The organism is Curvibacter fontanus (assembly GCF_054780335.1).
Genome location: NZ_BAAGWN010000044.1, coordinates 55,951 through 110,467 on the forward strand (window position 1 = coordinate 55,951; position 54,517 = coordinate 110,467).

Consider the following 54,517-nt stretch of genomic DNA (forward strand, 5'->3'; position numbering starts at 1 on the left):
AGCACGAAGCCGCTGGGTTGGGTGTGCGGCTCCAGCAAGCCGAAGAAACCGGGCTGCAGCCACAGCGCCACGGGCAGGCCGGCCCAGACGGCCATGAGCACCACCTTGCGCTGCAGGTTGTAGCCCACCTTGATCTCTTCCTTGTACGCGTGCGTGGCGTGGTTCACCTCGTCATAGCCCTTGGGTTCGAAGAAGAAGTGGCCGGACTGGCGCGAGACCATGGAAATCAACCAGGCGATGAGCGCGGCCACCGGCGGCTGGATGAAGAGGAAGGCATAGGCCACGAGGAAGGAGATGGCACTCAACAGGTGCAGGGACTGGTTGATGCGGCTGTGATGGTAGTAGCGGTGGTCGTCCCAGCGCTGGACCTTCAGGGCTTGCAGGAATTGGCTCACGGAGGCTCCTTGTTTCGAAGATGCTGGGCGCGGAGAGGCCACGCCCTGGGCGCATGCTCGGCCCGCTTCATGAAAGGTCGATGACAGCGCGTGCCCTGTCATCAAAAATTCATGCGCACCAAGGACACGGGGCACAGCGCTGTCACAGAGCTGAGATATGCGCGCGCCAAGATGGCGGCATGAAACCCGACACCACTGACATCCTGGTCGAAGACCTGCCGCCGGCGCAGACCCATCTGCGCATCGCCGTCGTCACCGAGACCTACCCGCCCGAGATCAACGGCGTGGCGCTCACGCTGCAGCGCGTGGTCGAAGGCCTGCGCGAGCGCGGCCACCAGGTGCAGCTGGTGCGCCCGCGCCAGGCCAGCGAAGCCACACAGGCCGCGCCCGGGGTCCCCGACGATGTGCTGATGCGCGGCATGCCCATCCCGCGTTACCCGCACCTGCAGCTGGGCCTGCCCTCGCGCCGCCAGCTGGAGCCGCTGTGGACACTGCAGCGCCCCGACCTGATCCATATCGCCACCGAAGGGCCGCTGGGCTGGTCGGCGCTGCGTGTGGCGCGCAAGCTGCGCATCCCCCTCACCTCGGACTTCCGCACCAACTTCCATGCCTACAGCAGCCACTACGGCATGGGCTGGCTCAGCAAGCCCATCATGGCCTACCTGCGCCGCTTTCACAACCAGACCCTGAGCACCATGGTGCCCACGCGCGAACTGGCCGAGCGCCTGGCCCAGGCCGGCTTCGAACGCCTGCAGGTGGTGGCGCGTGGTGTGGACACCGGCATCTTCGACCCGACCCTGCGCAACGAGGCACTGCGCGCCGGCTGGGGCGCAGCGCCCGACACCCCGGTGCTGCTCTGCGTGGGACGCCTGGCCAAGGAAAAAAGCCTGCCCCTGCTGGTGCGCGCCTACGCCCAGGCCCGGCTGGTGCGGCCGGACCTGAAACTGGTGCTGGTGGGTGACGGCCCCATGCGGGCCGAACTGCAGGCCCTGGCCCCCGACGCCATCTTCACGGGCCAGCTCGGCCGCGCGGAACTGGCAAGGCACTACGCGAGCTCGGACATCTTCGGTTTCCCCAGCCAGACCGAGACCTTCGGCAATGTGGTGCTGGAAGCCATGGCCAGCGGCCTGGCCGTTCTGGCCTACGACTACGCCGCCGCCGCGGAAAACATCGCGCCCGGACAGACCGGCCTGCTGGCGCCCATGGACGACAGCGAGTCCTTCGTGCGCCAGCTGGTCGAGCTGGCGCAGGACGACGGGCTGCGCCAGCGCCTGCGTTCCGCCGCGCGCGGGGCCGCCCGGCTGCGCGACTGGCCGGGCATCGTGGCGCAGATCGAAAGCGTGATGAAACTGGCCATCGCCGACGGCCATGTGGCCAACGGCGCCCGCCTCTCAATCGCGCCGCAACAGATGGCCTGACAGGGCTTTCAGTCCGGCCCGGCGGCGCCGGCGACAGAGTGTGCTGCCGATGAACAGGATCAGACCCAGGCCGGCCAGCGCCATGACCCGTTGCGCCGGCAGCTCCAGGGCGATCAGCCCCGCGTAGAGACCCAGCAGCACCAGGATGCTGAGGTTCTCGTTGAAGCCCTGCACCGCGATGGACTGACCCGCCGTCAGCAGGCGATGGCCGCGGTGCTGCAGCAGCGCGTTCATGGGCACCACCATCATGCCGCCCAACGCCCCTACAGCGAGCAGCACGGGCACGGCAGCGCGCCAGTCGGAGATGAAGAGCGCGCTCACCATGAAGGTGCCCATGAGCTGACCCAGCGGCAGGACCGCCGTGGCGTGGCGCAGGCGCAGGCGGCTGGCCACGAGCACGGCCCCGCCCACCACGCCCATGGCCACGACGCCCTGCAGATAGGCGGCCTGGTCCAGGCCCAGACCCAGCGCCTGCACGGCCCACAGCAGCACGGCGAACTGCAGCATGGCGCCCAGGCCCCAGAACACCGTGGTCACGGTCAGCGAGAGACCGCCGCTGCGATCCCGCCAGAGCAAGGCATTGGCATGCCGGAAATCGGCCAGCATCTGCATCGGACCCCGCCCGCGCACCGGATAAGACACGCCGCTGGGCACGATACGCAGATTGCACAGGGCCGAGAGGCTGTAGAGCGCGATCACGATAGACAAGGAGACATTGAGCGCGGGTGTGGACGCACCGGCCGAGAGCGGCCACAGCCCACCGGCCCAGGACACTGCCGGCGACTGCAGCCACAGCGGCGCCACCAGCAGGCCGCCCAGCACCGTGCCCAGCAAGACCGAGAGCACCACGGCCGACTCGACCCAGCCATTGGCCGCCACCAGCGCAGCCGGCGGCACGCTTTCGGTCAGCAGGCCGTACTTGGCCGGCGCGTAGGCCGAGGCCCCGAGACCCACCAGGGCAAAAGCCAGCATGGGATGCACACCGGCCAGCAGCGCCAGCGCGCCCAGCAGCTTGAGCCCGTTCATCCAGGCCATCAGACGGCGCTTGCACACCGCGTCGGCCAGCGCGCCGATGAAGGGCGCGAGGAAGACATAGGACAGCGTGAAGCTGAACTTGAGCAGAGGCGCCCACCACAGGGGCGCGCCCAGCACCTGCAGGTGCGCAATGGCGACGATGAGCAGCGCGTTGTCGGCCAGTGCGGAAAGAAACTGGGTGGCCATGAGCCACCCGAAACCGCGCGGCAAATCCCTAGACACTAAGCATGCACCATCGCGCGGGCCGGCGTAGCCGACCGCGCCAGGCTCTCCATGCCGACCGCACCCGCCATGGCCTGCTCGGCCAGGGCATTGCGCCGGCCCACACCCTGGTAGGCCAGGCCCAGAGTCTGCAGCTGCTGCGGGTCGTAGAGATTGCGGCCGTCCAGGATGAGCGGCTGGCGCAGCGTGTCGCGGATCAGCTCGAAATCCGGGTTGTGAAACTGCTTCCATTCGGTCACGACCAGCAGCGCGTCCGCGCCCTCCAGGGCTGCGTTGGCGTCGGCCATGAAACGCACGCGTGACAGGCCGGGGTCGATGTCGGCCAGGTCCTCGACCAGCACACGCTGGGCCGCTTCCATGGCCACCGGGTCATGGGCCTGGATCTCGGCGCCGCGCAGCAGCAGTTGGCGGATCAGCAGGCGGCTGGGCGCCTCACGCATGTCGTCGGTCTGCGGCTTGAAAGCCAGACCCCAGAGGGCAAAACGGCGCCCGCTCAGATCGGCGCCGAAATGCGCCATGACACGGCGCGCCAGCACCTGGCGCTGCGCCTGGTTGACGCGTTCCGTGGCCTCGACCAGATGCATCTGGCTGCCGTGCAACTGCGCGGTTTGCATCAGCGCGCGGGTGTCCTTGGGGAAGCAACTGCCACCGTAGCCCGTGCCCGCGTAGAGGAAACTCGGACCGATGCGGCTGTCGCTGCCGATGCCGCGGCGGATCGCGTCCACGTCGGCGCCCACGAGGTCGGCCAGGTTGGCCATCTCGTTCATGAAGGAGATGCGCGTGGCCAGCATGGCGTTGGCCGCGTACTTGGTGAGCTCGGCGCTGCGCACATCCATCCAGACGGTGCGCTCATGGTGCCGGTTGAGCGTGGCGTAGAGCCGTGTCATGGCGGTGCGCGCCAGGTCGCCCGTGGCGCCGGCCGGCAGGCCGATCACGATGCGGTCCGGGCGCATGAAGTCGTCGATGGCCGCGCCCTCCTTGAGAAACTCCGGGTTGGAGATCACCGCGAATGGCAGCGCGGACCGATCCCGCTCCTGCAGGGCCGCGCTCACCACCGCCTCGACCCGCTCGGCCGTGCCCACGGGCACGGTGGACTTGTTGACGATGACCAGGGGTTTGGTCATGGCCTGGCCCACCTGGCGCGCCACCGCCAGCACATGGGCCAGATCGGCCGAACCGTCTTCCTTGGGCGGCGTGCCGACCGCGATGAACAGCACCTCTGCGGCCTCCAGCGTGTCCTGCAAACGGGTGGTGAAAAACAGCCGCTGGTCCTGGGTGTTGCGCTGGATCATGGTGTCCAGGCCCGGCTCGTAGATGGGCACCACGCCCGAGCGCAGCAGCTCCACGCGCAGGGCGTCGCTGTCCATGCAGATGACCTCATGGCCCATCTCGGCCAGACAGGTCGCCGTCACCAGGCCCACATACCCCGCACCGATCACTGAGACTTTCATGTTCACCTCGCTGTAGATATGGCGGTGATCATGGAAGCGTCATATGACTGAGACATGTCCCTGGCATGAACAATCGGTGACCGATGGCGCAGCCTGCAGGCGCGCCGCTGGGCTCAGGTCGTCATCGCCGCGCGCCGCGGCATGATGAAGAGACCGCTGCCCGAGAGCTTGGCCTCGCGTTTGGCGAGTGCGGCCTGGGTGGCGACCTCCTCCGCGTCGCGGTAGGCCTGGCTGCCGACCTGCACCGCGCCGATGGAGACCGTGGTGCAGGGGAAAAAACGCATGACACCATGGCGGTCTTCGGCATGGATGCCGCCGCACTGGCGAGCCGCCTCGTCGAAGAGTTCGCGCGCCTGCCCGGCGAACTCGGCAATGATGCGCTCGCAGCGCGGCGCCCAGTCGCTGCTCTGGAACAGGATCAGGAAATCGTCTCCGCCCACATGGCCGACAAAATCCTTCTGCGCATCGCTGTGGAACACGGCCAGACGCGCCAGCAGGCGGATCATGTCGTCGCCCCGCCAGTAACCGTACTGGTCGTTGAAGGGCTTGAAATTGTTCATGTCGATGTAGCAGGCTACGAACTCGCCCCGGCTCTCGATCAGGCGCTTGATGTGCAGGCTGATCGGGATATTGCCCGGCAGGGAAGTCAAGGGATTGGCGTGGCGGGCCGCCTCCAGGCGCAGCTCGGTGACCGAGCGCACCAACTGCTCGCCCGTTCCCAGGCCGACGTAACGCCCGTTCTCGGTGACGATGAAACCGTCACTGAGATAACGCTGATCCTGCGAGGTCAGGATGCCGATCAGTTCCTCGATGTCATGGCTGCGCTCGATCAGACGTGGCTGCTGGTTGGCGTGCAGCAGACAGGGCTTCTTGCCATAGATCTCCCTGAAATACAGGGTGGCGTAGTGGTCCATGAACTGCTGGCGATTGATGATGGCCTGCGGCTGCTCTTCGTTCACCACGGCCACCGCATGCAGATCTGGATGGGCCTGGAAGATGGCCGCCACCTCGTCGTTGTTGGCGTTGCGGCTGACGGCGGGCGCGTAGATGAGGGACAGATGGCGCAGTTGCCCCATGCGAACCACATAACGCTGCTCGGGCATCACCGCTACCCGCGTGTCGTGCAGCACGCCGTACGCAGCGGCCAGGATATCCGGCTGCGCGTCCGTGTCGGGCCGGCCCATGAAATAACCCTGGCCGTAGGCGATGCCCAGGTCACGGATGACACGCAGGTCGGCCTCGTTCTCGATGCCCTCCGCCACCAGTGCCGTGCCGAAGACATCGGCAATCTGCAGCAGGGCCTGCAGAGTCTTGAGCTTGTCGGCGCTGCTGCTGATGTCGCGGCTGAAGTACTTGTCGATCTTGACGATGTCGGGCCGCACCTGCGACCACAGGCGCAGACTGGAGCGGCCATCACCAAAATCGTCCAGCGCCAGCGACAGGCCGACGGCGTGCAGGGCTCGGGCCACCTCGACCAGACCGTCCATGTCGTGCACCCGTTCGTGCTCGGTGATCTCGAGCACGATCATGCGCGGCGACACGGCCAGCCCCCGCATGGCCCGCGCCAGCGTCTGCGTGCCACCCACGGCGACGAGCCGCTCCAGGGCATGGGCGCTGATGTTCAGAAACAGGCGTCCCGGCTGACGCTGCAGGCCCCACTGGCGCAGCGCGACATAGATGCAGAACAGCTCCAGCTCATAGAGCAGGCCTTCGGCCTGCGCGGCAGACAGCAGGGCGTCGGCCGACTGCAGGGCGCTGCCTTGCGGGCCGCGGATCAGCGCCTCGTGCGCGTACACGCCGGCCGACTTGAGATCGACAATGGGCTGGAACACCGGATACAGGGCATCGGCGCGCATCAGGCGCGCCAACGGACCGTCCCGGCCGCTCAGGGCAGGCCAGAATTCGGCGGCGAACAGGCGGACATGGTCGATCATTGGTGGACGTTCCGGAGCGCTCACATCCTCCGGTTCATCGAGCAGGGTTTCCAGCATTCCATTCCAGGGACCGAAGTCCCAACGACAGTCAAGCAGCTAATGTGCAGCGGCAGAATGACAGGCTGATGACCGAATGATTTCACCCTCATGACACACAAAAGTCACGCTGATGGGCCGCGATTGCGATGAATCTTTAAACTATATAAACTGTTTGCTCCCAATCTCATCGGTACCTGTCCATGGAAGAAAACGCCACGTCCGCCACCGCCCGCCCTGCTGCCAAACGCGTCCGGCCAGCCTCCAAGAAAACGACCACCCGCAAACCCGCGGCCCAGGCAGCCGCCAAAGCCGGCAAGAAACCGATCCGAACGGCGAAGACAGCCAAGGTCAAGAAACCCAAGCTGGTACGCGACAGCTTCACCATCCCCAAGGACGAATACGGCGCGCTAGCCGAGCTCAAGCAGCGCTGCGCCAAGCTCGAACAGCCGGCCAAGAAGAGCGAGCTTCTGCGCGCGGGCATCAAGGCGCTGGCAGGCATGAGCGACAAGAGCCTGCTGGCCGCGCTCAAGGCGGTGCCCTCGATCAAGACCGGCCGGCCCAAGAGGGGCTGAGCCGCCCTACAAGACGTCGGGCGATTGCACCGAGACCAGGGTGGTTTGTGAAGCGCCGTCGCGCAGGCGATGGCGCAGCCACCAGACGGCGCCCTTTTTCACGCTGCATTCGCTGCCGTGGATGGCCAGCAGGCGTGCGATGGTCTGCCCCAGCACGGGCTGGTGGCCGATCACCACGATGACACCACGACCCTCGGGCCACTGCACGGCCTGCAGCAGCTGCTCCACGGTGGCGTCCGGCCCGAGTTCCTCACGCAGCTTGTACTTGCGCCCCAGCGCCATGGCGGTCTGTTCGGTGCGGCGCGCCGGGCTGGCCAGGATGCGCGCGCCTTCGGGCAGCTGGCGGTCCAGCCAGGCGCCCATGCGGGCCGCCTGTTTCTCGCCGCGCGGGGTCAGCGCCCGCGCAAGATCATCCCCACCCGGCTGGGCCTCGTGCGCTTCCGCGTGACGCCACAGCAGCAGGTCCATCTCAGTGGATCTCGCGCAGCGCGTAGCGCGCCATGAGGGCATCCTGGGCGCTGAGCACCGGCCGGCCGGCGTCAGGTGTCACGCGTGCATAACGCCCGTCGGGCCGCAGCTCCCAGCTGCCCTGGCTGTCGCCCATGGCCGCGACCAGGCATTCGTCGACGATGCGCTGGCGCAGTTGCGGGTCCAGCACCGGCCAGGCCAGCTCGACCCGACGCAGCATATTGCGGTTCATCCAGTCGGCGCTGGACAGGTAAAGCTCTTCGGCCTCGCCGGCGCGGAAATAGAAGACCCGTGCATGTTCCAGAAAACGGCCGATGATCGAACGCACGCGGATGTTGTGGGTCTGCCTCGGCAGTTGTGCGGGCAGCATGCAGGCGCCGCGCACGATGAGATCGATCTTCACGCCCTGGCGACTGGCGGCGATGAGGGCGCGGATCAGGGCCTCGTCGGTCAGGGCGTTCATCTTGGCGACCAGGCGCGCCGGCTGGCCGGCCGCCGCGGCGGCTCCCAGGCTTTCGATCTTCTCCAGCAGCTTGCGGTGCAGCTGGAAGGGCGCCACCCAGAGGTGCTTGAGGCGCGGCAGGCGGCTCTGGCCGGCCAGATGGACAAAGACGTGCTCGATGTCGGCGGTCAGCGCCACGTCGGCCGTGAGGTGGCTGAGGTCGGTGTAGAAACGCGCCGTCACCGGGTTGTAGTTGCCGGTGGACAGGTGGGCGTAGCGGCGGAAGTGCCGGCCCTCGCGCCGCGTGACCAGCATCATCTTGGCGTGGGTCTTGAGGCCGACGACACCGTAGAGCACCTGCACGCCGATGGATTCGAGCTGCTCGGCCCAGTTGATGTTGACCTCTTCGTCAAAACGCGCCTTGAGCTCCAGCACCACGGTCACCTCCTTGCCGCGGCGCACGGCCTCGCGCAGCAGGTCCATGAGCACGGAATGGGCGCCGGTGCGGTAGATCGTCTGCTTGATGGCCAGGACCTTCGGGTCATTGATGGCCTCGCGCAGGAAATCGAGCACGCCGTCGAAGCTTTCATAGGGCTGGTGGATCAGCACGTCGCCGCGCTTGAGTTGCTCGAAGATGGACTGGCCGGGCACGAGCTGGCCGGGGTAGGAGGGTTTGTAGGAGGAGAAACGCAGGCGCGGCTCGTCCACCAGATCAACGAGCTGGCCCAGACGCACCAGGTTGACCGGGCCGTGCACGCGGTAGAGCGAGCCCTCGGGCAATTCGAACTGGCGCAGCAGGAAACCGGCCAGGTGCTCGGAACAACCGGCCGAGACCTCCAGGCGCACGGCCTGGCCGTAGTGGCGATGCTGCAGGCCCTGGCGCAGCGCGGTGCGCAGGTTCCTGACATCGTCCTCGTCCACCGCGAGGTCCGAATGGCGTGTGACGCGGAACTGCGAGAACTGGCTCATCTCGCGCCCCGGAAACAGTTCGGCCAGGTGCGCGCGGATCACGCTGGAGAGCGAGACGAAAAGACGGCGCTTGCCACACAGGGTCTCGGGCAGGCGAATCAGGCGTGGCAGGGCGCGGGGCACCTTGACGATGGCGATGTCGTTCTCGCGCCCGAAGGCGTCGTGCCCGCCCAGGCGCACGATGAAGTTGAGCGACTTGTTGGCCACCTGCGGAAAGGGATGGGAGGGGTCGAGCCCCACCGGGATCAGCAGGGGCCGCACCTCCTGCTCGAAGTGATGCTTGACCCAGCGCCGCTGCGCGGTGTTGCGCTCGCCGTGCGAAATGATCTTGATGCCCTGCTGCTCGAAAGCCGGCATCAATCCCTCGTTGTACAGGGTGTACTGGCGTTCCACCAGGCTATGGATAGCCACCGACAGGGCGTCGAAGGAGGCGGCGGTGTAGGCGCCCTGCCCCTGGCCCTGTTTGGCGCTCAGGTGCGGCTCGGCGCGGACCTCGAAAAATTCATCGAGATTGGACGAGACGATGCACAGGTAACGCAGGCGTTCCAGCAGGGGCACGTCCGGCCGGCCGGCCCAGTCAAAGACCCGCTCGTTGAAGGCCAGGATGCTCTGGTCGCGGTCCAGCAACGCCGGAACGGTGCTCGGGTAGACGCTCTCGGCAGACACGGTGGGGTCCAGGCTGTAAGGTTGCAAGATCATGACAAATTGTTTACAACCTTGATGACAAAGTTGTGACAACCTCACCCGACGACAAGCTTGTGGCTTGCGGCTTGCGTGCCGGGACCAGATGGGCCAGGAACTGCCGGCCGGCCTGCTCCCAGCTGAACATCTCGGCCCGCTGGCGGGCGGCATGGCGCGGCACGGCCTGGACGCGGTACCAGGCCTGCGCCAGGTCCTCGGCCAGCACCCCGCCCTGGGCCCGGCCCTGGTGCTGGCCCAGCACCTCCAGCGGGCCGTCCACCGGATAGGCCGCCACCGGCGTGCCGCAGGCCATGGCCTCCAGCATGACCAGACCGAAGGTCTCGGAACGGCTGGGCATGACGAACACATCGGCCGCCCCATAGACCTGCGCCAGTTCGGCCCGCGGCAGGATGCCCAGCCAGCGCACGCCCGGGTAGCGTTCCTTGAGCGTGGCCTCCAGCGGGCCGACGCCACAGACGATCTTGCTGCCGGGCACGGAAAGCTTCAGGAAGGCCTCGATGTTCTTTTCATAGGAGACCCGGCCGACGAAGAGCGACACGGGACGGGGCAGATCCTGCAGTTGGGGGTGCAGGCGCACCTTGTCCTGGTAGGGGAAGAGGCTCAGGTCCACACCATGGGTCCACGGACGCAGATTGCGAAAGCCGCGCTGCTGCAGCAGGTTCAGCACGCCCTGGGTGGGCACCAGCACGCCCGAGGACGGCCGATGGAAGTGGCGAAACAGGGCATAGCCCAGGACGAGGGGCAGGTGCAGCGCGGCCCGCAGGATTTCCGGGAAACGGGTGTGATAGGCCGTGGTGAAGGCCAGGCCGTGCCTGAGGCAATAAGACCGCGCCGCCCAGCCCAGCGGGCCTTCGGTGGCGATGTGGATGGCCTGGGGCGCCAGCGCGTCCAGGCGCTGGCTCAGCGCCTTGCGCGGCCGCACCGCCAGGTCGATGCCGGCATACCCCGGGCAGGGGCGCGTGCGGAACTGGCCGGGGTGGATCACGTCGATCTCGTGCCCGGCCTTGAGAACTTCGCGCACCAGTTCCACCAGCGTGGTCACCACGCCATTGACCTGAGGCTCCCAGGCGTCGGTGACGAGCGCGATCTTCATGCGGCGGCGGCGCGCACGGCAGCCTGCAAGGCCTGGCCCGGGGACGTGTCGCCCCAATGCACGAGTTCGAGCCGGCCGTCGTGGTGCTCGACCAGGGCGGTCAGGCTTTCGACCCAGTCGCCGTCGTTGCAATAGAGGATGCCTTCGATCTCGCGGATCTCGGCGTGGTGGATGTGGCCGCAGACCACGCCCTGGTGGCCGCGTTTGCGCGCCTCGTGCGCCACGGCCTGCTCGAAGTCGCTGATGAAGTTGACCGCCTTCTTGACCTTCTGCTTCAGGTAGGCCGAGAGCGACCAGTAGGGCAGGCCGAACTTGGCGCGCAGGTGGTTGAGGTAGCGGTTGAGCTTGAGCGTGAACTCGTAGAGATTGTCACCCACATAGGCCAGCCACTTGGCGCACTGGATCACGCCGTCGAAATAGTCGCCATGGGTGACCCACAGGCGCTTGCCGTCGGCCGTGACGTGGACGGCGTCCTCCACCACCTCGATGCCGCCGAACTGGTGGCCGATGAAACCCCGCGCGAACTCGTCGTGGTTGCCCGGCACGAAGACCACGCGGCAGCCCTTGCGCGCGCGGCGCAGCAGCTTCTGCACCACGTCGTTGTGGGCCTGCGGCCAGTACCAGCGCCGGCGCAGCTGCCAGCCGTCGATGATGTCGCCCACCAGGTAGAGGTGCTCGCTGGAGCTGGCCTTGAGGAAGTCCAGCAGGTCCTCCGCGCGGCAGCCGGGTGTGCCCAGGTGCAGGTCCGAGATGAAGACCGCGCGGTAGCGCTTGCCGCCGCCCTTGTCGTCCTCATGATCGTCGTCATGTCCCTGGCGCGCCATGGCCTGCCCCAGCCAGCTGCTGCGGTGTTCGAGCGCGCTCTTCATCAGGCGCCGAAGAAGTGTTTGCGGTAACGCGCCGGCAGATCGCTGATGCGCATCAGCATGGGCAGGTCCGCGCTGTTGAAGTCAGGGTCCCAGGCCGGGGCGCCGAGCACCTTGGCGCCCAGGCGCAGGTAACCCTTGATCAGGGCCGGCGGCTCGACGTCCAGGCTGCTGTCGAGCTCGTCGACCGGCAGCGGCAGGCGCGGCCAGACCTGGTGCTCGATGGGCGCCATGTGGGTCTCGCGCACCTGGCGCCAGATGCTGGCCGCCACGTCGCCACGGACCATACCGTTGTGCAGCATGGGGATGCTGGCGCAGCCGATCATGGTGTCGAGCTTGTTGCGCACCATGAACTCGGTCAGAGCGCCCCACAGGGCCATGATGACGCCGCCGTGGCGGAAATCGGGGTGCACGCAGCTGCGGCCCAGTTCCACCATGCGCTCGCGCAGGGCGCGCAGACGCGTGAGGTCGAACTCCAGCTCGCTGTAGGTGCTGCCGATGCGCTGCGCCTGCTCGGGCGTGAGCACGCGGTAGGTGCCGATGACCTGCTGCGTTTCCTGGTCGCGCACCAGAAGATGCTCGCAGTAGTCATCGAACAGATCCACGTCGTGACCGGGCACCGTGGTGGACAGGCGCGCGCCCATCTCGCCGACGAAAATGTCGTGCCTCAGGCGCTGCGCCGCACGGACTTCATCGAGGTGGCGCGCCCAGGAAACCTCAAAACCGCCGCGCTCTTGCGCAGGGACAGACTGATCAGGGCGGTGAAGTGACCCCCGAGGCATGGCAACGGGTGAGAGCGGGAAGGTGGGGTTCGGCAGTTCTTTCATTTTTTCTCTCCTTTTTTGATGTCGGTGGATCGGGTTGGCTTGTAAAAAAGCCCCGGCTCGGCGGGGCTCGCAAGAGGTCAGGTGACGACGGCGCCTCCATCGCGGCGCCGTTCGACCAGGGTGGCCGTAGCGCCGTCACCCTGGGTGTTGAAGAAGATGAAGCGCCGGTCCGGCGTGCCCACGATGCTGGACCGCAGGGAGGTCCGCCCCCCGGCGCGGGCCAGCGCTGCCACGGCCAGCGTGCGCGCGCGCAGGTCGTCGGGCACGACCAGCCAGCATCCCTGGCGCTCCAGGATCTCGATGGCACCATGCAGTTCACCCTGGTCCACGAACAGGGCCAGCACCCCGTGACGGGGGCTGCCGCCCAGCGGCTGGAACAGCAGGCCGGCGGCGCGCTGCCCGGGGCTCAGCGTCCACCGATGCAGCAGCTGGGTGCGCCCGGGCTGCCACAGCCCCTCGTCGCCCTGGAAAGCAGGCAAGCAGCCGGCATCCCGCAGGCGGCCAACCTCCATGCCCATGGCCGGTCCGGGCCCGAGGTCACCGGACTCGTGGGAGTTGAAGCTTGCGGCTGCGTTCATGCATGTCAGTGTGCTCAGCCTTCATGACGCCTCCATGGCTGCGTCATGACAAATGCATGACATCGATCCTCCAGGTTTGGAGGGGCCTTCTATTTTTCAATATTTCAAGTATTATTGAAACATGAGAAAAACCAAAACCACCGAAATCGAGGTTCTGCGTTCGCTGGCCGCGCTGGCCCAGGCCCAGCGCCTGCGCGCCTTCCGCGCGCTGGTAACGGCCGGCCCCGAAGGCCTGACACCGGGTGTGCTGGCCGAGCAACTGGGCATCAGCCCCAGCGCCCTCTCCTTCCACCTCAAGGAACTGGTGCATGCGGGCCTGGCCGGCAGCGAACCCGATGGCCGGCGCCTGGTCTACCGCGCCAACTTCGCCCAGATGGACGCCCTGCTGGGCTACCTGACCGAGCACTGCTGCCAGGGCGCCGCCTGCGAACTCAGCCCCGGCAAGAGCCGCAAGACCGCCTGCGCCAGCTGCTGAGGCCTTTTCCCTCACCTCCGGAGTCCACCATGAAACGCTTCCACGTCCACCTTCATGTCGAAAACCTCACGAAAAACATCGCCTTCTATTCGGCCATGTTCGGGCAGACGCCGGCACGCACCGAAAGCGATTACGCCAAGTGGATGCTGCAGGACCCGCCTGTGAACTTCGCCATCTCAACGCGTGGCGACCGGCCGGGCGTCGATCACCTGGGTATCCAGGTCGAGTCCAGCGAAGATCTGCAGACCCTCAAGGCCCAGGCCACCGACGCCGACATGGCCCTGCTTGATGAGGGCGAGACCAGCTGCTGCTACGCGCGCAGCGAGAAGTACTGGTTGACCGACCCGCAGGGCATCGCCTGGGAGCAGTTCCACACCCTGGACAACATCCCCGTCTTCAAGCAGAAAGACCAGGCCAGCCCGGCAACCGGCGCCTGCTGCGCAGCGAAGAAGGACATCAAGGTGGCGAGTGCCGGCTGTTGCGCCCCGACGTCTGCCCAGATCGCCAACGGCGCCAAGGCCTGCTGCTGAACCCAGTTTCCTCATCTGAAAAACCGACATGAACCACAAGACGCCCCTGAACGTCCTCTTCCTCTGCACGCATAACTCGGCGCGCAGCATCCTGGCCGAAGCCACGCTGAACCACATCGGCGGCGGCCGCTTCAAGGCCTGGTCCGCCGGCAGCAGCCCGCGTGAGAACCAGCAGCCCAACCCGCTGGGACTCCAGGTCCTGCAGGCTGTCGGCATCGACACCTCGGGCCTGCGCAGCAAGAACTGGGATGAATTCGCCGGCGCCAACGCGCCGCGGATGGACCTGATCATCACGGTCTGCGACAACGCCGCGGGCGAAGTCTGCCCCATCTGGCCCGGCCACCCGGCCACCGCCCACTGGGGTTACGCCGACCCGTCCGAAGTGCAGGGCACGCAGGAACAGAAACTCGAAGCCTTTCGCCAGACCCTGCTGTCCATCCGCCGCCGCCTGGACCTGCTGGTCAACCTGCCCCAGGACAAGCTGGCGCAGCAACTGATCCAGCACACGGCGCGCGAACTGGGACGCACATGAGCGCAGGCATGCAGAAGGTGCTGGCCGAATTCATCGGCACGGCGATGCTGCTCTGTGCTGTCATCGGCTCGGGCATCATGGCCGAGCGCCTGGCCGATGGGAACATGGCCGTGGCCCTGCTGGCGAACACGCTGGCCACCGTCTTTGCGCTTTACGTGCTGATCGAAACACTGGGGCCTGTCAGCGGCGCGCATTTCAACCCGCTGGTCACGCTGCTGGCCGGGCCGCGCACGCTGGCCACACTCCAGGTCATCCTCGCACAGTTGCTGGGGGCCGTGGCCGGGGCCTGGCTGGCCCACGCCATGTTCGGCCTGGAGATCGTGCAGACCAGCAGCAAGCTGCGCACGGGCGTCGGCCTGTGGCTGGCCGAGACCGTGGCCACGGCCGGGCTGGTGTTCGTGATCCTGCGCGCGCCCGCGGGCAAAGCCGCCGCGCTCGTGGCCTGCTACATCGGCGCAGCCTACTGGTTCACGGCCAGCACCTCGTTTGCCAACCCCGCCGCCGTGCTGGGTCGTATGCTGAGCGACAGTTTTGCGGGCATCGCCCCGTCCAGCGCCCCGGCTTTCGTGGCCGCCCAATGCCTGGGGGCCTGGCTGGGCCTGCAGCTGGCCCACGCCCTGCGCAGCCCTGCAGACTGAAGCTCAGGGCTTGAGGGTCGAGGCCAGCCGCTCGGCGCAGGCCCGGGCCTGCGCGGCATCACGCGCTTCCACCATCACGCGCACCAGGGGCTCGGTGCCGCTGGGACGGATGAGCACACGGCCTGTCTGACCCAGCTCCGCTTCGACAGCCTTGGTTTCGGCGCTCAGCCGCGTATTGGCCTTCCAGTCCTGGCCGGGCTGCAGACGCACATTGATGAGGGTCTGCGGAAACAATGTGACGTCGGCCAGGAGCTGGGCCATGTCCTGCCCGCTGCGCACGCAGGTCTGCAACACCTGCAAGGCCGAGACCAGACCGTCCCCCGTGGTCTGCTTGTCCAGCGCCAGCAGATGGCCCGAGCCTTCGCCGCCCAGCAACCACTTGTGCCTGTTCAGTTCTTCCAGCACATAGCGGTCGCCGACCTTGGCGCGCACGAACTGCACACCACGTTTTTTCAGCGCCACCTCCACCGCCATGTTCGTCATCAGCGTGCCCACGACACCGGGCACGTGCTCGTCGCGGCCCAGCCGGTCGTCCACCATCAGGTAGAGCAGCTCATCGCCGTTGTACAGGCGGCCCGTGGCGTCCACCATCATCAGGCGGTCGGCATCGCCGTCGAGCGCCACGCCGTAGTCGGCCTGGTGGGCCTTGACGGCTGCCACCAGGGCTTCCGTATGCGTAGCTCCGACCTCGTGGTTGATGTTCAGGCCATCGGGTGCGCAGCCGATCGCCACCACCTCGGCGCCCAGCTCGTGAAAGACCTTGGGGGCGATCTGGTAGGCCGCACCATGCGCGGCATCCACGACGATCTTCAGGCCCTTGAGCGTCAGGTCGGTCGAGAAGGTGCTTTTGCAGAACTCGATGTAACGACCGGCCGCATCATCGAGCCGGCGCGCGCGGCCCAGGCTGGCCGAGTCCGCCCAGACCGGCGGCTCGTCCACCGCGGCTTCCACGGCCAGCTCCCACGCATCGGGCAGCTTGCTGCCCTGGGCGCTGAAGAACTTGATGCCGTTGTCCGGGTAGGCGTTGTGGCTGGCGCTGATGACCACACCCAGCGAGGCGCGTTGCGCGCGCGTGAGATAGGCCACGCCGGGGGTCGGCAGGGGACCCAGCAGCACCACCTCCACCCCAGCGGAGTTGAAGCCCGACTCCAGCGCGCTTTCCAGCATGTAACCGGAAATCCGGGTGTCCTTGCCGATCAGCACCACGGGCTTGTCGTCCGTGCGCTTGAGCACGCGGCCCACCGCATGCGCCAGGCGCAGCACGAAGTCGGGCGTGATGGGGGACTGCCCCACTGTGCCGCGAATGCCGTCGGTGCCGAAGTATTTCCTGCTCATGGACCTGTCCCCTTGAATTCCGTTTTTTGATCGATGCTATTTATTTTATAGCTGTCAGCACCTTCAGCGCCTGCACGGTTTCCCGCACATCGTGCACCCGCACGATGGCCGCGCCCCGCTCCACCGCCAGCAGCGCCGCCGCGATGCTGGGCGCCAGACGCTCGTTCTGGCCGGCCGGCGGTGTGCTGCCCGGCGGCGGGCCGGCCACGGCGCCCAGAGAAGACTTGCGCGACCAGCCGGCCAGCAGAGGATAATCGGCCGCCAGCAGCTCGCGCTGGCGCGCCAGCAGCGAGAAGTTCTGCGCCACCGTCTTGCCGAAACCTATGCCGGGATCGAGCACGATGCGCTCCCGGGCCACCCCGAGGGATAACAGCTCCTGCGCCGCCTGCTGCAGGAAAGCCGACACGGCCGGCAGTATCTCGCCCTCCATGGGGCGGATCTGCATGGTGAGCGGCTCGCCATGCATGTGCATGAGGCAGACGCCGCAATTCGGGTGATGGGCCACGACCTGCCGGCCGTCCAGGGGATCGGCCGCGTCCTGCCAGCGCAGGGCCCAGATGTCGTTGACGATGTCGGCCCCCAGGTCGAGCACGGCCCGCATGACCTGCGGCTTGTAGGTGTCGACCGATACCGGCACACCGAGCTTGAGCGCCTCGCGCAGCACGGGCAGCACGCGCGCCAGCTCTTCGTCCCGCGGCACCGGCACGGCGCCCGGGCGGGTCGATTCGCCGCCGAGGTCCAGGATGTCGGCGCCGTCTTTCAGCAGCTGCTCGCAATGCGCCAGGGCTGCACGCGTCGTTGCATGGCTGCCGCCATCGGAAAAAGAATCCGGCGTGATGTTGACGATGCCCATGACCTGCGGCCTGGACAGGTCGATGGCGTAACGGGCGGTCTGCCAGAACATGACGAAATGACGGCACCACTACGTGGTTGCCATGACGGCACTAGGCGCCGTGATGAAAATCGTCATTCTGTCATGACCAGCGCAACGCGCGGCCGTCCTTGCCGCGGAAGCGGCAGTCATGCCACCTAAGCGGCCGATGGCGAAGGATCGGTCTTCACCGCGGGTGTGCCCCCTGCATCGCCACCGCCGGAATTCGGCGTGCGCGGCGTCCAGTCCTTCGGGGGACGGGGCACCTTGCCGGCCATGATGTCGTCGAGCTGTTCCGTGTCGATGGTTTCCCATTCGAGCAGGGCCTTGGCCATGGCATGCATCTTGTCGGAGTTGTCTTCGATGAGCTTGCGCGCCAGGGCATACTGCTCGTCGATGATGCGGCGCACCTCGCCGTCCACCTTCTGCATGGTCTGCTCGCTGATGTTGGTGGTCTTGGTCACCGAACGGCCCAGGAAGACCTCGCCCTCGTTCTCGGCATAGACCATGGGGCCGAGCGCATCGCTCATGCCGTACTTCATGACCATGTCGCGTGCCAGGTTGGTGGCGCGCTCGAAGTCGTTGGAAGCGCCCGTGGTCATCTGGTGCATGAACACTTCCTCGGCGATACGGCCACCGAAGAGCATGCTGATCTGGTTCAGCATGTAGTCGCGGTCGTAGCTGTAGCGGTCCTTCTCGGGCAGGCTCATGGTCACGCCCAGGGCGCGGCCGCGCGGAATGATGGTGACCTTGTGCACCGGATCGCACTTCGGCAAAAGCTTGCCGATCAGCGCGTGGCCGGATTCGTGGTAGGCCGTGTTACGGCGCTCTTCCTCGGGCATGACCATGCTCTTGCGCTCGGGGCCCATGAAGATCTTGTCCTTGGCCTTCTCGAAATCCTGCATCTCGACCACGCGCGCATTGCGGCGGGCGGCCATCAGCGCGGCCTCGTTGCAGAGGTTGGCCAGATCGGCGCCGGACATGCCGGGGGTGCCGCGGGCGATGATGCTGGGGTTGACGTCCTGGCCGATCGGCACCTTGCGCATGTGCACGTTGAGGATCTGCTCGCGGCCGCGGATGTCGGGCAGCGTCACATAGACCTGGCGGTCGAAGCGGCCCGGGCGCAGCAGCGCGGCGTCCAGGATGTCCGGGCGGTTGGTGGCGGCCACCACGATGACACCCAGGTTGGTCTCGAAGCCGTCCATCTCGACCAGCATCTGGTTCAGGGTCTGCTCACGCTCGTCGTTGCCGCCGCCCAGGCCGGCACCACGCTGGCGGCCGACGGCGTCGATTTCGTCGATGAAGATGATGCAGGGCGCGTTCTTCTTGGCGTTCTCGAACATGTCGCGCACGCGGGCCGCGCCCACGCCGACGAACATTTCGACGAAGTCGGAACCCGAGATGCTGAAGAAAGGCACCTTGGCCTCGCCGGCAATGCCCTTGGCGAGCAGGGTCTTGCCGGTGCCTGGCGGGCCGACCAGCAGCAGGCCGCGCGGAATACGACCGCCCAGCTTCTGGAATTTCTGCGGATCCTTGAGGAAGTCCACGACTTCCTTGACCTCTTCCTTGGCCTCATCGCAGCCCGCGACGTCGGCGAAGGTGACCTGGTTGTTGTTCTCGTCGAGCATGCGCGCCTTGCTCTTGCCGAAGCTGAAGGCGCCGCCCTTGCCGCCGCCCTGCATCTGGCGCATGAAGTAGATCCAGACGCCGATCAGCAGCAGCATGGGGCCCCAGCTGACCAGCAGAGTCATGAGCAGGGAGCCCTCCTCGCGCGGCTTGACGTCGAACTTGACGCCGTTGTTGATCAGGTCGCCGACCAGGCCGCGGTCCAGGTAGGTGGCGGTGGTGCGCACCTTGCGGTCGTCGGTGGTGGTGGCCAGGATTTCGGTGCCGCCCGGGCTTTCCTGGATCAGGGCGCTCTTGATGCGGTTGCTGCGCACTTCCTCCAGAAAGTCGGAGTAGCCCAGCGTGCCGGTCGCGCCAGCGCTGCGGGTGTCGAACTGCTTGAACACCGTGAAGAGCACAAGCGCGATCACCAGCCAGACGGCCACTTTAGAAAACCACTGATTATTCAAGTGCAACTCCAGTAGGGATGCCAGGGAAAAACATAGCTTGTAGCCATTTTAGGCGTTTCAAGCCTGGCCCCCATTGATATGGTCGGCTACAGCCATGGGTTCTGCATGGGATTTGCCGCCGATTTCACACATAAATGCGGGCTTTCCCGGCGATCGGGCCTGCTCAGGCGGCAGGCTGCTGCTTCAGACCCAGACCGACCAGAAAGGTTTCTGATGAACGGTCGCGCGAGGCCTTGGGTTTGATGGCCTTGACGGTCTGGAAATTCGCCCGGAAACGCTGGATGATCTCTTCGTAACCACGGCCGTGGAAGACCTTGGCCACCAGGGCCCCCGGGGGCTTGAGATGGTGCTGACAGAAGTCGATGGCCAGCTCGATCAGATGCTCCATCCGGGCCGCATCGACCGAAGACACGCCCGAGAGATTGGGTGCCATGTCGGAGACCACCACGTCGGCCTGGCGGCCCTGCAGCAGCGCTTCCAGCCGGGCCAGCATCTCGGGCTCGCCAAAATCGCCCTGGAGGTACTGCACGCCCTCGATGGGTTCCATGGGCAGCAGGTCCAGGCCGATGATGCTGCCCTTGAGCTCGCCCACCGCCGCCCCACCCGGCGCCATGCGACGGCGCAGGTACTGGCTCCAGGCGCCGGGCGCGCAGCCCAGGTCCACCACCACCTGGCCGGGTTTGACCAGGCGCAGGGTTTCGTCGATTTCCTTGAGCTTGTAGGCCGCCCGCGCCCGATACCCTTCCTTCTGCGCCAGCTTGACGTAGGTATCGTTGACGTGGTCGTTGAGCCAGGCCTTGTTGACCTTCTTGCTCTTGGTGTTGACTTTCATTTTCTCTTTCAGGGGGACAACCGGCTACGCCGGTTGCATCGCAGGCTAACTTTGCATCGCAAAGTCAAGGCGCGACGCGCCGGCAGGGGACATAATAACGACATGCCAGCGATACAACTCACCCCTGCCGAACGCAAGGAATTCCGTGCCGAAGCCCATCACCTCGACCCCGTCGTGATGATCGGCAACGACGGCCTGACGGCCGCCGTCCAGAAGGAAACCGACGCGGCCCTCAAGGCCCACGGCCTGATCAAGGTGCGCGTCTTCTCGGACGACCGCACCGCACGCGAAACCATCTTCCAGACCCTGGCCGAGGAGCTCGGCGCGGCCCCCATTCAGCACATCGGCAAGCTGCTGGTGCTCTGGCGTCCCAAGCCGGAGAAAGAACGCGCCGAGGACGAGGACCGCATGCCCGGCCCGCGCGACGTCAAGGTCCTCAAGTTCAGCAAACGAGGCGGTCAACGCCCCGAGGTCCAGGTGCTGCGCGTGCTGGGCAACCAGCGCCTGACATCCGGCGGCAAGGTCAAGCGGGCCAAACCCAAGCAGACCAGCGTCAAGAAACGCAGTCAGACCTGACGTTTCCCGAGCCGCCAGAAAGTCAGGGCGGCACACGCCCACTGCAAGAAGTACATGGCACTGCCGATACGGTGCCAGATCGCCAGGTTCTCCCGCGCCACGATGCGCGGCGCCACTGCGAATTCCGCCAGCAGGGCCAGCAGCAGGCCCCCAATGACGAGCAGCCGGGCGGCGTGCAAGGGATGGGCGCCCTCCTCCCCCTCTTGCGGGCGTGAGGCCAGCAAGAGCAGCAGGGTACAGGCCACGGAGACCCAGGTCTGCGCCGTAAAGAACCTGGCCGCCAGCGTACCGGCCATGGTGCCGGGTAGATGTGCGAACAGCAGCGGCACCACCAGGAAACCGATGGTCGTCAGGCTACCCCACCAGAGGGCGGCGGCCCACCAGGGCAATTGCTGACGGATCACACGCATGCGCCGGAGTCCTGTTTTCAGCGGTAGCTGACGGCCACGATCTCGTAGCGCTTGACGCCCCCGGGCGCCTGCACTTCGGCCGTGTCGCCCTCTTCCTTGCCGATCAGGGCGCGGGCGATGGGGCTGCCGACGTTGATCAGGCCCAGCTTGAGATCGGCCTCGTCCTCACCCACGATCTGGTAGGTCACTGCGTCGCCGGTGGATTCGTCCTCCAGTTCCACGGTGGCGCCGAACACCACCTTGCCGCCGGCATCGATGGAGCCCGGATCGATGACCTGGGAGGCTGAAAGCTTGCTCTCGATTTCCTGGATGCGGCCTTCGATGAAACCCTGGCGGTCCTTGGCAGCGTCGTATTCGGCGTTTTCGCTGAGGTCACCCTGGGCGCGCGCCTCGGCAATGGCATTGATCACCCCGGGGCGATCCACCGTCTTGAGACGGTGCAATTCGGCCTTGAGCTTTTCGGCGCCACGGGTCGTGATCGGAATGGTGGCCATGTCTCTGAGTTCTTAAGAGGTAAAAGTAAAGGGGGCAGACCGGCGCGTAGCGCGGGCCTGCCCCAGGGGGTTCGGAAGATTATGCCAGTTGGGCGTGCAGCTCCTGCACCGAATACACGTCCAGATTGTCCATGTACTTCATGCCTTCGACGGCCGCTTCCGCGCCGGCGATGGTGGTGAAGGTGGTCACGCGGGCCAGCAGGGCCGAGGTGCGGATGTAACGCGAATCGGCAATGGCGTTGCGGCGCTCCTCCACCGTGTTGATGACCAGGGCAATTTCCTCGTTCTTGATCATGTCCACGATGTTGGGACGGCCTTCGGTCACCTTGTTGACGACCTCGCAAGCCAGGCCTGCGGCCTCGATGGCCGCCGCCGTGCCCTTGGTGGCCACGATCGTGAAACCCAGGGCGAGCAGGCCGCGGGCCACGGCCACGGCGCGCGGCTTGTCGCTCTGCTTGACGGAAATGAAGGCCTTGCCGGACTTGGGCAAACGGGTGCCGGCGCCGAGCTGCGACTTCACGAAGGCCTCGCCGAAGGTCTTGCCCACGCCCATCACCTCACCGGTGGACTTCATCTCGGGGCCGAGGATGGTGTCCACGCCGGGGAACTTCACGAAGGGGAACACGGCCTCCTTCACGCTGAAGTAGGGCGGGGTCACTTCCTTGGTGATGCCCTGCGAGGCCAGGGTCTGGCCCGCCATGCAGCGGGCCGCCACCTTGGCCAGCTGGATGCCGGTGGCCTTGGAGACGTAGGGCACGGTGCGCGAGGCGCGCGGGTTCACTTCGAGCACGAAGATCACGTCCTGGCCGTCCTGCTTCTGGATGGCGAACTGCACGTTCATGAGGCCGATCACGTTCAGAGCGCCGGCCATGGCGGCCGACTGGCGCTTGAGCTCGTCCACGGTGGCCTGGGACAGGGAATACGGCGGCAGCGAGCAGGCGGAGTCGCCGCTGTGCACGCCGGCCTGCTCGATGTGCTCCATCACGCCGCCGATGAAGGTCTTGCCCTCGGGGTCGCGCAGGCAGTCCACGTCGCACTCGATGGCGTCGTTCAGGAAACGGTCCAGCAGCACGGGGCTGTCGTTGCTGACCTTGACGGCCTCGCGCATATAGCGCTCGAGGTCGCGCTGCTCGTGCACGATTTCCATGGCGCGGCCGCCCAGCACGTAGCTGGGGCGCACCACCAGCGGGTAACCCAGGGTCGCGGCCTTTTCCAGGGCCTCGGCTTCGGTGCGCGCGGTGGCGTTGGGCGGTTGTTTCAGGTTCAGCGTGCGCAGCAGGGCCGAGAAGCGCTCGCGGTCTTCGGCCGCGTCGATCATGTCGGGCGAGGTGCCGATGATGGGCACGCCTTCGGCCTCCAGGCCCAGGGCCAGTTTGAGCGGCGTCTGGCCGCCGTACTGCACGATGACGCCGGTGGGCTTTTCCTTGTCCACGATCTCCAGCACGTCTTCGAGTGTCAGTGGCTCGAAGTAGAGGCGGTCCGAGGTGTCGTAGTCGGTGGACACGGTCTCGGGGTTGCAGTTGACCATGATGGTCTCGTAGCCGTCTTCGCGCATGGCGAGAGCCGCATGGACACAGCAGTAGTCGAACTCGATACCCTGGCCGATGCGGTTGGGACCACCGCCCAGCACCATGATCTTCTTCTTGTTGGTCGGTTCGGCCTCGCACTCGTCCTCGTAGCTCGAGTACATATAGGCGGTGTTGGTCGCGAACTCGGCGGCGCAGGTGTCCACGCGTTTGTAGACTGGGCGAACATTCAGTTTGCGGCGCGTGTCACGCAGCTGTTTCTCGGTGGTCTTGAGCAGCTTGGCCAGACGACGGTCGGAGAAACCCTTTTTCTTCAAGGCGCGCAGCGTGGCGGCGTCCAGCGCGGCCAGGGCCTGCTCGCCTTTTTCAGCGGCCAGCTTGTCGAGATCGAGTTCGATCTTCACGATTTCCTCGATCTGCACCAGGAACCACTTGTCGATCTTGGTCAGCGCGTAGACCTCGTCCAGGCTCATGCCCTGGGCGAAGGCATCGCCCACGTACCAGATGCGTTCGGGGCCGGGCTCGCCCAGCTCCTTCTCGAGCACCTCGCGGTCCTGGGTCTTTTCGTTCATACCGTCCACGCCCACTTCCAGGCCGCGCAGGGCCTTCTGGAAGCTTTCCTGGAAGGTGCGGCCCATGGCCATGACCTCGCCCACGGACTTCATCTGCGTGGTCAGGCGGCTGTCGGCCGTGGGAAATTTCTCGAAGGCGAAACGCGGGATCTTGGTGACCACGTAGTCGATGCTGGGCTCGAAGCTGGCCGGCGTGGCGCCGCCCGTGATGTCGTTGCGCAGCTCGTCCAGGGTGTAGCCCACGGCCAGCTTGGCCGCGACCTTGGCGATCGGGAAACCCGTGGCCTTGGAGGCCAGCGCGGAGGACCGGCTCACGCGCGGGTTCATCTCGATCACGATCATGCGACCGTCTTTCGGGTTGATCGAGAACTGCACGTTGGAGCCGCCGGTGTCCACGCCAATTTCACGCAGCACCGCCAGCGAGGCATTGCGCATGATCTGGTATTCCTTGTCGGTCAGGGTCTGGGCCGGGGCCACGGTGATGGAGTCACCGGTGTGCACGCCCATGGGGTCCAGGTTCTCGATCGAGCAGACGATGATGCAGTTGTCGGCCTTGTCGCGCACGACCTCCATCTCGTACTCTTTCCAGCCCAGCAGCGACTCCTCGATGAGCAGCTCCTTGGTGGGCGAGGCCTCCAGGCCGCGCTTGCAGATCACCTCGAACTCTTCCGGGTTGTAGGCGATGCCGCCACCCGTGCCGCCCAGCGTGAAGCTGGGGCGGATCACGGTCGGGAAACCCACGGTCTTCTGCACCGCCCAGGCCTCTTCCATGCTGTGGGCGATGCCCGAACGCGCCGAGCCCAGGCCGATCCTGGTCATGGCCTGCTTGAACTTCTGGCGGTCTTCGGCCTTGTCGATGGCCTCGGGCGTGGCGCCGATGAGTTCAACTGGCCGTCCCGTTGCCGCGCCCTTGTACTTTTCGAGCACGCCGTGGTGCCACAGGTCCAGCGCGCAGTTCAGCGCGGTCTGGCCGCCCATGGTGGGCAGGATGGCGTCGGGTTTTTCCTTGGCGATGATCTTCTCGACCGTCTGCCAGGTGATGGGCTCGATGTAGGTGACGTCGGCCGTGGCCGGGTCGGTCATGATCGTCGCGGGGTTGCTGTTGATCAGGATGACCTTGTAGCCCTCTTCGCGCAGGGCCTTGCAGGCCTGCACGCCGGAGTAGTCGAACTCGCAGGCCTGGCCGATGATGATCGGGCCGGCGCCGATGATCAGGACGCTCTTGATGTCTGTGCGCTTAGGCATTCTTCTTCTCCTTGGCCTTTTCCATCAGCGCGGTGAAACGGTCGAACAGGTAGGCAATGTCGTGCGGGCCGGGCGAGGCTTCCGGATGGCCCTGGAAGCAGAAGGCCGGCTTGTCGGTGCGGGCCAGGCCCTGCAGCGTGCCGTCGAACAGGCTGACGTGCGTGGCACGCAGATTGGCCGGCAGCGACTCCATCTCCACAGCGAAGCCGTGGTTCTGGCTGGTGATGCTCACACGGCCGCTGTCCAGGTCTTTCACCGGGTGGTTGGCGCCGTGATGGCTGTTCTGCATCTTGAAGGTCCTGGCACCCGAGGCCAGGGCCATGATCTGGTGGCCCAGGCAGATGCCGAAGGTGGGGATGCCGGTCTCGATGATCTCGCGCACGGCGGTGATGGCGTAATCGCAAGGCTCCGGATCCCCGGGGCCGTTGGAGAGGAAGACACCATCTGGCTTGAGCGCCAGCACGTTCTTGGCGGGCGCCTTGGCCGGCACCACGGTCAGCTTGCAGCCCCGTGCTGCCAGCATGCGCAGGATGTTCTTCTTGACGCCGTAGTCGTAGGCCACGACGTGGAACTGCGGCGCCTTCTGCTCACCGTAGCCGGTGCCCAGGGCCCATTCGGTCTGGGTCCAGTCGTAGGGTTTGGCGGTGGTCACCACCTGGGCCAGGTCCAGGCCCTTCATGCTGGGCGCGGCCTTGGCCGCGGCCAGGGCTTCGTCGATACGGGCCTGGGTCACGGCCTCGCCGGCCTTGAGCGCCACGATGGCGCCGTTCTGCGCACCCTTGCTGCGCAGCAGACGGGTCAGCTTGCGGGTGTCGAGGTTGGCAATCGCCACGGTCTTCTCGCGCACCAGGTACTGCGTGAGCGTCTCTGTGCTGCGGAAGTTGGAGGCCAGCAGGGGCAGGTCCTTGATGATGAGGCCGGCGGCATGGACCTTCTCGGCTTCGACGTCCTCGGTGTTGATGCCGTAGTTGCCGATGTGCGGATACGTGAGGGTCACGATCTGCCGGCAGTAGCTCGGATCCGTGAGGATTTCCTGGTAGCCGGTCATGGCGGTGTTGAACACCACCTCGCCGACCGTGGTGCCGGTGGCACCGATGGAATTGCCGATAAAGACCGTGCCGTCTGCGAGCGCCAGAATGGCGTGAGGGGTGGTTCCCTGGAGAGACAAAAGCACTGGGTACTCCGTTGGTTACGGGCGCGCCCACGCACTTACAGGAAACGGGTCCTGGTTGCTGCTTTTGAGAGGGATGTTCGGCCTGAAATGCGCTGGGGCGGCTGGATTTCTGAACAGTTCAAGATTATAGCTTAGGGCCGAGGCCCCCTCGCATTGCTCACCTTGCGCAGCCGCCCCATGCAACGGCTTTGAGAAACGACTCAGACTGCCGTGACCGCCACGGCGCTGGCGTGCAGGCAGATGGCGGCGGCGGCGGCCACATTGAGCGACTCCTCACCGCCGGGCTGGGCAATGCGGACGGAGAGCGCGGCGCGCGACATCAGTTCAGCACCGACGCCCTGCCCTTCGTGGCCCAGGGCCCAGGCACAGGGCCAGGGCCAGGGCAAGGTCTGCCGGTGGATCAGTTCACCCTGGTGCGAGCTGGTCACGATGATGGGCACATGCAGCCCATCGAGAGTCGCCGGCTCCACACTCTCGACCAGACGCAATGCGAAATGCGCGCCCATGCCTGCGCGCAGCACCTTCGGCGCCCACAAGGCCGCCGTGCCCTTCATGGCGATCACCTGCTGAAAACCGAAGGCTGCCGCACTGCGCAGGATGGATCCCACGTTGCCGGCGTCCTGCACGCGGTCGAGGATGACGGAGGCCAGACCGGCCTGCAGGACTGCACCAGCCTGCAGGTCGAACACGAAACCCAGTCGGGTGGGTGATTCGAGGCCGCTGATGCTGTCGAACAATGCATCCGGAACAAGAAGGGTCTTGACCGCAGCGGCTCCGAACTCGGCCGCAAAAACAGGCCAGACCGATTCGGCGAACACGGCGATGGACGGCTGACGCCCGCGTTGCAAGGCAGCGCGACAGAGATGATCGCCCTCGACCCAGAAACGGCCTGTCTTGCGGTAGGCCGTGCTGTCCTGCGCCAGACGGCGCAGCTCCTTGAGCAGCGGGTTGTCGCGCGAGCTGATCAAGATGGGTGCTTGGCTCATCGCAACACCTCCGTCACCGGCGCAAAAGTCTTGCGATGCTGCGGGCAGGCGCCATGCGCGCGCAGCGCCGCCAGGTGCTCGGCCGTCCCGTAGCCCTTGTGGCCGGCAAAGCCATACTGCGGGAACTCGCGGTCGTATTCGGCGCACCAGCGGTCGCGGTGCACCTTGGCCAGGATGGAAGCGGCGGAAATCGCCGGCACAGTGGCGTCGCCTTTCACGATGGCCTCGGCCAGCACGTCCAGCACCGGCAGGCGGTTGCCGTCCACCAGCACCTTGGCGGGCTTCAGGCGCAGGCCTTCGACGGCGCGGCGCATGGCCAGCAGCGTGGCCTGCAGGATGTTGAGCCGGTCGATCTCCTCCACGCTGGCTTCGGCGATCGAGCAGCACAGGGCCTTGGCGCGGATCTCGTCGTAGAGTTTCTCGCGACGCAATGCCGTGAGCTTCTTGGAATCGGCCAGACCCACGATAGGGTGCAGATCGTCCAGGATCACGGCGGCGGCCACCACCGGGCCGGCCAGCGGGCCGCGGCCGGCCTCGTCCACGCCGGCCACCAGGCCCGGGGTGTCCCACATCAAGGCGACCTGTTCAGCCTGCAAGAACTTGCGCGATCGCATCGGCAGCCAGTTTCGGTGTGTCGCGCTGCAATTCGGCATGCAACGCCGTGAAAGTCTGCTCCAGCGCCGCGACACGCTCGGGCGCGTCCAGCCACTGCAGCGTGGCCGCGGCCAGCTTTGCGGGCGTGGCTTCGTGCTGCAGCAGCTCGGGGACGACGAAATCGCGGCACAGGACATTGGGCAGGCCGACCCAGGGCTGCAGCTGCTTGCGCTTCATGATCCTGTAGGTCAGCCAGTTCACGGCATAGGAGATCACCATGGGCCGCTTGAACAGGGCGGCCTCCAGCGTGGCCGTGCCACTGGCGATCAGGGCCACGTCACAGGCTGCCAGAACGGTATGGGACTGACCGTCGAGGATGCGCAGGCGCCCATCCATGCCCGCAGCGCGTGCGGCCTGCTCGATGCGCGCGCGCAGGGCGGGAATGGCCGGCACGATGAATTGCAGCTGCGGGCGGGCCCGCTGCATCAGGGCCGCCGCACGGAAGAAACGCTCGGCCAACTGCCTGATCTCGCCCGCGCGGCTGCCCGGCAGGACGGCCACAAGCTGCGCATCGGTCGGCACACCCAGCGACACACGCGCGGAGGCACGGTCCGGCTGCAGGGGAATCACATGGGCCAGCGGATGGCCGACATAGGTCGCGGCGATGCCGTGCCGGGCCAGCAATTCCACTTCAAAAGGAAAGATGCACAGGACGTGGTCCACACTGGCCTTGATCTTGTGCACGCGCTCGGGACGCCAGGCCCAGATCGACGGGCAGACGAAGTGCGCGGTCCGGATGCCGGCGGCGCGCAGATCGCGCTCGAGATCCAGATTGAAGTCGGGTGCGTCGACGCCGATGAAAACATCGGGCCGGTCCCGCAGCAGTCGCTGGCGGAGCTGGTCGCGGATGCCCACGAGCTCGCGGTAATGGCGCAGCACCTCGACATAACCGCTCACGGCCAGTTTGTCACTGGGCCACCAGGCCTGGAAACCGCGCCGGACCATCTGCGGCCCGCCAATGCCCAGGGTCTGGGCGCCGGGCCAGCGCGCCTGGATACCATCAAGCAGAAGGCCGGCCAGCAAGTCCCCGGAGGTCTCGCCCGCCACCATCGCGACGCGCGGCTGGGAACTCATGGCAGGTCTTTCAGCGCGCAATGCCAGCCGTGGAACTGGCCAGGAAGGCGTCCATCAACGCCACGTCGCCTGCGGCTTCGGGCCAGGTCTGCGGCAGCGCGGTCATGGCCGTGCGCGCCTGCTCCAGCGTGAGGCTCTGGCGGTAGAGGATCTTGTGCATCTCGCGGATGGCGGCGATGCGCTGGTCGGAGAAATCGCGCCGACGCAAGCCGACCAGGTTCACGCCGCGCACGTTCAGCGGGTTGCCGTCCACCACCATATAGGGCGGGATGTCCTTGGCCACGTGGCTGGCAAAACCGATCATGGTATGGATGCCGATGCGCATGCGCTGCAGGATACCGGTCAGCCCCCCCACCGTGGACCAGTCGCCGATCTCGACGTGCCCCGCCAGCGTGGCGTTGTTGGCCATGGTCACATGGTTGCCGACCACGCAGTCGTGGGCGATGTGCACATAGGCCATGATCCAGTTGTCGTCGCCGATGCGGGTGTCGGCCTTGTCCTGCGCCGTGCCCAGGTTGAAGGTGCAGAACTCGCGGATGGTGTTGCGGTCGCCGATGTGCAGCTCGCAGGGCTCACCCTCGTATTTCTTGTCCTGAGGAATGGCGCCCAGGGAGTTGAACTGGAAGATGCGATTGTCGCGGCCGATGGTGGTGTGCCCGTCGATCACGCAATGCGGACCGATGCGCGTGTCCGCGCCGATCTTCACGTTCGGCCCGATGAGGGTGTAGGGGCCGACCTCGACCGTGCCGTCAAGCTGTGCACGGGGATCGACGATGGCAGTCGAATGGATCTGCGTCACGCTCTGGACCCTCAGGAGACCTTGCGCATGGTGCACAGAATATCGGCCTCGACGGCGCGTTCGCCGTTCACACTGGCCCAGACCTTGAACTTGTAGATGCCGGCCTTGGAGCGTTCCAGCTCGGCTTCGAGGATGAGCTGGTCGCCCGGTTCGACCGGCCGCTTGAAGCGCGCGTTGTCGATGCCGGCAAAATAATAGACCGTGTTCTCGTCAAGCGCATGGCCCAGGGTTTCGAAGGACAGCAGGGCCGCGGTCTGCGCCAGGGCCTCGAGCATCAGCACGCCAGGCATCACGGGCCGGTTGGGGAAATGACCGTTGAAGAAGTCTTCGTTGATCGTGACGTTCTTGACCGCCTTGATGCGCTTGCCCTTCTCCAGCTCCAGCACCCGGTCCACCAGCAGGATGGGGTAACGGTGCGGCAGCAGCTTGAGGATCTTGTGGATGTCCATGGCGATCATTTTTTTGTTTCCTTGCGTTCTTTTTCCAGCGCACGCACGCGTTCGCGCAGCGTGGAGAGCTGTTTGAGCGTGGCCGCATTCTTTTCCCAGGAGGCATTGTCCTCCAGCGGATAGAAGCCGGTGTAGTGGCCCGGTTTGTTGAGCGAACGTGTGACCAGGGAGAAGGAGGACACGTTCACACCGTCGGCGAGGGTCAGGTGGCCCAGCACACCGGCGCTGCCGCCAATCGTGCAGTTGGCCCCGATGGTGGCGCTGCCGGCCACGCCGACACAACCAGCCATGGCCGTGTTGCGCCCCACGCGCACGTTGTGGCCGATCTGGATGAGGTTGTCGAGCTTGACACCGTCCTCGATCACGGTATCGCTCAGGGCGCCGCGGTCGATACAGGTGTTGGCGCCGATCTCCACGTCGTTGCCGATGCGCACGGCCCCCAGCTGCTCGATCTTCTCCCAGCGCTCGCCATCCTTGGCGAAACCGAAACCGTCGGCGCCAATCACCACGCCCGGGTGCAGGATACAGCGCTCGCCGATCACGCAATCTTCGCTGACCGTGACTCTGGACTTGAGCACGCTGCGCGCGCCGATGCGGGCGCCGCGCTCGACCACGCACAGGGGGCCGATGCGGGCCTGCGGATCGATGTGGGCCTCAGGATCGATGACCGCACTCGGGTGAATGCGCGGACCGGCGGGCCGCTGGCGGGCCGCGTGCCACAGCTGCGTCACGCGGGCGAAATAGAGGTAGGGGTTGTCGGCCACGATGCAGGCGCCCCGAGCCCGGGCCTCGGCCTGCATCTGCGGCCCGACGATCACGCAGCCGGCGCGTGTGATCAGCAACTGCTGGCGGTATTTGGGGTTGCTGAGGAAACTGAGCTGCTGCGGACCGGCCGATTCGAGCGGCGCCAGAGCGAGGATTTCCAGCGCGGGATCGCCCGACAGCTCGCCCCCGAGCTGTTCGACGATGCTGCCTAGACGCAATGCCACACGCGATCTGCCCGCAAAATACCGTGCGGCCTTATTTGGCCACCGTGGCGTTGAGGGCCTTGATCACCTTGTCGGTGATGTCGTGCCGGGGGTTGACGTAAACCGCTTCCTGCAGGATCAGGTCGTATTTCTCGGCATCAGCCACCTGTTTGACCACGCGGTTGGCGCGCTCGAAGACCTGTTGCAACTCCTCATTGCGGCGGGCATTGACGTCTTCCTGGAATTCACGGCGCTTGCGCTGGAAATCGCGGTCCAGTTCGACCAGCTGCTTCTGGCGCGTCGCGCGCTGGCTTTCCGACAGCGTGGGCGCCTCGCGCTCCAGCTGGTCGGCCATGCCCTTGATATTGGCTCCCTGGGTCTGCAGTTCCTTCTCGCGCTTGGAGAACTCCTGCTCGAGCTTGGCCTGGGCATTCTTGGCCGGCACCGCTTCCTTGATGATGCGGTCCAGGCTGACGAAACCCAGCCGGAACTCCTGGGCCAGCGCCGGCACGGCCAGCAGACTCAGGCCCAGCAGCAAGATGGCAGGTCGGGTGTAGTACTTCATCAGAATGTGGTCCCAATCTGGAATTGCAGATACTGGATTCTATCGCCATCGAACCTCCGGATGGGGGTGGCCCAGGCCAGGCGCAGCGGCCCCATGGGCGAGACCCAGCTGATGCCGAAACCGGCCGAGGCCCGGAAATTGGCCGGATCGATCGGATCATCCGGGCCGTAGACGTTGCCGGTATCGACAAAGGTGTAAAGACGCAAGGTGCGGTCGTTGCCGGCCCCAGGGAAAGGCGCCTGCAGTTCGAAGTTGAAGTTGACCTTTTTCGGCCCCCCGTAGGTCAGACCCGTGGCCGCGTCACGCGGCCCCAGGCTGCCAGCCTCGAAACCGCGCACCGAACCCAGGCCACCGCCATAGAAGTTCTTGAACAGCGGATAGGGCCGCCCGTCTATGCCCTGGCCCAGGGCCAGGTCGGTGTTGAAAGCGAAGGTGTACTGCTTGGTCAGCGGTAGGTAGTGCTGGTAGGAATAGGTGCCGCGGATGTAACGCACCTCGCCAAAGGTGCTCCATTCGGCCGTGGCGCGCTGCAAGTTGCCGCTGCTCGGCACCAGGGCGCTGTCCCGGTTGTCCCGGCCCCAGCCCAGGGTCAGGGGCACGGCGGTGCTGGCGTAGCCGAACTGGTCGGCATAACTCTGGTAGGCCGCTGGCAGGTAGGTTCCAGGCAGGATGGTGGTGCGCTCGACACCGGCGCCCACGTAGACGGTGTCGCGCTCGGTAAAGGGGATGCCGAACCGGATGCTGCTGCCCACCGTCTCCAGCGCGTAGGTGTCTTCGTAGTAATAAGGGCGCGTGACCCGCTGGTACAGATCGATGGTGCGCGAGACCCCGTCCTGGGTGAAATAGGGGTCGGTCGTATTGACCACGATGACGCGGTTGATCCGGCTGGTGTTGAGCTGCAGACCGAGCGAGTGGCCGGTACCGAAAGCATTCTGCTGGTTGATGCCGAAGGTCAGGCCCAGCCCCTCGTTGCTGGAGAAACCCGCGCCCAGGGTCAGGCTGCCGGTCGCGCGTTCGACCACCTTGACGGTCAGGTCCACCTGGTCGGCCGTGCCCGGCACCTCGGTGGTTTCCATCGTCACTGCACCAAAATAGCCCAGGCGATCGACCCGGTTGCGCGAGAGCTTGATCTTTTCGCTGTCGTACCAGGACGCTTCGTACTGGCGGAATTCGCGGCGGATCACCTCGTCACGCGTGCGGTTGTTGCCCACCACGTTGATACGGCGTACATAGGCACGGCGCGAAGGCTCGGCCTGCAGCACCAGCGTGACCCGGTTGCTGCCGCGGTCGATGTCGGGCACGGACTGCACACGTGCAAAGGCGTAGCCGAAACGGCCGAAATAGTCGGTAAAGGCCTTGGTGGTCTCGGCCACCCGGTCGGCGTTGTAGGCCTCGCCGGGACGGATCGTGACCATGGCCTTGAACTCGTCCTCGCGCCCCAGGTAGTTGCCCGCCAGGCGCACACCGGCCACCACGAAACGTTCACCTTCCGTGATGTTCAGGGTGATGGACATGTCCTGCTTGTTGGGGGCGATCGCCACCTGGGTCGAATCGACCTGGAACTCCAGGTAACCGCGCGCCAGATAGTAGGAGCGCAAGGTCTCCGTATCGGCGTTGAGCTTGGCCCGCGAATAACGGTTGGACTTGGTGTACCAGCTCATCCAGTTGCCGGTGTCCAGATCGAACAGGTTGCGCAGGGTGGACTCGGAAAAGGCCTTGTTGCCGACGATGCGGATCTCGCTGATCTTGGCCGGCTCGCCCTCATTGACGGTGAAGGCCAGGCTCACACGGTTGCGCTCCACCGGCGTCACCGTCGTCACCACCTCGGCCGCATAAAGGCTCTTGTTGATGTACTGGCGCTTGAGCTCCTGCTCGGCACGGTCCAGCAGGGCCTTGTCAAATGGCCGTCCCTCGGCCAGGCCGATGTCCTTGAGCGCCTTGGTCAGCGCGTCCTTGTCGAACTCGCGGGTCCCGATGAACTCGACACCGGCCACGCTGGGCCGCTCTTCGACCACCACCACCACCACATCGCCCTTGATCTCCAGCCGCACATCGGTGAACAGGCCCAGGGCAAACAGCGCCCGGATCGAGGCCGTGCCCTTCTCATCGTTGTAGGTGTCGCCCAGGCGCAGCGGCATGGAGGCGAAGACGGTGCCCGGCTCGACGCGTTGCAGGCCTTCGACCTGGATGTCGCGGATCTTGAAAGGCTCGGCAGCCCAGGCCATGTGTACGGCCAGCAAGAGGGTGGCCAGCAGGGAAACGGCGCGCAGGCTATATCGTTTGAATTGCATCGGTCAAATTGAAGTTTGGCTGATCACACTGCCTTGGCAGGTGGCTCAGCTCAGGAGACGGGCCAGGTCATTGAACAGCGCGATCGACATCATGAGCGCCAGCACGGCGACACCGGCACGCTGCAGGCGCTCCAGCCAGACCTCCGACACGGGCCGGCCTGTGACACCTTCCCAAAGATAATACATCAGGTGTCCCCCATCGAGGACAGGCAGCGGCAGCAGATTGAGCACGCCCAGGCTGACGCTGATGAGGGCCAGAAAGACCAGATAGGACGTCAGCCCCAGACTGGCCGAACGACCGGCGTAATCGGCAATGGTCAGCGGGCCACTGAGGTTCTTCAGCGAGGCCTCGCCGATCACCATGCGCCCCAGGGTGCGCAGCGTCAGCACCGAGACCTCCCAGGTCTTCACCATGCCCTGCCAGACGCCCTCGACCGCACCGAAGCGCACCATGACCATCTCGGGCGGTGCGCCCACATAAGCACCGATGCGGCCGACTGCCACGCCGCCTTGCTGCTGCAGTTCGGGCTTTACATCCAGGTGGATGACCGCGCCCTGGCGCTCGATGCGCCAGTTTTTCGTCAACGCCTGACCTTCGCGCACCGAAGCGCGGATCAGCTCGCGCAACTGGCGGCCGTCCACCACGGCTGTGTCACCCAGGCTCAACACCAGATCACCCGGGCGCAGGCCGGCACGTTCGGCGGGACTGTCCGGCGTGACCTCGCCAATTTCGGGCCGGCTCATGGGCGAAACGATGCCGATATGCTCGAACAGGCGGGCGTCGGCATCGCGTGCCTGCAGGGCCGACAGGGGCAAGAGCAGCTCGGCAGCTCGCCCACGGGCATCGGCCAGGGCCAGACGCACATCACGCCCTTCCAGCGCTCCGCGCGTGAGCAACCACCGCACGTCCTCAAACGATGTCATGGCCTGCAACTCGTCGCCTTCGAAACCGGCACGCTCGACGCGCTCGCCACCAACCAGCCCGGCGCGCTCCGCCACGGAATCGGCCGCCGGTCGCCCCAGCACGGGCGCGGCCATGTGCACACCACTCCAGTTGATCACCGCATACAGCAGCACCGCCAGCAGCAGGTTGGCCAGGGGGCCGGCCGCGACGATGAGCGCGCGCGAACGCAGGGGCTGGGTGTTGAAGGCCAGATGGCGCTCGGCCGGATCGACAGGAGCCTCGCGCTCGTCGAGCATGCGCACATAACCGCCCAGCGGAAAGGCGCCCAGCACGAACTCGGTCGGTGAACCCCTGGGCTGCCAGCGCAGCAGGGTGTGGCCGAAACCGACGGAGAAACGCAGCACCTTGACGCCGCAGGCCAAAGCCATGCGGTAGTGCCCGTATTCATGGATGGCGATCAGCAGACCCAGGGCCACGATGAAAGCAATGACAGTCAGCATGTCCGTCCTCGAAGGTTCAGGCACTCAGCCCGCGGACGCACTGCTGTGCCGCTGCACGCGCCTGCGCGTCCAGCGCCAGCAGATCTTCCAGCGCATGCGGCGCAACCGGCACAACGGCTTCCAGCGTGCCCAGGTTGACCGCATGGATCTGGTCGAAACGGATGCGCCGCTCCAGAAAGGCGGCGACTGCCACCTCGTTGGCCGCGTTGAGCACCGCCGTGGTGCCTGCCGGGCCGCGCAAGGCCTCCCAGGCCAGGCCGATGCCGGGGAAACGTTGCGCATGGCCGGGCGCGTCCATGGGCTCGAAGGTCATGGCGGCCAGCTTGTGAAAATCCAGTGCGGCCGCGCCCGAGGCCATGCGCTCGGGCCAGGACAGACCGTAGGCGATGGGCACGCGCATGTCGGGCGTGCCCAGCTGCGCCACCACCGAGTGGTCGCTGTACTGCACCATGGAGTGGATCACGCTCTGCGGGTGGATCACCACCTCCAGTCGCTCGGACGGCAGACCGAAGAGGTAACGCGCCTCGATCACCTCCAGGGCCTTGTTCATCATGGTGGCCGAATCGACCGAGATCTTGCGCCCCATGACCCAGTTCGGGTGCGCGCAGGCCTGCTCGGGCGTGACTTCGCGCAGGGTCCGCGGCTCGCGTGTGCGAAACGGCCCCCCCGAGGCGGTCAGGATGATCCTGTCCACGCGCTGCGCCCAGGTCGCCGGATCTTCGGGCAGGGCCTGGAAGATGGCCGAGTGCTCGCTGTCGATGGGCAGCAGCGTGGCACCGCCGGCGCGTACCGTCTGCATGAAGAACTCGCCGCCCACCACCAGCGCCTCCTTGTTCGCCAGCAGCAGGCGTTTGCCCGAACGCGCCGCCGCCAGGCAGGGCGCCAGGCCGGCGGCCCCCACGATGGCGGCCATCACGGCATCCACCTCCTCGTGGGCCGCGATGTCGGCCAGCGCCTGCGTCCCGCCCAGCACCTGGGTCGGTGAACCGGCGACCTTCAACCGTTCGGCCAGCTGCGTTGAATGGGCGACACTGGCCATGACGGCGTAACGCGGAGAGAACTGCAGGCACTGCTGCAGCAGCAGATCCACCTGGGTGGCTGCGGTCAGGGCAAAGACTTCGAAACGATCCGGATGGCGTGCCAGCACATCAAGCGTGCTGGCGCCGATGGAGCCGGTGGAGCCGAGGATGGCAAGGCGTTGCTTCATCAGCGCCATACGGAATAGAACATCATGGCCAGCGGCAGCGTGGGCAGCAGGGCATCCACGCGATCGAGCACACCGCCGTGGCCCGGCAGCAGGCGGCTGCTGTCCTTCATGCCGGCGCTGCGCTTGACCAGCGATTCCACCAGGTCACCCACCACGCTCATGGCCGCCAGGAACAGCACGGCCAGCAGCAGCAGGCCCCAGCCGCCGTGCGACTGCAGATGGCCATAGAGACTGGGCGCGGGCAGCACCCCGGCGCGCTCCAGGGCCAGCCAGACCCCGGCCAGCAGGACCACCCCCAGCATGCCGCCCCAGACCCCTTCCCAGCTCTTGCCCGGGCTGATGGCTGGCGCCAGCTTGACCTTGCTGAAACGGCCGCCCCAGGCCTTGCCGGCAAAGTAGGCGGCGACGTCAGCCATCCAGACCAGCAGCAGGATGGACAGCAGGAAGGCGATGCCCACATCGCGCGCCTGCACCATGGCCAGCCAGGTCAGCCACAGCGCCAGCAGGCCCCCCGGCAGGCGCAAGGCCCGTGGCCACTGTCCCCAGCGGGCCACCCCCGCCTTGATCAGTGCAGCGCCCACCAGCACCCAGGCGCCACCGGCCACCGTCCACAGCAGCGGCTGCGGCGCCGACAGCAGGCCCAGATCCCAGGCCATGACACAGACGATGAAACAGGCAAAAGCCCCCAGCCATGACCCCAACTGACCCAGGCCGTTGAGCCGGCCCCATTCCCAGGCCGCCGCCGCAGTCAATACCAGCGTGACCAGACGCCAGTACAGCGGATCCGGATGAAACAGTGCCGGCAGCAGGATCAGCAGCAGGACGATGGCGGTGATGATGCGCTGTTTGAGCATGGTTGATCCTCAGGCGACCTTCTGGCCCGGGTCCGCCGTGGCGACCTGGGCGGATGTCTGGCCGTAGCGGCGCTCACGCCGGGTGAATTCGCTGATGGCGCAGTCGAGCTCGGCCTCGTCGAAATCGGGCCAGAGCTTGTCGCTGAAACAAAGTTCGGCATAGGCGGCCTGCCAGAGCAGGAAATTGCTCAGGCGCAATTCGCCGCCGGTGCGGATGATGAGATCCGGGTCGGGGACGTGGGCCATGGCCATGGCCTGGTGCAAGGACATCTCCGTGATGGGCTGCCCCTGCGCGGCCAGCCGGGCCGCCGCCTGGGCGATGTCCCAGCGTCCGCCGTAGTTGAAACAGACATTGAGCACGAGCCGGCTGTTCGCTGCCGTCGCACGCTCGGCCTGGTCCAGGCCCGCGCGCACCTTGTCGGACAGACCGGCACGCTCGCCGACGAAATGCAGGCGCGCCCCGTCCTTGAGCAGTTGCGGCACTTCCCTGGCCAAGGCCGTGGCCAGCAGTTCCATCAAGCCCGAGACCTCATCGGCCGGGCGGTTCCAGTTCTCGGAGGAAAAAGCGAAGACCGTCAGCACCGCCACTCCACGGTCCAGACAGGCCCGGATACAGCGCCGCAGGCTTTCCATGCCCTGGCGGTGGCCGGCCAGACGGGGCAGGAAACGCCTGGTGGCCCAGCGGCCATTGCCATCCATGACGATGGCGATGTGCTGCGGTGTACCGCCCGGTGCAGTCATGGCGGTGGGAATGATGGCGGTCAGACCGCCATCACTTCCTGTTCCTTGCCCGCCACCAGCTGGTCGATCGTGGCGACATGCCTGTCGGTCAGTTTCTGGATGTCGGCTTCGGAGCGCTTCTGCTCGTCCTCGGACGCGGTCTTGTCCTTGACCAGCTTCTTGACGGCCTCGTTGGCGTCCCGGCGCAGATTGCGCACGGCAATCTTGGCGTTTTCGCCCTCGGTGCGCACAAGCTTGGTCATCTCCTTGCGGCGCTCCTCGCTCATGGGCGGCATGGGCACGCGGATCAGGTCGCCCATGGAGGCCGGGTTCAGGCCCAGATCGCTCTCGCGGATGGCCTTCTCGATCTTGGCGCCCATGCCCTTTTCCCAGGGCTGAACGCTGATGGTGCGGGCGTCCAGCAGGTTGACGTTGGCCACCTGGCTCAGCGGCACCGTGGAGCCGTAGTACTCGACCTGCACGGAGTCGAGCAGCGACGGGTTGGCGCGGCCGGTGCGGATTTTGGACAGATGGTTCTTCAGGGCCTCGATGGACTGGTCCATCTTGCCTTCCATGGTTTTCTTGATGTCTGCAATCGTCATGCTTTGCTCCTCTGCGGCATCGGCGGCTGCGCTCAGGCGTAGACCAGCGTGCCCTCGTCTTCGCCCATCACCACGCGCTTGAGCGCGCCGTGCTTGAAAATGGAAAACACCTTGATCGGCAGCTTCTGGTCGCGGCACAGCGCAAAGGCCGTGGCGTCCATGATGCCGAGATTCTTGGAGATCGCCTCGTCGAAGGAAATCTTGCTGTAACGGGTGGCGGTCTTGTCCTTGTTCGGGTCGGCGCTGTAGACGCCGTCCACCTTGGTGGCCTTGAGCACCATCTCGGCCCCGATCTCGGCGCCGCGCAGCGCAGCGGCCGTGTCGGTGGTGAAAAAGGGGTTGCCCGTGCCGGCCGCGAAGATCACGACCTTGCCCTCTTCGAGGTACTGCAGGGCCTTGGGGCGCACATAGGGCTCGACCACCTGTTCGATGGCGATGGCCGACATCACACGTGCGGTCAGACCGGCCTTGTTCATGGTATCGGCCAGGGCCAGCGCGTTCATCACGGTGGCCAGCATGCCCATGTAATCGGCCGTGGCCCGGTCCATGCCGACCGAACCGCCGGCCACACCGCGGAAGATGTTGCCGCCACCGATGACCACGGCCACCTCCACCCCCAGGCGCGTGATCTCGGCCACCTCCTGCACCATGCGCTGGATGGTCGCATGGTTGATGCCGAAGGCATCGTCACCCATCAGGGCCTCCCCGGACAGCTTAAGCAGGATGCGCTTGTGGGCTGGCTTGGGGTGGGTCATGTGGGCTTACTCCTGGGGTTGAATGACGAAATGACTTCGCGGCTGCGCCGCTTCAATGACGGAATGACAGCGGAGCCAGCATAACCCTCATTTTGTCATCGAAGCGACAGCGAGGTCATGCGCGCAGCGCGTCATTCGTCATCCCGGACGATCAGCCCGCCTGCTTGGCGGCGGCCACCTGGGCGGCCACTTCGGCGGCGAAGTCGTCGACCTTCTTCTCGATGCCCTCGCCCACCACGTACAGGGTGAAGCCCTTGACGTTGGTGCCGGCGGCCTTGAGCATCTGCTCGACGGTCTGCTTGTCGTTCTTCACGAAGGGCTGGTTGAACAGCGAGACTTCCTTCAGGTACTTCTGCACCGAGCCTTCGATCATCTTGGTGGCGATGTCGGCCGGCTTGCCGGACTCGGCGGCCTTGGCGGTGGCGACCGAACGCTCGCGCTCGATCAGCTCGGCCGGCACGTCGGCGCTGGTCAGCGACACCGGCTTCATGGCGGCCACGTGCATGGCGACATCCTTGGCGGCGGCTTCTTCGCCGTCGAACTCCACGACCACGCCGATGCGCGTGCCGTGCAGGTAGGCGGCCAGCTTGGCGCCCGAGGAGAAATGCTTGAAACGGCGGAAGCTCATGTTCTCGCCGATCTTGCCGATCAGGCCCTTGCGCACATCTTCCAGGGTGGGGCCGAAGCCGTCCTGGCTGTAGGGCAGCGCGCCCAGGGCGGCCACGTCGGCCGGCTTGTGCTGGGCGATCAGCTCGGCAGCGGCCTTGGCCAGCGCCAGGAAGCTGTCGTTCTTGGTCACGAAGTCGGTCTCGCAGTTCACTTCGATCAGGGCGCCGGTCGTGCCGCTGATCGAGCTGGCAACCACACCTTCGGCGGTCACGCGCGAGGCGGCCTTGCCGGCCTTGGTACCCAGTTTGACGCGCAGCAGCTCTTCGGCCTTGGCCATGTCGCCCTCGGCTTCGGTCAGGGCCTTCTTGCATTCCATCATCGGCGCATCGGTCTTGCCACGCAGTTCGGCAACCATGCTTGCGGTAATTGCAGCCATCTTCTTACTCCGTCTTCAATTCAAACTCAGATTGGGGCTAAAAAAAAGGGGCGCAGCGCCCCTTTCTTCGGGTCGGGACCGGATCAGGCGGAAGCTTCGTTCACTTCCACGAACTCGTCGCCGCTCTCGGACGCAACCGCCTTGACCACGTCATCCACGGCGTTGGCACGGCCTTCCAGGATGGCGTCGGCGATGCCGCGGGCGTACAGGGTCACGGCCTTGGACGAGTCGTCGTTGCCCGGGATCACGTAGTCGATGCCTTCGGGCGAGTGGTTGGAGTCGACCACGCCGATCAGCGGGATGCCCAGCTTCTTGGCTTCGGCAATGGCGATCTTGTGGTAACCGACGTCGATCACGAAGATCGCGTCCGGCAGGGTGTTCATGTCCTGGATGCCGCCGATGTCCTTCTCGAGCTTCTCGAGTTCGCGGGCGAACATCAGCTGCTCTTTCTTGCTCATGGCGTCCAGGCCGGTTTCCTGCTGGGCCTTCATGTCCTTCAGACGCTTGATCGAGGTCTTGACGGTCTTGAAGTTGGTCAGCATGCCGCCCAGCCAGCGCTGATCGACGTAGGGCACGCCGGCGCGCTGGGCTTCAGCGGCCACGGTCTCGCGGGCGGTGCGCTTGGTGCCGACCATCAGGATGGTGCCGCGCTTGGCCGCCAGTTGCCTGGCGAACTTGGCAGCGTCCTGGAACATCGGCAGCGATTTTTCCAGGTTGATGATGTGGATCTTGTTGCGATGGCCGAAGATGAAGGGGGCCATCTTGGGGTTCCAGAAGCGGGTCTGGTGGCCGAAATGGACACCGGCTTCCAGCATTTGACGCATGGTCACGGACATGTGAATAACTCCGAAGGTTGGGTCTAAAATCCGGTCCTCTTTGCAATCGGCGTCTGGCGCCGGCTGCAACACCTGGATGGACCGGTTTGCGATTTGCTTTGCGGCTGCCGGTGCGGGATGCACCGGGACCTGCCAGCAAAGCCCAACGAGTATAGCACACGCACCCTGTCCGATGACACCCGTCCCCGACCTCCACACCACCCGCCTGCGCCTGCTGGCCGGCCTGTCCAGCCCCGAGGCCGAGATCGGGCAGGCCATGGCCGTCGCCGCCTCACCGGCCTGCCAATACGCCTTCGTCCAGACCGATTTCCCGGGCGCCCAAGCCCAGGCCGCAGCGAGCGATCCGGTCCGCCAACCCCTGGCCGGCCTGGCCGTCTCGGTCAAGGACCTGTTCGACGTAGCCGGCCAGGTCAGCCGGGCCGGCTCCCTGGTGCTGAAGGACGCAGCGCCGGCCCGCCAGGACGCCACGGCCGTGGCCCGGCTGCGCGCCGCCGGCGCCGCCCTCATAGGCCGCACCAACATGAGCGAGTTCGCCTACTCGGGTGTCGGCGTCAACCCGCACCACGGCACCCCGGCCAATGCCACGGCCACCGATGTGCCACGTGTGCCCGGCGGCTCGTCCAGCGGCGGCGCCGTCTCGGTCGCCAGCGGGGCAGCCTTTGTCGGTCTGGGCTCGGACACCGGCGGCTCCATCCGCATCCCGGCCGCCCTGCACGGCATCGTCGGCTTCAAATCCACCCAGCGCCTGGTGCCGCTGGACGGCACGGTGCCCCTGTCCACCACCCTGGACACGGCCTGCGCCATGACGCGCTCGGTGCGCGATGCCATCACCGTGCACGAGATCCTGGCGGCGCGCCGGGTCACGCGCAGCCATGCGCCCCTCTCCCAATACCGGTTGGCGGTGGTGCCGCAGCTGATGTTCGATGGGATCGATGCCACCGTGGCGCGCGCCTTCGAGCGCACCCTGCAGGCACTGGGTGCCGCCGGCGCCCGAATCACGGACCTGCCCTTGCCTCCATTGAGTGAACTCGCTGGCCTGCAGGCCAGTGGCGGCTTCTCCGCGGCCGAGAGCTATGCCTGGCATCGCCCCCTGCTGGCAGACCACGCCGCGCAATACGACCCGCGCGTACTCACCCGCATCCAGCGCGGCGCGACCCTCAGCGCGGCCGACTACATCGATCTGCTGCAGGCACGGCGCGACTGGATCCCGCGCATCGAGCAGGCCCTGCGGGGTTTCGACGCCGTGCTCTCCCCCACCGTGCCCATCGTGGCGCCCCCGCTGGCCGAGGTACTGCCGGGCAGCGCGCGTGACGAAGCCTTCTTCCGCATCAACGGCCTGCTGCTGCGCAACCCCAGCGTGGTCAACCTGCTCGACGGCTGCGCCATCACCCTGCCCTGTCACGCGCCGGACGAGCTGCCGGCAGGCCTGATGGTCTGGCAAGGCGCGATGCGCGATGATGTGGTCCTGAACATCGCGCAGCAGATCGAAAACCTGCTGCGTCCGCAACAACAATAATCCACACCTTCGGCCCGCCGCACTGCGCGGTGGGCAGCATCCACCGATACATGAAAATTGCAGTCATCGGCGCCGGCATCATCGGCGTCACCACGGCCTGGGAACTGGCCCGCGACGGCCACGAAATCACCGTCTTCGAGCGCCGCATCGCCGCAGCCGAGGAAGGCAGCTTTGCCAACACCGGCATCCTCGCGCCCGGCTACACAACCCCCTGGGCCACCCCGGGCATGCCCTTCAACATCCTGCGCCACCTCCTGTCACGGCATGCCCCGGTGCGCTTTTCACTGCCGCTCACCAGCAGCGACCTGGCCTGGATGTGGAAAAGCTGGCGCGCCTGCGCAGGCGACACCTATCTGCGCAACCGCCGGAATCTCCAGCATCTGGCCCGCTACAGCCGCGCGCGCCTGCAAGCGCTCGGCACGGGCCTGGAACTCGAATTCGATCGCAGCCAGGGCCTGCTGGTGCTGCTGCGCTCCGAGCGCGACCACACCCAGCTGCGACCCGGCCTGCAACTGCTCAAGGACCAGGGCATCGCCCATCGTGAACTCAGCGCAGAGGAGGCCCGCGCCATCGAACCGGCGCTCAACCCCGACACCGCCTTCCACGGCGCCCTGCACCTGCCCGACGACGAGGTCGGCAACTGCCGGCAATTCGTGCTGCTGCTCAAGAACGCCGCCCTGGCCCAGGGCGTGCAGTTCGATTTCAGCACCACGGTCGAACACCTGAGCCCCGGCCAGGGCATGAACGTGCAGGTGGCTGGCGAGGCGCAGCCGCGCCGCTTCGATGCCGCCGTGCTCTGCGCCGGTGTCGACTCGGCCCGCCTGCTGCGCCCGCTGGGCCTCAAGCTCCCGCTGGCCGCCGTCTATGGCTACTCGGTCAGCGCCACCGTGCGCGAACCGCTGAACGCACCGCGCAGCGCCGTGATGGACGAGCGCTACAAGGTGGCGATCGCCCGCCTGGGCAACCGGGTCCGGGTCGGTGGCGGCGCCGAACTGGGCGGTCGCTCCGAACGTCATCGCAAGGACGCCCTGCAGACTTTGTACAAGGTGCTGCAGGACTGGTTCCCCGGTGCGGCCTTGATGTCCAGCGGCGTGCAGATCTGGAAAGGCGCGCGCCCCATGCTGCCCGATGGCCCACCCCTGCTGGGCGCCAGCGGCATCCCGGGTCTGTGGCTGAACTGCGGCCACGGCTCCAGCGGCTGGACCCTGGGTTGCGGCTCGGCCCGCGCCCTGGCCGACCTGGTCGCGGGTCGGAAACCCGAGATCGCCCTCGAGGGCTTCGGCATCGAACGGCTGCGAGGCTGAGCAAGGATTGTGTACAGTAGATGCTCTCCCGGTCCACAATGCACCCATGAGTCCTGAACTGTCGCAAAAACTGGCGGCTGCCGTTGACGCCATGCCCGCTTTCCCAAAAAGTGTGCAGGCCATCCTGGACCTGACCCGGGACGTCAACTGCACGCCCAAGGACCTGGTGCAGGTGATCGACAAGGACCCGGTGGTCACGGTCAAGATCCTCAAGGTCGTGAACTCGGCCTACTACAGCCTGCCCAAGCAGATCACCTCGATCAACCACGCGGTGGTCTTCCTGGGTTTCAACACCATCAAGAACCTGGCCCTGGGCATCGCCGCCATCGGCATGCTGCCCAAGAGCAATGCCGCCGGCTTCGACGTGCAGCAGTACCTGCTGCACTCGCTGGCCACGGCCAGCATCGCACGCGAGCTGGGTACGCTCCAGGGCGACGCCGACCCCATGGACTGCTTCATTGCCGGCCTGCTGCATGATTTCGGCAAGGTGGTGTTCGCCCAGTTCATGCCCGAAGAGTTCCGCCTGGCCCTCGAAGCCAGCAAGGCCAACGGCAGTTCACTGCACGAGGCGCTGCGCCAGACCATCGGCGTGGACCACACGGTGGTGGGCGGCATGCTGGTCGAGAAATGGCGCTTTGCTCCCAAGCTGGTCGAGACCATCCAGAACATGCACGGCCCCGAGGTCAAGGACACCCCCATGGTGGCCTGCGTCTTCGCCGCCAACCAGATCGGCAAGAAGCTGCAGTTCGGCTTCGGCGGCAACCACTTCGTGGAACCGCTCCCGCCGGCCCTCGCCAGGCGGCTGGGGGGCGACCTCGACCACGTCATCGCCCGACTCGGCGATCTCCAGGCGCTCTTCGAGGAAGCGCAGGTCTTTTCCAGACTTGAATCATGAAGGTCAGGTTCTGGGGTGTGCGCGGTTCGATCGCCTCACCGGGGCCGCACACGGTGCGCTACGGCGGCAACACCACCTGCATCGAGGTGCGCACCGACACCAACGAGCTCATCATCCTGGACGCGGGCACCGGCATCTTCCCGCTCTCGCAGACCCTGCTGGCCGAGCTGCCGGTGCAGGCCAACGTCTTCATCAGCCACTCGCACTGGGACCACATCCAGGGCCTGCCCTTTTTCATCCCCAACTTCATCCCTGGCAATGTGCTGCGCCTGCATGGCGCCTTCGATCCGGTTTCGGGCCAGGGTGTGGAACAGGTCATGTCGGTGCAGCTGCAGTACAGCTATTTCCCGGTGCGGGAAGCCGAGATGAAGGGCACGATCGAGTACGTGACGCTGATGCCCGAGCAGAGCATCCAGGTCGGCAGCGCCACCGTCACACCCTACCTGCTCAACCACCCGGTGATCAACTTCGGCTACCGCATCGAGGCCAACGGCAAGTCCGTCTTCTTCACCGGCGACCATGAGCCCCCTTACAACATCTACAAGCCGGGTGACGCCGAGTACGCCGAATACCAATCCTTCGTCGACGAAAAACAGGCGGCCATCATCCGCGGCATGCAGGGCGTGGACGTTCTGATCGCCGACACGGCCTACACCGCCCAGGAATACCCGGCCAAGGTCGGCTGGGGCCACGGCACTTTCGCCTCCAGCATCCAGTACGCCACACAGGCCGGCGCCAAGGTGCTCTATTGCACCCACCATGAACCCACGCGCAGTGACGAGGCGCTGGAGACCGCCTACGCCCAGGCCAAGGCCGACAATCCCGTACCCGCCGGCGGGCCGGACATCCGTCTGGCCTTCGAAGGCCACGTCTACGAGTTCTGAGCCGGACCCGGCTTCATGCAGCGCATCACCACCGGTCCGTCCTATCCGCTGCACCATGCAGCCGCCACGCGGGCCCTGGAAGCCGCACTGGCGGCCACGCTGCCGCCTCATGCACTGATGCAGCGCGCCGGCCTGGTCACAGCCCGGCTGGCGCTGGCCATCGCCCCCCATGCGCGCACCTTCTGGATCGCCTGCGGTCCCGGCAACAACGGCGGCGACGGCCTGGAAGCCGCCCTGCACCTGCAGTCATGGGGCAAGATTGCCCTGGTCAGCTGGCTGGGGACGGCCGAGAGCGCCCCCGCCGATGCCCGCGCCTCGCACGCGCGGGCCGTGGCCGCCGGCCTGCGTTTTGTGGACGCACCGCCTGCAGACTGCGAGGCCTGCATCGACGCCCTGTTCGGCACCGGCGCGAGCCGTCCGGTGGCGGGCCGCATGGCCGGCTGGATCACCCACATCAATGCGCTGAAGGTGCCCGTGCTGGCCGTGGACCTGCCCTCGGGCCTGAACGCCGACACCGGGGCCACCACCGGCCCCTGCGTGCGCGCCAGCCACACGCTGAGCCTGCTGACGCTCAAGCCCGGGCTCTGCACGGCGCAGGGACGTGACCAGGCCGGTCAGGTCTGGCTCGACAGCCTGGGCGCCGATGCGGCCAGCACGCCGGCACAGGCCCGGCTGGGCTGTGCTCCGCAAGCCACGACCCGGCCACACGCCACGCACAAAGGAAGTTATGGCGACCTGGCCATCGTGGGCGGCGCGCCCGGCATGAGCGGTGCCGCTCTGCTGGCTGCCAGCGCAGCACTGCACCATGGCGCGGGCCGTGTCTACGTGGCACTGCTCGATGGCAGCGGCTTGAACCTGGACCCGACGCAGCCCGAACTGATGTTCCGCAGTCCCGAGGCCCTGGACCCGGCCGAACTGACCGTGGTGGCCGGCTGCGGGGGCGGCAGCGCCATCGCTGCGCAGCTGCCGCGCCTGCTATCTGCCACGCCCCGGCTGGTACTGGACGCCGACGCACTCAACACCGTTGCCCGGGACAGCCAGCTGGCCACCCTGCTGCGCGCCCGCGCGGCCCGCCGACGCCAGACCGTGCTGACGCCTCATCCACTGGAAGCGGCCCGTCTGCTGGGTCGCACGACGGCTGAAGTCCAGCAGGACCGGCTGGCTGCTGCGCAAGAGCTGGCACGGCAGTTCGTTTGCACGGTGGTGTTGAAGGGATCCGGCACGGTGGTATGTGCGCCTGGGGAAACGCCCGTCATCAACCCCACGGGCAATGCACGCCTGGCAACAGCCGGCACCGGCGACGTGCTGGCCGGCCTGATCGGTGCGCGCCTGGCGCGCGGCGAAAGCGCGTTTGATGCCGCTTGCGCTGCCGTCTGGCTGCACGGCCAGGCTGCCGATGCCTGGCCTCAGACCCAGCCACTGACGGCCGGTACCTTGGCCCGAGCCTTGGTCGGCTGAAGCTTCAGCCGCGCCCGACGAAGGGCATCTTGCTCGCCATCACCGTGTGGAACAGCACATTGGCCTCCAGCGGCAGATTGGCCATGTAGAGCACCGACTGGCCGACGATGGCCACGTCCATCAGGGGCTCGACGGCGATCTCGCCGCTGGCCTGCGGCACTCCCTTGGCCATGCGCGCGGCCAGCTCGGTCGCGGCATTGCCGATGTCGATCTGACCCACCACGATGTCGTGCTTGCGCCCGTCGAGCGAGGCCGTCTTGGTCAGCCCCAGCACGCCATGCTTGGTCGCCGTGTAGGCGATCGAATTGGGACGCGGTGCGTGCGCCGAGATCGAACCATTGTTGATGATGCGTCCCCCACGCGGGCTCTGCGCCTTCATGACGCGGAAGGCCTGCCGGATGCAGAGGAACATGCCCGTGAGGTTGATGTCCACCACGTTTTTCCACTGCTCCAGCGTCAGGTCTTCCAATGAAACACCCGGCGCATTGACGCCGGCGTTGTTGAACAGCAGGTCCACCCGGCCTCAGGCCTGCACGGTGGCGTCAAACAGCGCACCGACCGATGCGGCCTGGGCCACATCGGTCGGCAGCACCAGCGCACGCGCTGCGGCGCCGCTTTCGTGCGCCACCGCCTGCAGCGGCTCGCGCCGCCGCCCGGCCAGGGCCACGCACCAGCCGTCCTTCAGCAAGGCCAATGCCGCCGCCTTGCCTATACCCGTGCCCGCGCCGGTCACGATGGCCACCTTCTTCACTGCATTCATCCCGCTCGGTCTCCTGGTCTCGAAAAATCAACGGCGCGTCTTGCGCCCCTTGCCCCGGGCCTTGTCCGTGACCTTCTTGGCCGCCGCCTTGACCGAAACCTTGAGGGCCTGGATGGGCGAAGGCAAGGCGCGCTTGCTCGCATCGATGGCCTTCTTGCTGCGGGCCGCGCGCTTGAGCGAAGCCTTGCGCGGCGCACCGGCAGTCTCCCCGGCCTCCTCGTGCGGCAGGCCCTTGTCGCGCAGCGCACGGTTGATGAGTTCCTCGCCTTCACGCACCAGGCGGAAGTCGATACGCCGGCCGTCCAGGTCCACGCGGCTGACCTGCACGCGCACCCGCGTGCCGATGGCGTAGCGGATGCCGGTGCGCTCGCCACGCAGCTCCTGGCGCGCCTCGTCGAAGCGGAAGTACTCGCCGCCGAGTTCGGTGATGTGGATCAGGCCTTCCACGTACATGGCGTCGAGCGTGACGAACAAGCCGAAGCTGGTGGCCGCCGTGACCACGCCGCCGAATTCCTCGCCCAGGTGCTCGCGCATGTACTTGCACTTGAGCCAGGCTTCCACGTCGCGGCTGGCCTCGTCGGCGCGGCGCTCGTTGGCGCTGCAGTGCAGGCCCGCGGCCTGCCAGGCCATGAGTTCGGCGCTGATTTTTTTCGGCTTCTCACCCGAGACCTTCATCTTCGCGGCTTCGCTCTTCTCGATCCGCTTCGAGAGCTTGGCATGCGCCTCGCCCGGGGTCGGCAGGGCCGGCAGGTGGTAACGCGTCTTGCCAAGGATGGCCTTGATCACGCGGTGCACCAGCAGGTCCGGGTAACGCCGGATCGGGCTGGTGAAGTGGGTGTAGGCCTCGAAGGCCAGGCCGAAGTGGCCGCTGTTGTGTGGCGTGTAGATGGCCTGCTGCATGGAGCGCAGCAACATGGAGTGGATCTGCTGGGCGTCGGGCCTCTCCTTGGTGGCGATGGCAATCGCCTGAAACTCCGCCGGCGAGGGATCCTCGCTGATGGTCATGCCCACGCCGGTGGCCTTGAGGTAGTTGCGCAGCAGCTCGTTCTTCTCGGGCGTCGGCCCTTCGTGCACACGGAACAGGCCGGCGTGCTTGCTCTGGCCGATGAAATCGGCGCTGCAGACGTTGGCCGCCAGCATGGCTTCTTCGATCAGGCGGTGCGCGTCGTTGCGCGTGCGCGGCACGATCCTCTCGATGCGCCCGCTTTCGTCGCAGATGATCTGCGTCTCGGTGGTCTCGAAGTCCACGGCGCCACGCTTGGCGCGCGCCGCCAGCAGGGCGCGGTAGACATCGTGCAGGTTGAGCAGGTCCTGGACTCGGTCCTTGCGCTTGGCGGCTTCCGGGCCACGCGTGTTGGCCAGAATGGCCGCCACCTCGGTGTAGGTGAAGCGCGCGTGGCTGTGCATGATGGCCGGGTAGAACTGGTAGGCCGTCACCTCGCCCTCGTTGCTGACAAACATGTCGCAGACCATGCACAGACGATCCACATCGGGGTTCAGCGAGCACAGGCCGTTGGAGAGTTTCTCCGGCAGCATGGGAATCACGCGGCGCGGAAAATAGACGCTGGTGGCGCGCTCGTAGGCGTCCACGTCGATCGGCGAGCCGGTCTCCACATAGTGGCTCACGTCGGCGATCGCCACCAGCAGGCGCCAGCCGCGCTGAGCGTTGCGGCCACGTCCCTGGGTGGCGGACTCGCAATAGACGGCGTCGTCGAAATCGCGCGCATCCTCGCCGTCGATGGTGACCAGAGGCACGTCGGTGAGGTCGACGCGGTGCCTGTGGTCCTGCGCCTGCACCTTGTCGGGCAGGCTGCGCGCCTGCGCGATGCAGGCCTCGGAGAACTCATGCGGCACGCTGTACTTGCGCACCGCGATCTCGATCTCCATGCCCGGGTCATCGATCTCGCCCAGCACTTCCTTGATGCGCCCCACGGGCTGGCCGTAGAGTGCCGGCGGCTCGACCAGTTCGACCACCACCACCTGGCCGGCCTTGGCCTGGCCGGTCGCGCCCTTGGGGATCAGCACGTCCTGGCCGTAGCGCTTGTCCTCGGGAGCGACGAGCCATACGCCGCTTTCCTGCAGCAGGCGGCCGATGATGGGCTGCGCCGCGCGCTCCATGATCTCCACCACGCGCCCTTCGGGCCGCCCCTTGCGATCCAGGCGCACGATGCGCGCCTTGACGCGGTCCTTGTGCAGCACCGCGCGCATCTCATTGGGCGGCAGGTAGATGTCGGGCTCGCCGTCATCACGCACCACAAAACCATGACCATCACGGTGTCCGTTGATGGTCCCCTCGATTTCTTCCAGCAAGCCGCTGGAGCGCTCTGAATTTCTGATATACTTCTCTCTTTCCTGAGATGCCCAGATGGCGGAATTGGTAGACGCACTAGTTTCAGGTACTAGCGAGTAACATCGTGGAGGTTCGAGTCCTCTTCTGGGCACCACCAATATACGGTAAAACCAAACTGGTTTGACCCACAACAAGCCGCTGAAACCTCAGCGGCTTTTTTATTTCCCGGCTCGAGTGGAGCCAGGCACGTAAACAAAGACCGGTCAAACCGGCACCGCCACCAGATCGTGGCCCTGCGTGCCGACGATGCGCGCACGCGTGAACTCCCCGACCTTGAGCGTCTTGCTGATCTTCTCCGGCGGCAGCAGCTGCACCAGGCCGTCGATCTCCGGCGCGTCGGCGTAGCTGCGGCCCATCCCGCCCTTGCGGCCCAGAGCCGGCGCCGAATCGACCAGCACCTGCATGGTCGCGCCGATCCGGCGCTGCAGGCGCGCAGTGGACACCTCCTCGGCCACGGCCATGAAACGCGCGCGGCGCTCCTCGCGCAAGGCTTCCGGCAGCATGCCCGGCAGCTGGTTGGCTGCCGCGCCCTGCACGGGGCTGTAGGCAAAACAGCCGGCCCGGTCGATCTGCGCCTCGCGCAGGAAACCGAGCAGGTGCTCGAACTCCTCTTCCGTCTCGCCGGGGAAACCGGCGATGAAGGTGCTGCGGATCACCAGCTCGGGGCAGATCTCGCGCCAGCGCTGGATGCGCTCCAGATTGCGTTCACCGCTGGCCGGGCGCTTCATGCGACGCAGCACCTCGGGGTGGCTGTGCTGGAAGGGCACGTCCAGGTAGGGCAGCACACGCCCCGCCGCCATCAGCGGCAGGATGTCGTCCACATGGGGGTAGGGATAAACGTAGTGCAGGCGCACCCAGGCGCCGTGCGCCTCGGCCAGTTCACCCAGGGCCTGCACCAGGTCCAGCAAACGGGTCTTGACGGGCTTGCCGTCCCAGAAGCCGGTGCGGTACTTCACGTCCACGCCGTAGGCCGAGGTGTCCTGGCTGATCACCAGCAGCTCCTTCACGCCGCCTTCGAACAGGGCCTTGGCCTCCTTGAGCACATCACCGACCGGACGCGACACCAGGTCACCGCGCATGGAGGGGATGATGCAGAAGGTGCAGCGGTGGTTGCAGCCCTCGCTGATCTTCAGGTAGGCGTAGTGGCGCGGCGTCAGCTTGAGCCCGGCCTCGCCGAAGGCGCCCGGCACGAGGTCCACGAAGGGGTCGTGCGGCTTGGGCAGGTGCGCGTGCACCGCGTCCATCACCTCCTGCGTGGCGTGCGGGCCGGTCACGGCCAGCACGCTGGGGTGCATTTCCTTCACCATATTGCCGCCGCCCTCGCCGGTCTTGGCGCCCAGGCAGCCGGTCACGATGACCTTGCCGTTCTCGGCCAGGGCCTCGCCGATGGTGTCGAGGCTCTCCTTGACGGCGTCGTCGATGAAACCGCAGGTGTTGACAATCACCAGGTCCGCGCCCTGGAAGGTCTTGGAGGTCTGGTAACCCTCGGCGCTGAGCTGCGTGAGGATCAGCTCGGAATCGGTCAGGGCTTTGGGACAGCCCAGGGATACCATACCTATACGAGGTACGTAGTTTTCGTTTGTTGCACTCATAAGGCGCTATTGTCGCAGGTGCTGAAAAAGTGAGCTGACGTTCCTAGACAGCAATTTGTATACATCCGCCATGCCGAAATCGTTCACGCCCCCCACCATTGAGGACATGCAAAGTGGAAAACATCAAGCAGCCTTTGATGCAATCAACTCTGGGCCTGACCGTCGGAGGTCTAATCAGCTGGTGCGCTCACTGAGAGCGCTAAGCCTGAGACATACGAATTTCGACTACTTAAAGAAAATGCTGATGCCCTTAACGCATGGGCATTCGTTATCCTCATCCGCGACAAACCTCCACGAACCCCTATATCGAGCAGTCCTATGGCAGCAAAAGCCGATGAAGGTCAGCGAACTAGGGTGTCCACCAATCGAAAAGGTTGGATTGGGCCGCGCAAATACACCCGGAAACCCGTTGTTCTACGCAAGCGCAGGATGCCATTCAACGATCATGGAACTTGCGCCTAATTTAGGAGACCGGCTGGTCATCTCAAAGTGGCGGACAAAAACTAATCTGACGTTGGTATGTGTTGGCTATACAGCAAATGCTTTCAAGGGCGGGGAAGGATTCAAACGCATTGAGTCGCTTCCCTGGGTTAAACATCGAGCAGCAGACCCGCAGTCAAAAAAACCGGGCAATCAGTTGGTTCACGAGTTCATTTCACATGAATTTACAAAGAAAGTTCACGGAGATGAAACTTGGAATTACAAAATTTCAGCGGCGTTTGCCCACTCCCTTCTAAACGCCAAATCTTTTGGGCTTCAAGGAGCCCCCGTGATTGAGATTGCTGGAATCGCCTACCCCTCGTCACCCAACGAGGGCAATGCAGACAATGTGGCACTGAAATGCGAAATCGCAGCTAAGCACCTCGAGTTTGTGCATGCCCAATACATCGAAATTTCGCAAAAAACCGATGGTCCTACCTACTCCATGCGTGGGCTAGATTTTGCAAACAGCCTATCCGCTGACGGGAATATTGAGTGGCAAAACGCCTTCCCTCCAGATCGAATCGCCGGAACCGACCATACGGCCAGGTACCTTCCTGACAGATTCGAAATTGTCGACAACAAGAACGTAGTCGTCGGCAGTGTCCCTTACGACCAAGCGCCTACACCTGCAAGTCAGCCGACCTGAAAACCCCTAACGCGTAGCTGAAAACCAGTTCGTTAGGTCTTTGGGTTCGGACACCCGAGGCTGACGAAACCGACTTTGGGGGGCTGCGCAGCAGCAACGGGGGACAGGACTTCACTCATGGCCCGTATTGTCCCAGCATTCGCGGCCGGTGAACGCCGCCGACCTCAAAGCCCCGGCAGACGGCTCTGCGCAGCGGCCAGGAAGGCCTCCAGCAAGGGGTTGCAATCGAGCAGCTCGCCCCCCGCACCATGAAACTCGGGGTGCCACTGCACGCCGCACACAAAGCTGTCGCCGTTCCAGCGGATGGCCTCGACCACACCATCCTCGCTCTCGGCCTCCACCAGCACGTCACGCCCCAGGCGGTTGACCGCCTGGTGGTGGATGGACACGACCTGCCCCTCCCCCAGCCCGCCGAACCAGCCGCTCATCAGCCCGCCTGCCGTGAAACGCACCTTGTGCGCGTGCCGGTCGTAGTGACCGCTTTCGTGGTCGGCCGTGTCGGGCCGCTGCGTGCGCAGGTCCTGGTAAAGCGAGCCCCCCAGGGCTACGTTGAGCAGTTGCATGCCACGGCAGATGCCCAGCACGGGTTTGTCCGCCTCCATGAATTCGTGCACCAGCTCCAGCTCGTAGGCGTCGCGCACCGGGTCGCCGCTCCATTCGGGCCGCAGCGGCTCCTCACCATAGGCGCGCGGGCTCACGTCGGCGCCACCCTGCAGGATCAGGCCGTCGAGGTACTGCGCATAGTCGCGCAAACGGATGTTGCTGCGGATGAGCTCGCCGCCTTGCACGACCGAGGGCACCATGAGCAGCAGCACGTCGCGGGTCATGGCCCACTGGGCCACCGACTGCTCGAAGACCAGCAGGGTCTTGGTCTTGAGGCCGCTGGCGCCCGGCTCCGGGTGGAAGAGGCGGGCCGAGAGACCGATGCGCAGGGGAGGACGGCTGCTCATGCAGGCATTGTCGCGCGGTCGGCAATTCCCTGTGACCGGCGTGGCCAGCTAGGGCCTGTTAACACAAACCACGAAGGCCATCTGCCACGAGCACGAAGCTGAGAAAGCCAAGAAACATTGCATCGAGTTTCTCGAACCGAGAGAAGATGCGTCGGTAGCCCTTGAGCCGCCTGA

The 54,517-nt window shown here is 65.9% G+C and carries 50 protein-coding genes, 1 tRNA gene and 2 pseudogenes (1 of these 53 cut by a window edge); 14 read left to right on the top strand and 39 right to left on the bottom strand.

The window, feature by feature from the left end; translation table 11 throughout:
* A protein-coding gene (locus ACYVH8_RS15390; protein WP_460489691.1) for a hypothetical protein crosses the window boundary here: on the bottom strand, nucleotides 1-395 show its 5' portion. It extends 253 nt beyond the left edge of the window; only the first 395 of its 648 coding nucleotides appear in the window; its start codon is at nucleotides 393-395; the stop codon falls past the left edge of the window.
* A 179-nt stretch (nucleotides 396-574) separates the two neighbouring features.
* Here ACYVH8_RS15390 and ACYVH8_RS15395 point away from each other — a divergent pair, with 179 nt between their 5' ends.
* Nucleotides 575-1,813, top strand: coding sequence for a glycosyltransferase family 4 protein (locus tag ACYVH8_RS15395; protein ID WP_460489692.1), 1,239 nt, complete (start codon nucleotides 575-577; stop codon nucleotides 1,811-1,813).
* On the opposite strand, the gene lplT is transcribed toward ACYVH8_RS15395, so the two are convergent.
* The 3 genes from lplT to ACYVH8_RS15410 all read right to left on the bottom strand — a co-directional run bounded on the left by lplT (nucleotide 1,787) and on the right by ACYVH8_RS15410 (nucleotide 6,455).
* The gene (lplT, locus tag ACYVH8_RS15400; protein WP_460489738.1) at nucleotides 1,787-3,058 is read right to left on the bottom strand and encodes a lysophospholipid transporter LplT; all 1,272 of its coding nucleotides are present in this window, start codon (nucleotides 3,056-3,058) and stop codon (nucleotides 1,787-1,789) included. The genes ACYVH8_RS15395 and lplT overlap by 27 nt on opposite strands.
* An 11-nt stretch (nucleotides 3,059-3,069) precedes the next feature.
* Complete coding sequence (locus ACYVH8_RS15405; RefSeq protein WP_460489693.1) at nucleotides 3,070-4,521, bottom strand: UDP-glucose dehydrogenase family protein; 1,452 nt, start codon at nucleotides 4,519-4,521, stop codon at nucleotides 3,070-3,072.
* Nucleotides 4,522-4,634: 113 nt separating this feature from the next.
* A complete protein-coding gene (locus ACYVH8_RS15410) occupies nucleotides 4,635-6,455 on the bottom strand; it encodes an EAL domain-containing protein (protein ID WP_460489694.1) in 1,821 nt (606 codons plus the stop codon).
* Nucleotides 6,456-6,694: 239 nt separating this feature from the next.
* Here ACYVH8_RS15410 and ACYVH8_RS15415 point away from each other — a divergent pair, with 239 nt between their 5' ends.
* Entirely contained in the window at nucleotides 6,695-7,066 is a 372-nt protein-coding gene (locus ACYVH8_RS15415) for a hypothetical protein (protein ID WP_460489695.1), read from the top strand.
* A 6-nt stretch (nucleotides 7,067-7,072) separates the two neighbouring features.
* On the opposite strand, the gene ACYVH8_RS15420 is transcribed toward ACYVH8_RS15415, so the two are convergent.
* The 6 genes from ACYVH8_RS15420 to ACYVH8_RS15445 all read right to left on the bottom strand — a co-directional run bounded on the left by ACYVH8_RS15420 (nucleotide 7,073) and on the right by ACYVH8_RS15445 (nucleotide 13,011).
* Nucleotides 7,073-7,534, bottom strand: coding sequence for a SixA phosphatase family protein (locus ACYVH8_RS15420; protein WP_460489696.1), 462 nt, complete (start codon nucleotides 7,532-7,534; stop codon nucleotides 7,073-7,075).
* Between the two features lies 1 nt (nucleotide 7,535).
* Nucleotides 7,536-9,644, bottom strand: coding sequence for a polyphosphate kinase 1 (gene ppk1, locus ACYVH8_RS15425; protein ID WP_460489697.1), 2,109 nt, complete (start codon nucleotides 9,642-9,644; stop codon nucleotides 7,536-7,538).
* Nucleotides 9,645-9,654: 10 nt separating this feature from the next.
* Entirely contained in the window at nucleotides 9,655-10,740 is a 1,086-nt protein-coding gene (locus tag ACYVH8_RS15430; protein ID WP_460489698.1) for a glycosyltransferase family 4 protein, read from the bottom strand.
* Entirely contained in the window at nucleotides 10,737-11,564 is an 828-nt protein-coding gene (locus ACYVH8_RS15435) for a UDP-2,3-diacylglucosamine diphosphatase (RefSeq protein WP_460489739.1), read from the bottom strand. The genes ACYVH8_RS15430 and ACYVH8_RS15435 overlap by 4 nt, the downstream gene beginning before the upstream one ends.
* A gap of 44 nt (nucleotides 11,565-11,608) precedes the next feature.
* A complete protein-coding gene (locus tag ACYVH8_RS15440; protein ID WP_460489699.1) occupies nucleotides 11,609-12,433 on the bottom strand; it encodes a GNAT family N-acetyltransferase in 825 nt (274 codons plus the stop codon).
* Nucleotides 12,434-12,510: 77 nt separating this feature from the next.
* Nucleotides 12,511-13,011, bottom strand: a complete 501-nt coding sequence (locus ACYVH8_RS15445) for a hypothetical protein (protein WP_460489700.1) — start codon at nucleotides 13,009-13,011, stop codon at nucleotides 12,511-12,513.
* A 121-nt stretch (nucleotides 13,012-13,132) separates the two neighbouring features.
* Here ACYVH8_RS15445 and ACYVH8_RS15450 point away from each other — a divergent pair, with 121 nt between their 5' ends.
* From ACYVH8_RS15450 to ACYVH8_RS15465, 4 genes are read left to right on the top strand one after another with little or no spacing between them, the layout of a single operon-like run.
* Nucleotides 13,133-13,486, top strand: coding sequence for an ArsR/SmtB family transcription factor (locus ACYVH8_RS15450; RefSeq protein WP_460489701.1), 354 nt, complete (start codon nucleotides 13,133-13,135; stop codon nucleotides 13,484-13,486).
* Between the two features lie 29 nt (nucleotides 13,487-13,515).
* Nucleotides 13,516-14,016, top strand: a complete 501-nt coding sequence (locus ACYVH8_RS15455; protein WP_460489702.1) for an ArsI/CadI family heavy metal resistance metalloenzyme — start codon at nucleotides 13,516-13,518, stop codon at nucleotides 14,014-14,016.
* A gap of 28 nt (nucleotides 14,017-14,044) precedes the next feature.
* Nucleotides 14,045-14,548 (top strand): arsenate reductase ArsC, encoded by a 504-nt coding sequence (locus ACYVH8_RS15460; protein WP_460489703.1) that lies wholly within the window; start codon nucleotides 14,045-14,047, stop codon nucleotides 14,546-14,548.
* On the top strand, nucleotides 14,545-15,186 hold the full coding sequence (locus ACYVH8_RS15465; RefSeq protein WP_460489704.1) for an aquaporin: 642 nt from the start codon (nucleotides 14,545-14,547) through the stop codon (nucleotides 15,184-15,186). Before ACYVH8_RS15460 ends, ACYVH8_RS15465 begins: the two co-directional genes overlap by 4 nt.
* A 3-nt stretch (nucleotides 15,187-15,189) precedes the next feature.
* On the opposite strand, the gene glmM is transcribed toward ACYVH8_RS15465, so the two are convergent.
* The 4 genes from glmM to ACYVH8_RS15485 form a co-directional block, all read right to left on the bottom strand.
* On the bottom strand, nucleotides 15,190-16,521 hold the full coding sequence (gene glmM / locus ACYVH8_RS15470) for a phosphoglucosamine mutase (RefSeq protein ID WP_460489705.1): 1,332 nt from the start codon (nucleotides 16,519-16,521) through the stop codon (nucleotides 15,190-15,192).
* A gap of 40 nt (nucleotides 16,522-16,561) precedes the next feature.
* Entirely contained in the window at nucleotides 16,562-17,425 is an 864-nt protein-coding gene (folP, locus tag ACYVH8_RS15475; protein WP_460489706.1) for a dihydropteroate synthase, read from the bottom strand.
* A 125-nt stretch (nucleotides 17,426-17,550) separates the two neighbouring features.
* Nucleotides 17,551-19,467 (bottom strand): ATP-dependent zinc metalloprotease FtsH, encoded by a 1,917-nt coding sequence (gene ftsH, locus ACYVH8_RS15480; RefSeq protein ID WP_460489707.1) that lies wholly within the window; start codon nucleotides 19,465-19,467, stop codon nucleotides 17,551-17,553.
* Between the two features lie 163 nt (nucleotides 19,468-19,630).
* Nucleotides 19,631-20,299: an RlmE family RNA methyltransferase gene (locus ACYVH8_RS15485; protein ID WP_460489708.1), complete on the bottom strand. Its 669-nt coding sequence runs from the start codon at nucleotides 20,297-20,299 to the stop codon at nucleotides 19,631-19,633.
* Between the two features lie 102 nt (nucleotides 20,300-20,401).
* On the opposite strand from ACYVH8_RS15485, the gene ACYVH8_RS15490 reads away from it, so the two are divergent.
* Complete coding sequence (locus ACYVH8_RS15490) at nucleotides 20,402-20,875, top strand: YhbY family RNA-binding protein (RefSeq protein WP_460489709.1); 474 nt, start codon at nucleotides 20,402-20,404, stop codon at nucleotides 20,873-20,875.
* Here ACYVH8_RS15490 and ACYVH8_RS15495 read toward each other — a convergent pair.
* The 20 genes from ACYVH8_RS15495 to rpsB form a co-directional block, all read right to left on the bottom strand.
* Nucleotides 20,866-21,285: a DUF4149 domain-containing protein gene (locus ACYVH8_RS15495; RefSeq protein ID WP_460489710.1), complete on the bottom strand. Its 420-nt coding sequence runs from the start codon at nucleotides 21,283-21,285 to the stop codon at nucleotides 20,866-20,868. The two genes, ACYVH8_RS15490 and ACYVH8_RS15495, sit on opposite strands and share 10 nt — an antisense overlap.
* A 17-nt stretch (nucleotides 21,286-21,302) precedes the next feature.
* Nucleotides 21,303-21,779: a transcription elongation factor GreA gene (gene greA / locus ACYVH8_RS15500; protein WP_460489711.1), complete on the bottom strand. Its 477-nt coding sequence runs from the start codon at nucleotides 21,777-21,779 to the stop codon at nucleotides 21,303-21,305.
* Between the two features lie 79 nt (nucleotides 21,780-21,858).
* On the bottom strand, nucleotides 21,859-25,122 hold the full coding sequence (gene carB / locus ACYVH8_RS15505; RefSeq protein WP_460489712.1) for a carbamoyl-phosphate synthase large subunit: 3,264 nt from the start codon (nucleotides 25,120-25,122) through the stop codon (nucleotides 21,859-21,861).
* Nucleotides 25,115-26,296, bottom strand: coding sequence for a glutamine-hydrolyzing carbamoyl-phosphate synthase small subunit (gene carA / locus ACYVH8_RS15510; protein ID WP_460489713.1), 1,182 nt, complete (start codon nucleotides 26,294-26,296; stop codon nucleotides 25,115-25,117). Before carA ends, carB begins: the two co-directional genes overlap by 8 nt.
* Nucleotides 26,297-26,496: 200 nt before the next feature.
* The gene (locus tag ACYVH8_RS15515) at nucleotides 26,497-27,282 is read right to left on the bottom strand and encodes a TrmH family RNA methyltransferase (RefSeq protein ID WP_460489714.1); all 786 of its coding nucleotides are present in this window, start codon (nucleotides 27,280-27,282) and stop codon (nucleotides 26,497-26,499) included.
* On the bottom strand, nucleotides 27,279-27,896 hold the full coding sequence (gene rnhB / locus ACYVH8_RS15520) for a ribonuclease HII (RefSeq protein ID WP_460489715.1): 618 nt from the start codon (nucleotides 27,894-27,896) through the stop codon (nucleotides 27,279-27,281). Before rnhB ends, ACYVH8_RS15515 begins: the two co-directional genes overlap by 4 nt.
* A complete protein-coding gene (gene lpxB, locus ACYVH8_RS15525; RefSeq protein WP_460489716.1) occupies nucleotides 27,868-29,010 on the bottom strand; it encodes a lipid-A-disaccharide synthase in 1,143 nt (380 codons plus the stop codon). Before lpxB ends, rnhB begins: the two co-directional genes overlap by 29 nt.
* Before the next feature lie 10 nt (nucleotides 29,011-29,020).
* The gene (gene lpxA / locus ACYVH8_RS15530) at nucleotides 29,021-29,809 is read right to left on the bottom strand and encodes an acyl-ACP--UDP-N-acetylglucosamine O-acyltransferase (RefSeq protein WP_460489717.1); all 789 of its coding nucleotides are present in this window, start codon (nucleotides 29,807-29,809) and stop codon (nucleotides 29,021-29,023) included.
* Nucleotides 29,810-29,820: 11 nt separating this feature from the next.
* Nucleotides 29,821-30,258: a 3-hydroxyacyl-ACP dehydratase FabZ gene (fabZ, locus tag ACYVH8_RS15535; protein WP_460489740.1), complete on the bottom strand. Its 438-nt coding sequence runs from the start codon at nucleotides 30,256-30,258 to the stop codon at nucleotides 29,821-29,823.
* 5 nt (nucleotides 30,259-30,263) lie between these two features.
* Nucleotides 30,264-31,247: a UDP-3-O-(3-hydroxymyristoyl)glucosamine N-acyltransferase gene (gene lpxD, locus ACYVH8_RS15540; protein ID WP_460489718.1), complete on the bottom strand. Its 984-nt coding sequence runs from the start codon at nucleotides 31,245-31,247 to the stop codon at nucleotides 30,264-30,266.
* A gap of 31 nt (nucleotides 31,248-31,278) precedes the next feature.
* A complete protein-coding gene (locus ACYVH8_RS15545; protein WP_460489719.1) occupies nucleotides 31,279-31,791 on the bottom strand; it encodes an OmpH/Skp family outer membrane protein in 513 nt (170 codons plus the stop codon).
* Nucleotides 31,791-34,082, bottom strand: a complete 2,292-nt coding sequence (gene bamA, locus ACYVH8_RS15550; RefSeq protein ID WP_460489720.1) for an outer membrane protein assembly factor BamA — start codon at nucleotides 34,080-34,082, stop codon at nucleotides 31,791-31,793. Before bamA ends, ACYVH8_RS15545 begins: the two co-directional genes overlap by 1 nt.
* Nucleotides 34,083-34,127: 45 nt before the next feature.
* Nucleotides 34,128-35,486, bottom strand: coding sequence for an RIP metalloprotease RseP (gene rseP, locus ACYVH8_RS15555; RefSeq protein ID WP_460489721.1), 1,359 nt, complete (start codon nucleotides 35,484-35,486; stop codon nucleotides 34,128-34,130).
* Nucleotides 35,487-35,502: 16 nt separating this feature from the next.
* The gene (gene ispC, locus ACYVH8_RS15560; RefSeq protein WP_460489722.1) at nucleotides 35,503-36,693 is read right to left on the bottom strand and encodes a 1-deoxy-D-xylulose-5-phosphate reductoisomerase; all 1,191 of its coding nucleotides are present in this window, start codon (nucleotides 36,691-36,693) and stop codon (nucleotides 35,503-35,505) included.
* On the bottom strand, nucleotides 36,693-37,547 hold the full coding sequence (locus ACYVH8_RS15565; RefSeq protein WP_460489723.1) for a phosphatidate cytidylyltransferase: 855 nt from the start codon (nucleotides 37,545-37,547) through the stop codon (nucleotides 36,693-36,695). Before ACYVH8_RS15565 ends, ispC begins: the two co-directional genes overlap by 1 nt.
* 9 nt (nucleotides 37,548-37,556) lie before the next feature.
* Nucleotides 37,557-38,288 carry a polyprenyl diphosphate synthase gene (uppS, locus tag ACYVH8_RS15570; protein ID WP_460489724.1) on the bottom strand — a complete coding sequence of 244 codons (732 nt, stop codon included), beginning with the start codon at nucleotides 38,286-38,288 and terminating at the stop codon, nucleotides 37,557-37,559.
* Between the two features lie 20 nt (nucleotides 38,289-38,308).
* A complete protein-coding gene (gene frr / locus ACYVH8_RS15575) occupies nucleotides 38,309-38,869 on the bottom strand; it encodes a ribosome recycling factor (protein WP_460489725.1) in 561 nt (186 codons plus the stop codon).
* 32 nt (nucleotides 38,870-38,901) lie between these two features.
* On the bottom strand, nucleotides 38,902-39,624 hold the full coding sequence (pyrH, locus tag ACYVH8_RS15580; protein WP_460489726.1) for a UMP kinase: 723 nt from the start codon (nucleotides 39,622-39,624) through the stop codon (nucleotides 38,902-38,904).
* A 151-nt stretch (nucleotides 39,625-39,775) separates the two neighbouring features.
* Nucleotides 39,776-40,669 carry a translation elongation factor Ts gene (gene tsf, locus ACYVH8_RS15585; protein ID WP_460489727.1) on the bottom strand — a complete coding sequence of 298 codons (894 nt, stop codon included), beginning with the start codon at nucleotides 40,667-40,669 and terminating at the stop codon, nucleotides 39,776-39,778.
* 83 nt (nucleotides 40,670-40,752) lie between these two features.
* Nucleotides 40,753-41,505 (bottom strand): 30S ribosomal protein S2, encoded by a 753-nt coding sequence (gene rpsB / locus ACYVH8_RS15590; RefSeq protein ID WP_460489728.1) that lies wholly within the window; start codon nucleotides 41,503-41,505, stop codon nucleotides 40,753-40,755.
* Nucleotides 41,506-41,677: 172 nt separating this feature from the next.
* Here rpsB and ACYVH8_RS15595 point away from each other — a divergent pair, with 172 nt between their 5' ends.
* The 5 genes from ACYVH8_RS15595 to ACYVH8_RS15615 are packed head-to-tail and all read left to right on the top strand — an operon-like array spanning nucleotide 41,678 to nucleotide 47,562.
* Nucleotides 41,678-43,021, top strand: a complete 1,344-nt coding sequence (locus tag ACYVH8_RS15595) for an amidase (protein WP_460489729.1) — start codon at nucleotides 41,678-41,680, stop codon at nucleotides 43,019-43,021.
* A gap of 50 nt (nucleotides 43,022-43,071) precedes the next feature.
* Nucleotides 43,072-44,325 (top strand): D-amino acid dehydrogenase, encoded by a 1,254-nt coding sequence (locus tag ACYVH8_RS15600; protein ID WP_460489730.1) that lies wholly within the window; start codon nucleotides 43,072-43,074, stop codon nucleotides 44,323-44,325.
* A gap of 46 nt (nucleotides 44,326-44,371) precedes the next feature.
* Nucleotides 44,372-45,220 (top strand): HDOD domain-containing protein, encoded by an 849-nt coding sequence (locus ACYVH8_RS15605; protein ID WP_460489731.1) that lies wholly within the window; start codon nucleotides 44,372-44,374, stop codon nucleotides 45,218-45,220.
* A complete protein-coding gene (locus tag ACYVH8_RS15610) occupies nucleotides 45,217-46,104 on the top strand; it encodes an MBL fold metallo-hydrolase (protein WP_460489732.1) in 888 nt (295 codons plus the stop codon). The genes ACYVH8_RS15605 and ACYVH8_RS15610 overlap by 4 nt, the downstream gene beginning before the upstream one ends.
* Nucleotides 46,105-46,119: 15 nt before the next feature.
* Nucleotides 46,120-47,562: an NAD(P)H-hydrate dehydratase gene (locus ACYVH8_RS15615; protein ID WP_460489733.1), complete on the top strand. Its 1,443-nt coding sequence runs from the start codon at nucleotides 46,120-46,122 to the stop codon at nucleotides 47,560-47,562.
* 4 nt (nucleotides 47,563-47,566) lie between these two features.
* On the opposite strand, the pseudogene ACYVH8_RS15620 reads toward ACYVH8_RS15615, so the two are convergent.
* Nucleotides 47,567-48,322: pseudogene (locus ACYVH8_RS15620) on the bottom strand (SDR family oxidoreductase).
* A 27-nt stretch (nucleotides 48,323-48,349) separates the two neighbouring features.
* Nucleotides 48,350-50,632 carry a ribonuclease R gene (rnr, locus tag ACYVH8_RS15625; protein ID WP_460489734.1) on the bottom strand — a complete coding sequence of 761 codons (2,283 nt, stop codon included), beginning with the start codon at nucleotides 50,630-50,632 and terminating at the stop codon, nucleotides 48,350-48,352.
* Nucleotides 50,633-50,681: 49 nt separating this feature from the next.
* On the opposite strand from rnr, the gene ACYVH8_RS15630 reads away from it, so the two are divergent.
* A tRNA-Leu gene (locus ACYVH8_RS15630) sits at nucleotides 50,682-50,766 on the top strand.
* A gap of 109 nt (nucleotides 50,767-50,875) precedes the next feature.
* Here ACYVH8_RS15630 and rimO read toward each other — a convergent pair.
* Nucleotides 50,876-52,264 (bottom strand): 30S ribosomal protein S12 methylthiotransferase RimO, encoded by a 1,389-nt coding sequence (rimO, locus tag ACYVH8_RS15635; protein ID WP_460489735.1) that lies wholly within the window; start codon nucleotides 52,262-52,264, stop codon nucleotides 50,876-50,878.
* Nucleotides 52,265-52,598: 334 nt separating this feature from the next.
* Here rimO and ACYVH8_RS15640 point away from each other — a divergent pair, with 334 nt between their 5' ends.
* Nucleotides 52,599-53,393 (top strand): hypothetical protein, encoded by a 795-nt coding sequence (locus tag ACYVH8_RS15640; protein ID WP_460489736.1) that lies wholly within the window; start codon nucleotides 52,599-52,601, stop codon nucleotides 53,391-53,393.
* Nucleotides 53,394-53,557: 164 nt separating this feature from the next.
* Here the strand turns inward: ACYVH8_RS15640 and ACYVH8_RS15645 are convergent, their stop codons facing one another.
* Complete coding sequence (locus ACYVH8_RS15645) at nucleotides 53,558-54,343, bottom strand: gamma-glutamyl-gamma-aminobutyrate hydrolase family protein (RefSeq protein ID WP_460489737.1); 786 nt, start codon at nucleotides 54,341-54,343, stop codon at nucleotides 53,558-53,560.
* Between the two features lie 58 nt (nucleotides 54,344-54,401).
* Nucleotides 54,402-54,517: pseudogene (locus ACYVH8_RS15650) on the bottom strand (IS5-like element ISCARN85 family transposase); the annotation flags it as partial.

Excerpts from the sequence above, each read along its gene's own strand:
- ACYVH8_RS15395 (WP_460489692.1), top strand. The coding sequence starts at position 575 with ATGAAACCCGACACCACTGACATCCTGGTCGAAGACCTGCCGCCGGCG.
- rnhB (WP_460489715.1), bottom strand. The coding sequence starts at position 27,896 with ATGCGATCGCGCAAGTTCTTGCAGGCTGAACAGGTCGCCTTGATGTGG.
- pyrH (WP_460489726.1), bottom strand. The coding sequence starts at position 39,624 with ATGACCCACCCCAAGCCAGCCCACAAGCGCATCCTGCTTAAGCTGTCC.
- ACYVH8_RS15485 (WP_460489708.1), bottom strand. The coding sequence starts at position 20,299 with ATGAAAGTCAACACCAAGAGCAAGAAGGTCAACAAGGCCTGGCTCAAC.
- ACYVH8_RS15415 (WP_460489695.1), top strand. The coding sequence starts at position 6,695 with ATGGAAGAAAACGCCACGTCCGCCACCGCCCGCCCTGCTGCCAAACGC.
- ACYVH8_RS15445 (WP_460489700.1), bottom strand. The coding sequence starts at position 13,011 with ATGAACGCAGCCGCAAGCTTCAACTCCCACGAGTCCGGTGACCTCGGG.
- rseP (WP_460489721.1), bottom strand. The coding sequence starts at position 35,486 with ATGCTGACTGTCATTGCTTTCATCGTGGCCCTGGGTCTGCTGATCGCC.
- rimO (WP_460489735.1), bottom strand. The coding sequence starts at position 52,264 with ATGAGTGCAACAAACGAAAACTACGTACCTCGTATAGGTATGGTATCC.
- ACYVH8_RS15605 (WP_460489731.1), top strand. The coding sequence starts at position 44,372 with ATGAGTCCTGAACTGTCGCAAAAACTGGCGGCTGCCGTTGACGCCATG.
- ACYVH8_RS15645 (WP_460489737.1), bottom strand. The coding sequence starts at position 54,343 with ATGAGCAGCCGTCCTCCCCTGCGCATCGGTCTCTCGGCCCGCCTCTTC.
- ACYVH8_RS15610 (WP_460489732.1), top strand. The coding sequence starts at position 45,217 with ATGAAGGTCAGGTTCTGGGGTGTGCGCGGTTCGATCGCCTCACCGGGG.
- frr (WP_460489725.1), bottom strand. The coding sequence starts at position 38,869 with ATGACGATTGCAGACATCAAGAAAACCATGGAAGGCAAGATGGACCAG.
- ACYVH8_RS15600 (WP_460489730.1), top strand. The coding sequence starts at position 43,072 with ATGAAAATTGCAGTCATCGGCGCCGGCATCATCGGCGTCACCACGGCC.
- fabZ (WP_460489740.1), bottom strand. The coding sequence starts at position 30,258 with ATGGACATCCACAAGATCCTCAAGCTGCTGCCGCACCGTTACCCCATC.
- ACYVH8_RS15490 (WP_460489709.1), top strand. The coding sequence starts at position 20,402 with ATGCCAGCGATACAACTCACCCCTGCCGAACGCAAGGAATTCCGTGCC.
- rpsB (WP_460489728.1), bottom strand. The coding sequence starts at position 41,505 with ATGTCCGTGACCATGCGTCAAATGCTGGAAGCCGGTGTCCATTTCGGC.
- ACYVH8_RS15640 (WP_460489736.1), top strand. The coding sequence starts at position 52,599 with ATGAAGGTCAGCGAACTAGGGTGTCCACCAATCGAAAAGGTTGGATTG.
- ACYVH8_RS15420 (WP_460489696.1), bottom strand. The coding sequence starts at position 7,534 with ATGGACCTGCTGCTGTGGCGTCACGCGGAAGCGCACGAGGCCCAGCCG.
- ACYVH8_RS15435 (WP_460489739.1), bottom strand. The coding sequence starts at position 11,564 with ATGGCGCGCCAGGGACATGACGACGATCATGAGGACGACAAGGGCGGC.
- tsf (WP_460489727.1), bottom strand. The coding sequence starts at position 40,669 with ATGGCTGCAATTACCGCAAGCATGGTTGCCGAACTGCGTGGCAAGACC.
- ACYVH8_RS15440 (WP_460489699.1), bottom strand. The coding sequence starts at position 12,433 with ATGAAAGAACTGCCGAACCCCACCTTCCCGCTCTCACCCGTTGCCATG.
- ACYVH8_RS15545 (WP_460489719.1), bottom strand. The coding sequence starts at position 31,791 with ATGAAGTACTACACCCGACCTGCCATCTTGCTGCTGGGCCTGAGTCTG.
- ispC (WP_460489722.1), bottom strand. The coding sequence starts at position 36,693 with ATGAAGCAACGCCTTGCCATCCTCGGCTCCACCGGCTCCATCGGCGCC.
- ACYVH8_RS15460 (WP_460489703.1), top strand. The coding sequence starts at position 14,045 with ATGAACCACAAGACGCCCCTGAACGTCCTCTTCCTCTGCACGCATAAC.
- ACYVH8_RS15565 (WP_460489723.1), bottom strand. The coding sequence starts at position 37,547 with ATGCTCAAACAGCGCATCATCACCGCCATCGTCCTGCTGCTGATCCTG.
- ACYVH8_RS15515 (WP_460489714.1), bottom strand. The coding sequence starts at position 27,282 with ATGAGCCAAGCACCCATCTTGATCAGCTCGCGCGACAACCCGCTGCTC.
- greA (WP_460489711.1), bottom strand. The coding sequence starts at position 21,779 with ATGGCCACCATTCCGATCACGACCCGTGGCGCCGAAAAGCTCAAGGCC.
- ACYVH8_RS15465 (WP_460489704.1), top strand. The coding sequence starts at position 14,545 with ATGAGCGCAGGCATGCAGAAGGTGCTGGCCGAATTCATCGGCACGGCG.
- lpxB (WP_460489716.1), bottom strand. The coding sequence starts at position 29,010 with ATGAGTTCCCAGCCGCGCGTCGCGATGGTGGCGGGCGAGACCTCCGGG.
- glmM (WP_460489705.1), bottom strand. The coding sequence starts at position 16,521 with ATGAGCAGGAAATACTTCGGCACCGACGGCATTCGCGGCACAGTGGGG.
- ACYVH8_RS15450 (WP_460489701.1), top strand. The coding sequence starts at position 13,133 with ATGAGAAAAACCAAAACCACCGAAATCGAGGTTCTGCGTTCGCTGGCC.
- bamA (WP_460489720.1), bottom strand. The coding sequence starts at position 34,082 with ATGCAATTCAAACGATATAGCCTGCGCGCCGTTTCCCTGCTGGCCACC.
- ACYVH8_RS15595 (WP_460489729.1), top strand. The coding sequence starts at position 41,678 with ATGACACCCGTCCCCGACCTCCACACCACCCGCCTGCGCCTGCTGGCC.
- ACYVH8_RS15410 (WP_460489694.1), bottom strand. The coding sequence starts at position 6,455 with ATGATCGACCATGTCCGCCTGTTCGCCGCCGAATTCTGGCCTGCCCTG.
- ppk1 (WP_460489697.1), bottom strand. The coding sequence starts at position 9,644 with ATGATCTTGCAACCTTACAGCCTGGACCCCACCGTGTCTGCCGAGAGC.
- ACYVH8_RS15430 (WP_460489698.1), bottom strand. The coding sequence starts at position 10,740 with ATGAAGATCGCGCTCGTCACCGACGCCTGGGAGCCTCAGGTCAATGGC.
- ACYVH8_RS15455 (WP_460489702.1), top strand. The coding sequence starts at position 13,516 with ATGAAACGCTTCCACGTCCACCTTCATGTCGAAAACCTCACGAAAAAC.
- carB (WP_460489712.1), bottom strand. The coding sequence starts at position 25,122 with ATGCCTAAGCGCACAGACATCAAGAGCGTCCTGATCATCGGCGCCGGC.
- folP (WP_460489706.1), bottom strand. The coding sequence starts at position 17,425 with ATGTTCTGGCAGACCGCCCGTTACGCCATCGACCTGTCCAGGCCGCAG.
- ACYVH8_RS15615 (WP_460489733.1), top strand. The coding sequence starts at position 46,120 with ATGCAGCGCATCACCACCGGTCCGTCCTATCCGCTGCACCATGCAGCC.
- ACYVH8_RS15495 (WP_460489710.1), bottom strand. The coding sequence starts at position 21,285 with ATGCGTGTGATCCGTCAGCAATTGCCCTGGTGGGCCGCCGCCCTCTGG.
- ACYVH8_RS15405 (WP_460489693.1), bottom strand. The coding sequence starts at position 4,521 with ATGAAAGTCTCAGTGATCGGTGCGGGGTATGTGGGCCTGGTGACGGCG.
- uppS (WP_460489724.1), bottom strand. The coding sequence starts at position 38,288 with ATGACTGCACCGGGCGGTACACCGCAGCACATCGCCATCGTCATGGAT.